49 protein-coding genes and 1 pseudogene (1 of these 50 running past the window's edge) are annotated in these 57,671 nt (G+C 55.2%); 28 read left to right on the forward strand and 22 right to left on the reverse strand.

Annotation, left to right across the window (positions count from 1 at the left end; genetic code table 11):
- Nucleotides 1-200: 200 nt before the first annotated feature.
- The 3 genes from IDH45_RS15645 to IDH45_RS15655 form a co-directional block, all read right to left on the reverse strand.
- Nucleotides 201-1,469, reverse strand: coding sequence for a DegT/DnrJ/EryC1/StrS family aminotransferase (locus IDH45_RS15645; protein ID WP_190929061.1), 1,269 nt, complete (start codon nucleotides 1,467-1,469; stop codon nucleotides 201-203).
- 311 nt (nucleotides 1,470-1,780) lie between these two features.
- The gene (lepB, locus tag IDH45_RS15650) at nucleotides 1,781-2,302 is read right to left on the reverse strand and encodes a signal peptidase I (protein ID WP_190929062.1); all 522 of its coding nucleotides are present in this window, start codon (nucleotides 2,300-2,302) and stop codon (nucleotides 1,781-1,783) included.
- A gap of 117 nt (nucleotides 2,303-2,419) precedes the next feature.
- The gene (locus IDH45_RS15655; RefSeq protein ID WP_190929063.1) at nucleotides 2,420-3,622 is read right to left on the reverse strand and encodes a glycoside hydrolase family 10 protein; all 1,203 of its coding nucleotides are present in this window, start codon (nucleotides 3,620-3,622) and stop codon (nucleotides 2,420-2,422) included.
- A 278-nt stretch (nucleotides 3,623-3,900) separates the two neighbouring features.
- Between IDH45_RS15655 and IDH45_RS34080 the strand changes: the two genes are divergently transcribed.
- The gene (locus IDH45_RS34080; protein WP_223836705.1) at nucleotides 3,901-4,956 is read left to right on the forward strand and encodes a sensor histidine kinase; all 1,056 of its coding nucleotides are present in this window, start codon (nucleotides 3,901-3,903) and stop codon (nucleotides 4,954-4,956) included.
- 72 nt (nucleotides 4,957-5,028) lie between these two features.
- On the opposite strand, the pseudogene IDH45_RS34085 reads toward IDH45_RS34080, so the two are convergent.
- The 4 genes and pseudogenes from IDH45_RS34085 to IDH45_RS15675 form a co-directional block, all read right to left on the reverse strand.
- Nucleotides 5,029-5,553, reverse strand: a pseudogene (locus tag IDH45_RS34085) (TSUP family transporter); the annotation flags it as partial.
- Nucleotides 5,554-5,728: 175 nt separating this feature from the next.
- Nucleotides 5,729-6,691 carry a type I phosphomannose isomerase catalytic subunit gene (locus IDH45_RS15665; RefSeq protein ID WP_190929065.1) on the reverse strand — a complete coding sequence of 321 codons (963 nt, stop codon included), beginning with the start codon at nucleotides 6,689-6,691 and terminating at the stop codon, nucleotides 5,729-5,731.
- 40 nt (nucleotides 6,692-6,731) lie between these two features.
- Nucleotides 6,732-7,319: a tRNA (mnm(5)s(2)U34)-methyltransferase gene (locus IDH45_RS15670; protein WP_190929066.1), complete on the reverse strand. Its 588-nt coding sequence runs from the start codon at nucleotides 7,317-7,319 to the stop codon at nucleotides 6,732-6,734.
- A gap of 651 nt (nucleotides 7,320-7,970) precedes the next feature.
- On the reverse strand, nucleotides 7,971-9,332 hold the full coding sequence (locus IDH45_RS15675) for a Gfo/Idh/MocA family protein (protein ID WP_190929067.1): 1,362 nt from the start codon (nucleotides 9,330-9,332) through the stop codon (nucleotides 7,971-7,973).
- A gap of 122 nt (nucleotides 9,333-9,454) precedes the next feature.
- On the opposite strand from IDH45_RS15675, the gene IDH45_RS15680 reads away from it, so the two are divergent.
- Entirely contained in the window at nucleotides 9,455-10,330 is an 876-nt protein-coding gene (locus tag IDH45_RS15680; RefSeq protein WP_190929068.1) for an AraC family transcriptional regulator, read from the forward strand.
- Nucleotides 10,331-10,460: 130 nt separating this feature from the next.
- Here IDH45_RS15680 and IDH45_RS15685 read toward each other — a convergent pair whose 3' ends face one another.
- Together IDH45_RS15685 and IDH45_RS15690 are read right to left on the reverse strand one after the other, a co-directional pair.
- Complete coding sequence (locus IDH45_RS15685; RefSeq protein WP_190929069.1) at nucleotides 10,461-11,444, reverse strand: TIGR01212 family radical SAM protein; 984 nt, start codon at nucleotides 11,442-11,444, stop codon at nucleotides 10,461-10,463.
- Nucleotides 11,445-11,674: 230 nt separating this feature from the next.
- Nucleotides 11,675-13,042, reverse strand: coding sequence for an S-layer homology domain-containing protein (locus IDH45_RS15690; protein ID WP_190929070.1), 1,368 nt, complete (start codon nucleotides 13,040-13,042; stop codon nucleotides 11,675-11,677).
- Between the two features lie 313 nt (nucleotides 13,043-13,355).
- On the opposite strand from IDH45_RS15690, the gene IDH45_RS15695 reads away from it, so the two are divergent.
- Both IDH45_RS15695 and trmB read left to right on the forward strand, forming a co-directional pair.
- Nucleotides 13,356-13,562, forward strand: a complete 207-nt coding sequence (locus IDH45_RS15695; RefSeq protein WP_190929071.1) for a hypothetical protein — start codon at nucleotides 13,356-13,358, stop codon at nucleotides 13,560-13,562.
- A gap of 345 nt (nucleotides 13,563-13,907) precedes the next feature.
- Nucleotides 13,908-14,624, forward strand: a complete 717-nt coding sequence (gene trmB, locus IDH45_RS15700; RefSeq protein ID WP_190929072.1) for a tRNA (guanosine(46)-N7)-methyltransferase TrmB — start codon at nucleotides 13,908-13,910, stop codon at nucleotides 14,622-14,624.
- Between the two features lie 65 nt (nucleotides 14,625-14,689).
- On the opposite strand, the gene IDH45_RS15705 is transcribed toward trmB, so the two are convergent.
- From IDH45_RS15705 to IDH45_RS15715, 3 genes are all read right to left on the reverse strand, one after another.
- On the reverse strand, nucleotides 14,690-15,433 hold the full coding sequence (locus tag IDH45_RS15705; protein WP_190929073.1) for a sulfite exporter TauE/SafE family protein: 744 nt from the start codon (nucleotides 15,431-15,433) through the stop codon (nucleotides 14,690-14,692).
- A 316-nt stretch (nucleotides 15,434-15,749) separates the two neighbouring features.
- Nucleotides 15,750-16,862: an MGDG synthase family glycosyltransferase gene (locus tag IDH45_RS15710; RefSeq protein WP_190929185.1), complete on the reverse strand. Its 1,113-nt coding sequence runs from the start codon at nucleotides 16,860-16,862 to the stop codon at nucleotides 15,750-15,752.
- A gap of 60 nt (nucleotides 16,863-16,922) precedes the next feature.
- Nucleotides 16,923-17,450, reverse strand: coding sequence for a phosphatase PAP2 family protein (locus tag IDH45_RS15715; protein ID WP_190929074.1), 528 nt, complete (start codon nucleotides 17,448-17,450; stop codon nucleotides 16,923-16,925).
- A 287-nt stretch (nucleotides 17,451-17,737) separates the two neighbouring features.
- Between IDH45_RS15715 and IDH45_RS15720 the strand changes: the two genes are divergently transcribed.
- From IDH45_RS15720 to IDH45_RS15775, 12 genes are all read left to right on the forward strand, one after another.
- Nucleotides 17,738-18,214, forward strand: a complete 477-nt coding sequence (locus IDH45_RS15720) for a hypothetical protein (protein WP_190929075.1) — start codon at nucleotides 17,738-17,740, stop codon at nucleotides 18,212-18,214.
- A gap of 12 nt (nucleotides 18,215-18,226) precedes the next feature.
- Entirely contained in the window at nucleotides 18,227-19,465 is a 1,239-nt protein-coding gene (locus IDH45_RS15725; protein WP_190929076.1) for a glycosyltransferase family 2 protein, read from the forward strand.
- Between the two features lie 337 nt (nucleotides 19,466-19,802).
- Entirely contained in the window at nucleotides 19,803-20,303 is a 501-nt protein-coding gene (gene infC / locus IDH45_RS15730) for a translation initiation factor IF-3 (RefSeq protein ID WP_190929077.1), read from the forward strand.
- A gap of 22 nt (nucleotides 20,304-20,325) precedes the next feature.
- Nucleotides 20,326-20,526 carry a 50S ribosomal protein L35 gene (rpmI, locus tag IDH45_RS15735; protein WP_190929078.1) on the forward strand — a complete coding sequence of 67 codons (201 nt, stop codon included), beginning with the start codon at nucleotides 20,326-20,328 and terminating at the stop codon, nucleotides 20,524-20,526.
- 68 nt (nucleotides 20,527-20,594) lie between these two features.
- Complete coding sequence (rplT, locus tag IDH45_RS15740) at nucleotides 20,595-20,954, forward strand: 50S ribosomal protein L20 (protein ID WP_190929079.1); 360 nt, start codon at nucleotides 20,595-20,597, stop codon at nucleotides 20,952-20,954.
- Nucleotides 20,955-21,061: 107 nt separating this feature from the next.
- Complete coding sequence (locus IDH45_RS15745; protein ID WP_190929080.1) at nucleotides 21,062-23,041, forward strand: PQQ-like beta-propeller repeat protein; 1,980 nt, start codon at nucleotides 21,062-21,064, stop codon at nucleotides 23,039-23,041.
- Nucleotides 23,042-23,128: 87 nt separating this feature from the next.
- The gene (locus tag IDH45_RS15750; protein ID WP_190929081.1) at nucleotides 23,129-24,751 is read left to right on the forward strand and encodes a hypothetical protein; all 1,623 of its coding nucleotides are present in this window, start codon (nucleotides 23,129-23,131) and stop codon (nucleotides 24,749-24,751) included.
- 485 nt (nucleotides 24,752-25,236) lie between these two features.
- Nucleotides 25,237-26,982, forward strand: coding sequence for a biosynthetic-type acetolactate synthase large subunit (gene ilvB / locus IDH45_RS15755; RefSeq protein ID WP_223836706.1), 1,746 nt, complete (start codon nucleotides 25,237-25,239; stop codon nucleotides 26,980-26,982).
- Nucleotides 26,979-27,470 (forward strand): acetolactate synthase small subunit, encoded by a 492-nt coding sequence (gene ilvN, locus IDH45_RS15760; protein WP_190929082.1) that lies wholly within the window; start codon nucleotides 26,979-26,981, stop codon nucleotides 27,468-27,470. Before ilvB ends, ilvN begins: the two co-directional genes overlap by 4 nt.
- Nucleotides 27,471-27,632: 162 nt before the next feature.
- Nucleotides 27,633-28,625, forward strand: a complete 993-nt coding sequence (ilvC, locus tag IDH45_RS15765) for a ketol-acid reductoisomerase (protein ID WP_190929083.1) — start codon at nucleotides 27,633-27,635, stop codon at nucleotides 28,623-28,625.
- Between the two features lie 341 nt (nucleotides 28,626-28,966).
- Entirely contained in the window at nucleotides 28,967-32,380 is a 3,414-nt protein-coding gene (locus IDH45_RS15770) for an Ig-like domain-containing protein (protein WP_190929084.1), read from the forward strand.
- Nucleotides 32,381-32,598: 218 nt separating this feature from the next.
- Complete coding sequence (locus IDH45_RS15775; RefSeq protein ID WP_190929085.1) at nucleotides 32,599-32,970, forward strand: VOC family protein; 372 nt, start codon at nucleotides 32,599-32,601, stop codon at nucleotides 32,968-32,970.
- A 30-nt stretch (nucleotides 32,971-33,000) separates the two neighbouring features.
- On the opposite strand, the gene IDH45_RS15780 is transcribed toward IDH45_RS15775, so the two are convergent.
- The 6 genes from IDH45_RS15780 to IDH45_RS15805 form a co-directional block, all read right to left on the reverse strand.
- Nucleotides 33,001-34,179, reverse strand: coding sequence for a Ger(x)C family spore germination protein (locus IDH45_RS15780; RefSeq protein WP_190929086.1), 1,179 nt, complete (start codon nucleotides 34,177-34,179; stop codon nucleotides 33,001-33,003).
- On the reverse strand, nucleotides 34,176-35,633 hold the full coding sequence (locus tag IDH45_RS15785; protein WP_190929087.1) for a spore germination protein: 1,458 nt from the start codon (nucleotides 35,631-35,633) through the stop codon (nucleotides 34,176-34,178). Before IDH45_RS15785 ends, IDH45_RS15780 begins: the two co-directional genes overlap by 4 nt.
- Entirely contained in the window at nucleotides 35,626-36,729 is a 1,104-nt protein-coding gene (locus tag IDH45_RS15790; RefSeq protein ID WP_190929088.1) for a GerAB/ArcD/ProY family transporter, read from the reverse strand. The genes IDH45_RS15785 and IDH45_RS15790 overlap by 8 nt, the downstream gene beginning before the upstream one ends.
- A 267-nt stretch (nucleotides 36,730-36,996) precedes the next feature.
- Nucleotides 36,997-38,196: an aminotransferase-like domain-containing protein gene (locus IDH45_RS15795; RefSeq protein WP_190929089.1), complete on the reverse strand. Its 1,200-nt coding sequence runs from the start codon at nucleotides 38,194-38,196 to the stop codon at nucleotides 36,997-36,999.
- A gap of 110 nt (nucleotides 38,197-38,306) precedes the next feature.
- Nucleotides 38,307-40,070 carry a SulP family inorganic anion transporter gene (locus IDH45_RS15800; protein ID WP_190929090.1) on the reverse strand — a complete coding sequence of 588 codons (1,764 nt, stop codon included), beginning with the start codon at nucleotides 40,068-40,070 and terminating at the stop codon, nucleotides 38,307-38,309.
- Between the two features lie 105 nt (nucleotides 40,071-40,175).
- Nucleotides 40,176-40,505 carry an ArsR/SmtB family transcription factor gene (locus IDH45_RS15805; protein ID WP_190929091.1) on the reverse strand — a complete coding sequence of 110 codons (330 nt, stop codon included), beginning with the start codon at nucleotides 40,503-40,505 and terminating at the stop codon, nucleotides 40,176-40,178.
- Nucleotides 40,506-40,813: 308 nt separating this feature from the next.
- Between IDH45_RS15805 and leuB the strand changes: the two genes are divergently transcribed.
- From leuB to IDH45_RS15850, 9 genes are all read left to right on the forward strand, one after another.
- On the forward strand, nucleotides 40,814-41,893 hold the full coding sequence (gene leuB, locus IDH45_RS15810; protein WP_190929092.1) for a 3-isopropylmalate dehydrogenase: 1,080 nt from the start codon (nucleotides 40,814-40,816) through the stop codon (nucleotides 41,891-41,893).
- A gap of 348 nt (nucleotides 41,894-42,241) precedes the next feature.
- Nucleotides 42,242-42,790, forward strand: a complete 549-nt coding sequence (locus tag IDH45_RS15815; RefSeq protein WP_190929093.1) for a peroxiredoxin — start codon at nucleotides 42,242-42,244, stop codon at nucleotides 42,788-42,790.
- 134 nt (nucleotides 42,791-42,924) lie between these two features.
- Nucleotides 42,925-43,377 carry a redoxin domain-containing protein gene (locus tag IDH45_RS15820; protein WP_190929187.1) on the forward strand — a complete coding sequence of 151 codons (453 nt, stop codon included), beginning with the start codon at nucleotides 42,925-42,927 and terminating at the stop codon, nucleotides 43,375-43,377.
- Between the two features lie 62 nt (nucleotides 43,378-43,439).
- A complete protein-coding gene (gcvH, locus tag IDH45_RS15825; protein WP_190929094.1) occupies nucleotides 43,440-43,817 on the forward strand; it encodes a glycine cleavage system protein GcvH in 378 nt (125 codons plus the stop codon).
- Nucleotides 43,818-44,561: 744 nt separating this feature from the next.
- A complete protein-coding gene (locus tag IDH45_RS15830; protein ID WP_190929095.1) occupies nucleotides 44,562-44,996 on the forward strand; it encodes a hypothetical protein in 435 nt (144 codons plus the stop codon).
- 213 nt (nucleotides 44,997-45,209) lie between these two features.
- Nucleotides 45,210-46,004: an RNA polymerase sigma factor SigI gene (sigI, locus tag IDH45_RS15835; RefSeq protein WP_190929096.1), complete on the forward strand. Its 795-nt coding sequence runs from the start codon at nucleotides 45,210-45,212 to the stop codon at nucleotides 46,002-46,004.
- A 4-nt stretch (nucleotides 46,005-46,008) separates the two neighbouring features.
- Nucleotides 46,009-47,538, forward strand: a complete 1,530-nt coding sequence (locus IDH45_RS15840) for an anti-sigma factor domain-containing protein (protein WP_190929097.1) — start codon at nucleotides 46,009-46,011, stop codon at nucleotides 47,536-47,538.
- A 247-nt stretch (nucleotides 47,539-47,785) separates the two neighbouring features.
- Entirely contained in the window at nucleotides 47,786-49,156 is a 1,371-nt protein-coding gene (locus tag IDH45_RS15845; RefSeq protein WP_190929098.1) for an ATP-binding protein, read from the forward strand.
- Between the two features lie 83 nt (nucleotides 49,157-49,239).
- Entirely contained in the window at nucleotides 49,240-50,253 is a 1,014-nt protein-coding gene (locus tag IDH45_RS15850; RefSeq protein WP_190929099.1) for an aldo/keto reductase, read from the forward strand.
- A 151-nt stretch (nucleotides 50,254-50,404) separates the two neighbouring features.
- Here the strand turns inward: IDH45_RS15850 and IDH45_RS15855 are convergent, their stop codons facing one another.
- Nucleotides 50,405-50,959 carry a hypothetical protein gene (locus IDH45_RS15855; protein WP_190929100.1) on the reverse strand — a complete coding sequence of 185 codons (555 nt, stop codon included), beginning with the start codon at nucleotides 50,957-50,959 and terminating at the stop codon, nucleotides 50,405-50,407.
- Nucleotides 50,960-51,090: 131 nt separating this feature from the next.
- Here IDH45_RS15855 and IDH45_RS15860 point away from each other — a divergent pair, with 131 nt between their 5' ends.
- Together IDH45_RS15860 and IDH45_RS15865 are read left to right on the forward strand one after the other, a co-directional pair.
- Complete coding sequence (locus IDH45_RS15860) at nucleotides 51,091-52,395, forward strand: MFS transporter (protein WP_190929101.1); 1,305 nt, start codon at nucleotides 51,091-51,093, stop codon at nucleotides 52,393-52,395.
- Nucleotides 52,392-53,321: a Gfo/Idh/MocA family protein gene (locus IDH45_RS15865; RefSeq protein ID WP_190929102.1), complete on the forward strand. Its 930-nt coding sequence runs from the start codon at nucleotides 52,392-52,394 to the stop codon at nucleotides 53,319-53,321. The genes IDH45_RS15860 and IDH45_RS15865 overlap by 4 nt, the downstream gene beginning before the upstream one ends.
- Nucleotides 53,322-53,414: 93 nt before the next feature.
- Here IDH45_RS15865 and IDH45_RS15870 read toward each other — a convergent pair whose 3' ends face one another.
- Together IDH45_RS15870 and IDH45_RS15875 are read right to left on the reverse strand one after the other, a co-directional pair.
- Nucleotides 53,415-53,846, reverse strand: coding sequence for a DUF3995 domain-containing protein (locus IDH45_RS15870; protein ID WP_190929103.1), 432 nt, complete (start codon nucleotides 53,844-53,846; stop codon nucleotides 53,415-53,417).
- Between the two features lie 56 nt (nucleotides 53,847-53,902).
- Complete coding sequence (locus tag IDH45_RS15875; protein WP_190929104.1) at nucleotides 53,903-54,493, reverse strand: TetR/AcrR family transcriptional regulator; 591 nt, start codon at nucleotides 54,491-54,493, stop codon at nucleotides 53,903-53,905.
- Between the two features lie 202 nt (nucleotides 54,494-54,695).
- Between IDH45_RS15875 and IDH45_RS15880 the strand changes: the two genes are divergently transcribed.
- A complete protein-coding gene (locus IDH45_RS15880; RefSeq protein WP_190929105.1) occupies nucleotides 54,696-55,481 on the forward strand; it encodes a 3D domain-containing protein in 786 nt (261 codons plus the stop codon).
- Between the two features lie 184 nt (nucleotides 55,482-55,665).
- Here the strand turns inward: IDH45_RS15880 and IDH45_RS15885 are convergent, their stop codons facing one another.
- Nucleotides 55,666-57,671, reverse strand: partial view of a TIM-barrel domain-containing protein gene (locus tag IDH45_RS15885; protein WP_190929106.1) — the 3' portion only. The gene runs 940 nt beyond the window's last position; the window shows 2,006 of its 2,946 coding nt (coding positions 941-2,946); the start codon falls outside the window, past its right edge; the stop codon is at nucleotides 55,666-55,668.

Here is a 57,671-nt window from a genome sequence, read left to right on the forward strand (position 1 = left end):
TCTTCCCTCTCCTTGTCTCTTCAAGGTAAATTCCTCTTTTAATTCCAGTTTCTTTACCTTTCACTTTTTTGTACCTAAGTAGTTACCTCTTTATTGATTTATCGGAAAGTATATCGTGGGAGTGGCTCTACTTCTCGGTAAACGCCAGCTTCAAAAGACCCCGGTAAGCGTTTATCCTTGAGATCGACGGTACCGTAAACTCAGACTACGACATGCAGCGCCTTGTGCACCTTCACGACCGCTTCGATAATATCGGCTCCGTCCTGATCCGACAAGATCGGCGAGATCGGGATATACGTCGTGCGCGGGATCAGATCGACGGCCCTCGGGCACATGTTTTCCGTCACGACGACCGGTTTCTTGAACGGGTAGTTGTAAGGGAAATTGTCCTTCTCCGCCGACCTTTGCTGGAATAGAGCAGGGTTCATATAGACCGGCTTGCCGCCGTATAAGGCGTGGGCCTGCACGTTCTCCGCGTTAATCGCCTGGTTGAATGCAGCGGCTGCACCTGCCGCCGGGAAAATGATGCCCAGATTCGAGCCGATCGTTCCGTCCGGATCGGGACAAGCGCGGAACTTGATTCCCGGAATCTCGGAGGCGAGCGCAGCGGCGATCCGGTCATGCTGCTTGCGCATATTGCCGATAATTGCCGGAAGCTTTTTCCACTGCTCGACCATGACTGCTCCGGACAGCTCGTTCATCCGGAAGTTTTGGCCGGAGAAGGCGAACTGTTCGTCCGGGGAATCGATGCCGTACCGTGCGCGGTGGCGCACAATGCCCTGGTCGTGGTAACGGATCGCCCGCTCCATCAAGGTGAGGTCGTGAGTAACGACAGCGCCGCCTTCGCCGGACGTAATAATTTTGTTCATCTGAAAGCTGAACGTACCGATGTCGCCGATCGTACCGGCATAACGTCCCTTATACCGGACGCCGCACGACTGTGCCATATCTTCGATAACGGCGATACCGTTCTTCTTGGCAAAGGCGACGATCGGGTCCATATCGACCGGGTTGCCGAGAATCGGCACGACGATAACCGCTTTGACTTCTTCGTCGTACACCCGCTCCAGATCGTGCGGGTCGAGGTTCAAGCTGTCGTCGACGTCGCAATATACGGGAACCGCATTGCAGCACACGACCGCACCGGCCGTCGCCAAAAACGTATTGGCGGGGACGATGACCTTATCCCCGTAGCCGATCCCGAGCGCCTTCATCGCTACGACAAGCGCGGCGGTGCCGGAGGTTACGGCTAGCGCGTAAGGAACGTTCAGATCGCGCGTCATCGCATTTTCGAGCGATTCGACCGCGCCTTTCATATCCGCCCCGTAATAACGGAACGGCGACTGGGCATAGATTACCTCCGACGTAAAGTCGGCCTCTTCCTTCCCGTATACGACCGCTCCTGGATAGTTCGGCGGCAATGCCTTGCTGCGTACGGGAGTTCCCCCGTCTTTCGCCAACTTGCTCATGGGCTCACCTTCGCTTCCTCGATGATAGATGATGGCGCTCCAGCGTCTGCCGGGTTAGCGCTTGCGGATAAGTTGTATTTAACTTGTAAATATATTGTATCCGATTCTGCTGAAGGTTTCATATCTTTTATTTGTCGTTAATTCGAAAAGGGTGGCGGGAGGATCGATCCGCCTGCAAGGATAAACGCCTACCCGCGTCTTTGACGCTGGCGTTCACCAGGATTTAGAGCCACTTCTACGATATACTTTCATGATAAATTAGAAAAACAGGCCCTCGTCAGGCCTGTTCTCTAAGCGTATCGCTGCTAATCTTACATCACGCCGATGCGGGTGAAAGGGTAAAAGCGGAAGATCACTTCGCCGACCAGCTTGCTTTTGTCGACATACGTCTTGGGCCACAGATGGGCGTCGTAACTTTCGTTCCGGTTGTCGCCGAGGAAGAAATATTTGTTCTCGGGTACGGTGACCGGCCCGAATTTGTAAGCCATCGTCGTGTTCAAGTAAGGCTCGTCCGTCTTTTCCCCGTTCCGGTACAACACGCCGTCCTTCACTTCGATCGTATCGCCGGGCAGGCCGATCAGCCGCTTTACGTAGCGGATTTCCTCTTTCCCGTCGGCCGCGTGGTTGAACACTACGATGTCGCCGTGCTCGAAGGCGGTAAAAGCTTTCAGCTTCTGCACGATCAGCCGGTCATTGATTTTAATGTTCGGCACCATGGAGGCGGAAGGCACCCTCACGGCTTGGGCGATAAACGTCTGGATCAGGATGCTAAGGACAATGGCGATTGCGAGCGGTGCGCCCCATTCTTTCAGTACAGTTTTCAACTGCTTCATAATATGTAAGACTCCTTCCGTTTCTTCCGGAAATTCCTGGCCCCTAATCCGGTCTGTCTAAGGGACGGTCCGGCCGACAGTCCCCGGTTATCCCGGACTCGTCGATCCGATCCCTGCTCAACCAAGCATTGCTTTCCAGGACCCGTAATGGAAGAAACAAATCCCCGACGCTCCGCCTTCTTCCGCCCTCCGGACGTACTCGGCATAACGCTCCTTGGTAATCTCGTACTCCGGCGTCTTCAGCACGCCTGCATAGACGGGGATACGCCCGTCCGCCTTGCGGACCTGCTCCTCTACGACCCCGGCGAAGCTGCCCGGTTCCATCCAATAATCCATCGGGCATACAAAATCGACATAACCCTTCTCCGCCCATGCCGACCATTTCTGGCCGAAGCATTCGTATTCGCTGTCCGGCGTGAGCGCTTCCCCGCGAAGCTCGTTGCCGTACGGCGCGTTGTACCATACTGCAGCGGAGAGCTGGGTATCGGCGCGATAGCTGCGGACCGCCTCGCGGATCGTGCCTACGAGATCCGTGATAATCTGCGCCCGGTATTCCGCCCATTCGGCGGAACGCTCCGTAAGCAGCCACTTGGCTTTGCCGGCCGTATCCGGAAGCTCTGCCGGAATACGGATGCCGCTATGGCTCTCGAAGCCGGCCAAGCAGCTGTCGCAGAAGCAAAAACGGTGCAACCGGGACAAAACCAGCTTGTCGCCGATAGGAGGATCGTTATAGGTTTGGCGCGCTTCTTCGACGAAATAGGTGGTCGCGACACCGCCCGTCTCCAGCCGGATCGGCTGCCCGACCTTGGGTTGTCCGATCCAGTGGCCGGCGCTTTTCGTATCAATGACCAGCTTGCTGTCATAATGGTAGTATCGGATGAAGTCGAGATGAATTCCGTTTAGTCCGGGAAACTGCCGGAGCAGGTCCACGCACGTATCGGCCACGGTCCGGATGACGGCCGGATGCCTCGGGTCGTACATGTACCCAGTGCCGTTAACCGGCTCCTCGTAGTTGGAGATTCCGTGAGCGTCCACACAGTAACATTCCTTATTCGGGAAGGGCAGTTCATCCCGTCCGGTCACCCGCTGCTGGAGCGTGGTGATCATGCCGTGGAGTTCGATTCCGCGCTCTGCGCACGCCTCGGCGAGCAGGGCGATCCGCTCCTTGATCGATTCGGAGAAGCGGTCGGCGGCTTTTACATATACGATCACTTTTCCAACCCGGTTGCGCTCGCACCAGTCGGTTAAGCTTGCAATTTCTTCGGCGTCTCTCGCTTCGGAGCCTAGATACAGCCATACGGCATTATGTTGCGGGTTCAAAATAGGGCTTTCTCCTCTCGTCAATCGTTCCTTTCCGGTTCCCAACCATTATACCGAACGAATCGCGCGAACGGAAATCCCTTTTTCTTTGGTGTCCCGCATGGTACACTCGAATTCGAAGGGGATGATACCACTTCACCCGCGGATACGACGCCTCTGGTACAACTGCAGTCGGGGACAGGACGGAAAGCTCATTTTCTTTGCGGCGGCTTGTCGCGTTACCGCGATTCGCGCTTACGCAAAACCGAGCCAGTAAGAGGTAAAAGGACGTTGAAGGAATGAACGAATTCGATTTCGTGATGGAATCTACGGATATCGATCTCTTTATTGCGTCAATTGACGAACGGATGGAGCTCGTATCCGCGAATGCTAAATTCAGAACCACTTATCAGATCTATCCCGGAGAAGCTCTGCCAGAACAGTCCCAACTGCGTAAGGTAGTTGCTCATGCAATTAAGCAAAAGCAAAATATAGCCGGCGTCGTCATCGAGGAATCGGCAGGGGAACATACGATGCAGTTGATTTTGTATTGCTACAGGAGGGAGACGGACCTGGGAGACCGCTATCATGCCGCGATGTTCGACATCTCTGGTTTTTTTCATTTCTACGAAATGAAGCTAACTAATGAAAGGCGCAAGTTGATCGGAGACATGGCGGCGGGCACGGCGAACAGCATCTTGAATCCGCTCGCGGTCGTCAGGGGCAGCCTGCAGCTGATAGAGACGACGCTGAAGACGAATCTGGCCTCCGGCCATTGGTCCGATCATTTTGCTTCGCGCAGTGTGGAGCACTACATTACGCTGGCCAACGATCAGGTGAAGGAAATCGGCAACTATGTGAAACGCTGGCTGCATCTGGGCAAGCCGTTCCATCTCGATCTGCGCCCGATGCTCGTATCCTCCTTTCTGGAAGAGTATGTCCCCTCTGTGCAAAAAGAAGCGCTGCGGCGCGGTGTCCCTTTCGTATGCGAATTCCCCTCCGTGGACGGGGAACTGCTTATCGACCCTCATTATTTGCAGGAAGTGCTGAACGAGTTCATGAAAAATTCGTTCGACGCCTCGAAGGCGGCGGAAGACGGCGGAGGCGTTCGGCTGTCGATTCACTTCTCCGACAAAACGCTTGTGTTCGCGATCCGCGATTCCGGACCCGGCATTGCCGATGATTTGCTCAAGCTGGTGAAGGTCCCGTTCTTCACGACCAAGGAAGATTCGATCGGTCTGGGCTTGAACTTCTGCGAGGTTGTGCTGCAGAAGATGGGAGGGCATTACGAGCTGTCCGGCGGCGAATCGGGGACGGAAGTGCGAATCGAGCTTCCGAAGATGCCGGCTGTCTGAACGGTGCGGGCAAATGCGGATGCCTTTTGCGGCATAATCAGGAAACGTAAGCTGGCGACCGCCGGCCGCGGTGACGAAGTCGAAGCCGAGCAGCACGAAGGCGAACAGCAGAAACGAGCCCGTCCCGGGACCGAAAAATCCGTCGTAGTATCCGATCGCCAGTGCCACAAGGCCGCCGGCGGCAATCGTCTTGACCGTTAGTTTGGGGTTGCCGGAGAGGACCGGTCCTTTTTTCTTGAACAGCGTGTAGACGGTAACCGCGATCAGCAGCACAATGACGAGCGGCTTCAGAAAGTTGGGCGGGACCAGCCGGACGGTGTACGCGCCGGCCGCCGAACCGAGCAGCGACAAGGGGAACCATTTCTTTACGAGCCGCAGGTCCATTTTGCCGGAGAGCAGAAAAGAAAGCGAGCTGGTCAGCGAGGACATCGTCCCGCCCAGCTTGTTCGTGCCGAGCGCAATGCCGGGAGGCAGGCCGGCCGCAAGCAGGGCGGGCACGGATATGAGTCCTCCCCCGCCAACGACGGAATCGATGAACGACGCGACAAATCCGGCGGTTATGAGGAAAATGAGAATTTCAAACGAAGGCTGCTCCATCGATGTACGCTCCTATGCGGAATGTGGATTTAGGCACGAGTACGATTATAGGGGCAGCTTCTTCGTTCGTAGGGCTGGAATGTTTTCCCTTGAACCGCTTGCCGCCGGGAGAGCTATTCCCGAAATAGAAGCAGCCTCCGCATTCGTGCGGGGGCTGCTGGCGGGTGTTATACAATTATGGCAAATAGCAGCGTAAAACGGTCGCTTCGCCGTTTAGCGAATAATCGCCTAAGTCGGCGGGCAGCAGGAAGCAATTGCCGCGCTCCAGCCCGATCGAACCGCCGGACCATTCGAGCGTGCCGCTTCCGTCGCAGATGACGAGGATCGTAAAGCTGTCCGGCATCGAGGTCAGCGCCCAGCCCCCCTTCGTCACACCCTTTTCAACAGTGAAGTAAGGGGAGGAAGCCAGACGCAGCCATTCGTTAGGCCGGGACACTTCGGTTGCCATCCGCGTCGCGCCGCTGTTGTCGTAGGCGGTAACTTCCAGCGAATCTTCGATATGCAGCTCGCGGGGCTTGCCGTCCAGTCCCGGACGGTCGTAGTCGTACAACCGGTACGTCGTATCGGAATTTTGTTGAATTTCCGCTACCAATACGCCCGCGCACAAAGCGTGAACCGTCCCCGCCGGAATGTAGAACGAATCTCCGGCCGAAGCCTCCACTTCCTGAAGGCTGTCCATGATCCGGTTGTCTGCGATCGCCTCTGCGAACGATTCCCGGGTAGCTCCCGGCTTAAGGCCGTATATGATTTTGGCTCCCGGCTTCGCATTGAGCACGTACCACATCTCGGTTTTGCCGAGCTCGCCCGGAGGGAGTTTGTCGTAGTCGTTGCCCGGATGCACTTGCACCGACAAATCGTCGTTGCAGTCGAGCAGCTTGATCAGCAGCGGGAAACGGCTGTTTGCCGAATACCCCTTCGCTCCGAACACGCTGCTTCCATATTTCTCGCGAATCTCGTCCAGTCCCAGACCGGCCAGCTCGCCGTTGATTACTTTCGTCGTGCCGTTCGGATGGTCGCCGATCATCCAGCCTTCCCCGATCGGGCCTTCCGGCAGCTCCAGGCCGAACTGCTCGAGCGCCCGCCCGCCCCACACGCGCTCCTTCATTTCCGGTTTGAACTTCAGCGGATATGGTTTCATGCTTAGTCTCCTCGCTTTCTCGATAAACAAAGATGTCTTATTAACTGTACACTTTTCTTTTTTCTACCGCAATGACATAGGGCGCAATTCCGCGTTTGTTCGTAAAACGGTATATGATCGCCTGATAATCGGAGTCGGGCAGCGTCTCGGCCCACAGCTCGACCCGATCGGCTTCACCGCGACCGCCTTCATGGCCCGGGTACAGGACGACCGTGACGATACCGCCCGGCTTCAGAAGCGATGCCGCCGCATCCAGCGCGGGAAGGGTCGATTCCGGCCGCGTAATGATCTGCGGATCTCCGCCCGGCAAATAGCCGAGGTTGAACATGACGGCGCTGATCTGCCCGTGGTGCTCCGGAGGAATCGTTTCCGTCATCTCGGCGTGGCTCCGCAGCAGCAAGTGCAATCTATGCGGTACGCCAGGCAGCCTGCCGATTCGCTCGGAGGCGCGGTCCAGCGCCTTCTGCTGGATATCGAACGCGTACAAAGCGCCTTTCTCCCCGATGGCTTCGCATAAAAAGGCTGTGTCCGCCCCCGTGCCTACGGTGGCGTCCACAACCGTATCGCCTGGGCGAATCCGCTCCAGAACGCATTTATGGGCAAAGCTTAATACCGATAAAAATCCCATGACGAGCCTCCGGTCTTAGGTGGATTTCCAGCGAAAGATACCATATTCGATGCCGGAACACAAGGGGGAGAGTGGCTTGGGGACAGAGCCGCCGAGGGCCGTTTCGTTTGAAACCGGCGATGGGCTGAGAGCAGAAAAGGGCCGCCGAGCGGCCGCCGTTATTTATCAGGACAACTTAAAGTAATGAAAGTTTAACTGTACTAAGGTGTTAAGGTGCTCAAACGGCAATGGCATGGGCGAGAGGGCAGCCAATGGTAATAAGCAATGGTAATAAGAGTGGTTTGTACTCTCTATTTTACCCGAAAACCTCCTTGGACACGGAATAAGAGCGGTTTGAAGCTCTTAATATCCGCGAAAAGGGAGGGGGCCCCACCGGTTGGTTGAAATAAGGGGTGCAAACCGCTTCTATTTGCCTCCATCATCCCCGTATGCCGAAAATAAAGGGTGCAAAAGACTCTTATTCTGTCCGTTCGCCCTTATTACGCATTTCGTTTCAGCGTTTTGTGATTAGTTTGGGCCCCGCTCGAACCGCCGATTTCCTTGAGAAAAAGGACCTCAACCTCCACTTACCGTGGGAGTTGAGGTCCTTTCGCTTGGAAAATGGGATGTGGCCATGTCATGCGGGAGCTTTTGGGACACCCCATTTGATCTTTATAATCCCGACGCTTCTAGCCGGCCTGCGGTTAGTTCCCGGGACAGCTCCCGGATCTCGACGACCCGGTTTTCCAGACGCGCCCGGTCGGCGGAGAAGCCGATCTGATGGCCGTAGATCGAACGGTCCAGCGAGGTGGAGGAGATAGACGGCTCTTCGCCGCGCAGCGTGCGAATGAAGTCGGTGACAAGCCGCATATCCCCGCCCCCGTGCATATCGGCGGATACTTTTAATTCGACCAGCTCTTCTTGGTAAGTCGACGCGCCGTCACGGTCCGGATGCCGGATCTTGAAGCTGCCTTCCTCCATCGTGCCGACGATCTCGCCTTTGGTGCCGGTAATATGAATGGTCCGGCAAGGCTTCGACGTACCGCCGGTCAAGCTGTGCGACGCCGTGCTGCCGTCTTCGAATTCGATAATCACCGACTGGTGATCGACGACGTCGTTATCGCTACGCCAGACGCAGCGGCCGTAAGGATTGTCGGTACGCAGTGATTCGATTTTTTGCTCGTCCGCCGCACTGTTGCCATGCGGCAAACCGGCCCATACATAGGGACTCCACAATTTTTTTTCGATGTACATGGAGCCGGCGGAATAGGCGCACTTGGACTCGATCGGGCAATCCGCAAGGCAGCGCGTCCCGGCTCCTTCGGGTGCTTTGTCCGAACGGAACTGATACAGACTTCCGAAGCTGCTTACTCGAACAGGGCGGACACTGCCTTTCATCCAGGAAACGATATCGAGATCGTGACAGCATTTCTGCATCAGCATCGAGGAGCCGCCCGCCTTCAGATTGCTCCATTTGCCTCTGACAAAAGCGGTGGCCATATGATGGTAGCTGACGTTTTCCTCGGTTTGGATGGCGACGACTTCCCCGATGTCGCCGTTCTCGATCCGTCTGCGGATTTCGGCATAAAAGGGAGCATAACGCAGCACGTGGCATATAAATACCGTCCGTCCGGTAGCCCGGGACGCTTCATACAGCTCCAGCACCTCCGCCTCGCTGACCCCGATCGGCTTCTCGAGCAATACGTCGTAGCCCGCGTGCAGCAAAGGGATCGTCGTCGCCACATGGAACGAGTCCATCGTTCCGTTAATCGCGGCGTCCGCCAGCTTCGGTCCCGCGACGAGCTCTTCGACAGAAGCGTATAAACGGTCGTCCTGCAAGCCGAAACGGTCGGCGGCCCGTCTGCGGTGGACGGGGTCCGGGTCGACGACGGCTGTAATCTGCAGCTCATCCGGGTGTGTCAGCGCATAGGAGGCGTACAGCATGCTGCGGTTGCCGGCCCCTACAATAACGGCCTGAACGGGACGGGTGGCAGGGACGAGCGGAGAACGATCCGATTGCGAATACGGTGGCATAAGAACATCTACTTCCTTTCCGAATCCTATAATATTGTGGTATTGTTTTTCGTATAAAGTAAACGTACTCCGCTTCAGACAAGGAATCAACAGTAATTAATTGAGATAGGAGTAGTAAAAAAATGTTGCGTACCTCATACGGATTTCAATATAACGAGATCCCCGAAAGGCTGATCGTGATGGAATCGCTCGGGTGCGGCCAGGCTCTGGATACCGGCTACGGCAATGACGGCATGCGGCGTCCTGGCAGGGGACATCTGTTCCAGTACACATTGTCCGGGGAAGGAGCGATTGCAGTGGGCGGGCAAACATACAGCGTTCCGAAGCACCACGGTTTCTTCGTCACGATCCCGAGCGAGCACCGGTATTTTTATCCCCCGACAGCAACCAAGCCTTGGGAATTCATCTGGATTCGGGCGATCGGCAGGACGATGGAGGAGTATTGGGAGCATTTCATTCGCTCCTTCGGCCATGTCGCCATGTTCCGTCCCGATTCGGAGCCGATCCGGCTGATGTGGAGTATGTACCGCGATGCGGCGGGTCAAGGGCTGCGCGACAAATACCATACGTCGCTGCGTCTGACCGAATGGGCGCTCTCCTTCGAGAGGATCGCCGAGGGAGGGGACGGCAGCGTCCGGCCGCTGCCCGAATCGCTGCAGAACGCCAAAGCTTTTATCGAGGGGCATATCGGCACCGACGTCAGTCTGGACGACGCAGCAGCGGCGGCGGGCATGTCGAAGCATCATTTCTGCAAAGTGTTCAAGTTGTATACAGGGGTGACGCCGATGCATTATCTGCGCAAAATCCGGGTCGAGGAGGCGGCGAAAATGCTGCGCAACAGCACACTGCCGATCGAGCGGATCTCGGAGCAAACGGGCTTTGACAATGTCAGCTACTTCGGCAAAGTATTCCGCCAGCTCGTCGGCTCCACGCCGTCCGAATACCGCAAGGGGATGAGCAATTCGAACGACAGCCGGCTTCTGCAAATCGTCGATTGAGAAACGGAAGATGCTGATCCTATTGCCAGCATGGTGGATCTGCGGGGAGCGAACGGCGGAGCATTGTTTCCGGCGTTGAATCCCAAAAATGCAAAAGCGCGCAGAGGCTGCGCGCTTCAGGTAAGTTCCTCTATGATCCGGATGCCGTTTCCCCGGACGGTGTCCCGGTCCACAGCTTCCCTTGCCAGGTGCCGCGTGCGGTTAACTCCGCATCGATGGCGTTCAGCACTTCCCACTTCTTCAAGCTCCACATCGGACCGATGAGCAAGTCGCGGGGCGCGTCTCCGGTCAGCCGGTGCACGATCATGTCCGGCGGCAGCAGCTCCAGCGTATCGACGACGAGCTTCACATACTCGTCCTTCTCCAGAAAGCGGACCAGACCCGCCTCATACTGCCGGACCATCGGTGTTTTGCGCATCAGATGGAGCAGATGCACCTTGATGCCCTGCACGTCCATATCGGCGACCGCCCTGGCCGTATCGAGCATCATCTCGTGCGTCTCGCCCGGCAGCCCGTATATGATGTGGGCGCAGACGCGAATGTTCCGGCGGCGCAGCTTCTCGACCGCTTCCAGGTAACAGTCGGTATCGTGCGCCCGGTTGATCAGCTCGGACGTTTTCTCGTGTATGGTCTGCAGACCCATCTCCACCCACAGGTAGGTGCGTTCGTTCAGCTCGGCCAAATAATCGACGACATCGTCCGGCAAGCAGTCCGGCCGCGTAGCGATCGACAGCCCGACGACACCCGGCTGCTGCAAGATGACTTCATAATACTCGCGCAGCTCCTCGACCGGAGCGTACGTATTCGTATACGCCTGGAAGTAGCCGATATAGCTGGCTTCCGGCCATTTCTGGTGCTGCCGGTCGCGGATCTTGTTGAATTGCGTGACGAGATCGTCCCTGCGGCTTCCCGCGAAGTCGCCCGAGCCTCTGGCGCTGCAGAACGTGCAGCCCCCGGTGGCGATCTTGCCGTCCCGGTTCGGACAGGTGAAGCCGGCGTCGAGCATCACTTTGAACACCTTGGCGCCAAACTGCTCGCGCATCTCGTAATTCCACGTATGAAACCGCTTGTCTCCCCATAAGCGAGGCTGGATGGCGGATGGCGTTACGTTCATTTGGTCAAACTCCTTTATTCAGGTTGAATCGGCAGGTCCGGGGGCCGCAAGAGGCATCCCGGCGGGATAGATCCATAAGCACCATTGTACCAGAAATCGCCGCGTTCCGCTTCAAGCGCTACCGGCCTGCGCGGGCAGGAGCGGTGCCGCCAGCCTTCCGCCGCTCTCTCCACCGTTCCGGGTACGCAAAAAAACCGCCCGGGAATCCCGGGCGGGTCGAAGTTCTATATTTAGTTGGCGGGCTGTGCAGCCGGTTCCTGCTTCGCTTCCACCGCTTGACCGGCATCGGCCTTGTCTGTTTCCGGCTTGCCTTCATCCGTCTTACCGGATTCCGGTTGTGCCGGCGCCTCCGGCAGTTCTGTCAAATCCGGAATGGCGAATTCTTCGGCGTTTTTGGCTTCGGCCGGAAGCACGATGTCGACCGGTTCGTTAAACGACGTATACTGGGCCGCCATGCTCATATCCATGCCCTGAAGCGGAATGTCGGCGGAGTCGCTGTTGTAGTTGATTTTCATCGCAACGTCCATCTTCTCCGTCAGCATCGTCGTTTCGTTGATCGACATCGTGCCGTTCATCGACATCGTCATGTTCTGCAATTCCGGAGTTTCCGGCAGCGACTGGAGCATACTGTTGTCCGGCATCGCCTTGGTCAAGGCCTCCATAATTTGCTTCATATCGCCGATTTTGCCGTTGACGCCGATTTTGCGCATCGTTTTGCCGTCGACCGTCTCCGTTCCCAGATCGCGGTAGAAGAACATTTTGTTCATCATAGCCTGATTCATCGAAGCACTGTTCTTCTGCAGCTCCATCAGCTGCTCGAACGTAAACGGCATTTGCTTCGACATGTTCACCCATTTGGCCGAGCCTGTGCCGTCAGGGTCCGGAATTTTCATAAAGGTGCCTTCGGGTACGAGGTACTGCTCCATATCCATCGCCGGTGTGCCCGGAATCGGCATCTCCATCTTCATCGTCATGTGCATGCCTTTGGCCGAGTCGAACGCAGCTTCCGACTTCATCGAAGTCTGCAAATCACCTGGAATCGGCAACGCCTCTTTCAGAAGCACCTTTACCTTCTGATCCATTACCATCTTGTACGATTTCAGCTTAGCCTGCTCCGCATACGATTGCTCCAGCCATTTGACTACTTTGGGATCGTTCTCCAGCGAGAGCCGGATCGCTTCCTGTGTGGAGGAAGAGAGCAGAACGGACTGGTCTCCGAGCGAAACGCCGAATTTGGACTTCAACTGGCCCAGCGCGGCGTTGTCTTCGAGTCCGAGGAATCGGGCAAGCACATAGCTGGCTTCCTGCTTCGTGATCGGCTGATCCGGCCGGAACGTGCCGTCCGGGTAACCGTCGATGATCTGACGTTCGATCAATGCCCGTACCGAGGAGGCATACGGGGAATCCTCCGTTATATCCGAAGGGAGCTTGACGCTGCCGCTCCCGGGAGTCATCTCCAAATAATCGGTTACCTGTTTAAAAAACTGTCCGCGCGTAACGGACGATTCCGGGGATGCCGTATTCGCCGCGAGCACCGGTGTTGCGGATAAGGACAACGCAAGCAAGGCAGTTGACGCCAAGGTTAAAGGTTTCTTCAATTCCGATCTCTCCCATCTGTATGTATTCGGAACTACGATCGTCCAACAAGCGACCGCGATACTCCTTACTACGAAAAAACCGGACAAAGGTTTCAAAAACCGCTGGAAAAACCACCCCTTCATCTGCTTGGAAACCAAAATGAAAATGAAGAAAAAGGCTTGAAATACCGGCGTTCCCACTTGCAAAACCTTACATGATATGTTATATTGATCACGAGGAAAACCCTTTAATCCCCGCACTTTTCGCAGCTTCGAATACCTATTCGTCGATTCAGGGCATACTTGTACAAATACTCTTGATGAGGTGAAGTCCATGAATACTGCGTTTGAAATTCCGAACGGCGACGAGACTATCACGGTAGAACTGACGATTAAGGAAGCGATGGCGCTAAGCGGCGGAATCCGATTCCGTCCGGAGAGCAAGGTGGCTCTCAGCGCGAAGAAAAAAGTGAAGAAAGTGCTTGACCGCAAGATGCTGCCGCACAGCGACCGTATCCCGTATCACACTTTGGATCTTTGAACGTTAAGTGCGAGTTCAAAAAGTCCGGTTTTCAGCACCGAGAAGATGGGATGAAGCTAGGAAATGAGGAGCGGAGCGTAGTAGAGCTACGTGAGCACCGGAAGTTCCGGCTGAATTCCATATTCGATGTCGAGCACGCTTTCTGTATCTGCTTCGTGATCAAAAGTGGACTTTTTGTACAACCTCGTTAACCGGATATAAGCCCAGTCACGGGGCGCCGAATCCTATGTACCTTTCGTACGGTGCAGAGGAGGACGGCGCTCTTTTTTGGCCGCGCTTCCCTTTTGAAGGGTTATCCGGTATGATGATAAATCGTACAGGCAATTAACAGTTGGGGGAAAACCAATGCGACTGAGAGGCAGAAAAGGGATACGCGAGGAGATCGAACGGCAGAACGACCTGGTCGTCCTCGAACCGCAGCAGTGGAAGGGCCGCTGGTCCGAATGGTTCGGCAACGACAAGCCGATCTATGTGGAGCTGGGGATGGGCAAAGGAAAGTTTATTAGCGGAATGAGCGTGCAGCATCCGGATTGTAATTTTATCGGTGTGGACATGTACGACGAGCTGATTCGCCGGGCCAGCGACAAGGCGAGATTGGCAGCGGAGCGGGAAGACGGAAGCGCGCCGGACAATTTGGCTCTCGCGCTGTTTAATATCGAGCGGATCGAGGAGATGTTTGCCGAAGCCGAGCTTCGCCGCATCTACTTGAATTTCAGCGATCCTTGGCCGAAAAAGAAACATGCCCGCCGCAGACTGACGCACCCGGGCTTTATAACCAAATACATCCGACTGCTCGACAGCCGGGGCGAGATCCACTTCAAGACCGACTCGCGCTCGCTGTTCGAGTTCTCGCTGAACTCGTTCGCCGATATGAACATCCGGCTGCGCAACATCTCGCTGGATCTGCACAAGGACGGTCCTGCGCCTAACAACGTGATGACCGAATACGAGACGAAATTTTCCGAGCAAAGTATGCCGATCTACCGTCTGGAAGCTGTCATTGGCAGCGACGCGCTGGCGGAGCATGAGCGGCTGTTGAAACGTCCCGAGGCTTCTGTATAAGCCCCGGAACGTTTTTTTTGTTTGGAAGTGCGTGTTCAAAAAGTCCGGTTTTTTGAACAATCTCTTTAAGGGAACAGCAGCCGTATCGCGCCCAGCGCGGTCATGACGAGAATAATCGTCTGGAAATGGGCTTGCGGTATTTTCGGCACGACCTTGATCCCGATCCAGGTTCCGATTAGAACCGGCACCGCCATCCAGGCGCTGAAGACAAAGGTGTCGGCCGTGATCAGTCCCAAAGAAGCGTTGAACGGAACTTTAATGAGATTAACGGCCAGGAAAAACCACGCCCCCGTGCCGATAAAAGCTTGCTTGGACAGCCCCTTCGACAGCAGATATACCGTCATAATCGCACCCGCCACGTTGCCCACCATCGTCGCAAATCCGGCCAAAATGCCCATAGCCGCCTGAAAGTAGATGGTTTGAGTGATCGGGTAACGCATCTTCTGCTCGAGCCGGTCCTTCAGCAGATGAAGCAGCAGCAGCGACAAAATGAGCGTGCCGAGCATCACGGACAGCTGGCTGTCGCCGATCCGGTCCATGACGAAATAGCCGAGCAGAATGCCTCCGAGCACCCAGGGGATGAGGACGATCAGATGTTTCCACACGACGGTCCGGCGATAGTAGGAGACGGCGACGATGTCCGCGGTGATGAGCATCGGCAGGATCATCCCGACCGACAATTTGGCGGGAAACACGATCGCCATCAGAGCGACGCTGAAAATGCCGACACCGGGAATGCCGGTTTTGGAAAAGCCGGTCATCACCGCGGCCGTCACGGCGAGGATGATTTGAGTCCAGTTCAGATCCATAGGATAGGTTCCCCCGTTCGTTTCGTTGATCGTTCCATTCTGGCGGGACGGTCGGCTATCGGTCTGCAAGCATTAATTATACACCCCGTTAAGTGTCCTGAAGGTAAATTTTATGAGAATAAATATGGCGAGCCGTATCGCGCTTGCAGCGCCGGAATTCCTGAGGCAAAGCAAAAAGGCCCCGATCTCCTCCCGCAGAGAAGATCAAGGCCTGGTGCAGAGCGCCCGTTGCAGCGTGATGTATTTGTTTTGGCGGCTGCGCTCCGGCGGCTCTCTAACCCCGTTGCTTCGTACCGACCCCACTTCGTTCGTGACGTTACAGCATTTGCATAATCGCCTGATGGCATGTTCTCGGATTATACTTCTCCGGTTTCCGTGAAGGTCCGCGGTGCACCAGCCGGTTGTCCGGCATCCCGCCGGCAATCTTGTCGAGCCAGTAGTCGACCGTCTGCAGCGATTTGATCTGTTCGCCGAATCCGCGCTCTGTGAAATAAAGGCAGTTTTCTTCCTCCTGACCCGGAATCGGGCTGTAGAACAGCATCGGCAGCCCTTTGGCCAGTCCTTCCGTACAGGTCATGCCGCCGGGCTTCGTAATGAGAAGATCGGAGACGTCCATCAGCTTGTCGATCTCGCGCGTAAAGCCCATAAGCCGGATGTTCGGATGCCGGTAATCGGGATCTTCCGCCAGTCTGGACAGCGTCTTCTCGTTGTTGCCCAAGCAGATGATCAGTTGAACCCGCTCCCGCCAACGCGCCATGTGTCGCAGCAGCTCCTCGTGCCGGACCAGTCCCCAGCCGCCGCCCATAACGAGCACGGTAGGCATCGCCTTCAGTCCGAATCGTTTCCGCAGCTCATCCTTGTTGTGGTGCTCCCAGAAGTTCGGATGGACGGGAATGCCGGTTACTTCGATATGCGAATCGGGTACGCCGCGAAGCAGGAGCTTGCCCTTCACTTCCTCGGTGGATACCAGATATTTGTTGACCTCCGGATTGATCCAGGTGCCGTGCGCATCGTAATCGGTAATGACGGTGCACAGCGGAATCGACAGTCCGGCGCGCTTCAGCCGCGAAACGACGGCGCTTGGAAACGGATGGGTACACACGATCGTATCGGGCCTCAGCTGCTTGATGATCTCGGCGGTCTGCCCGTAGAAGATCCGGTGCAGCGCCAAGCGGGTGAGCCGGTTCAGCGACTTCTTGTACTGCGAACGGTACACGAGGCCGTAAAGCTTAGGTTGCGAGGTGATCGTTTTCCGGTAAGCGGAAAAAATCAACGGAGCCAGCGTCGGATGCAAAAACGATCCAAGTTCCATCACCCGCGTCTGCAGGTCCGGAGAGAGCTGGCGAAGTCCGACGGAAAGCGCATGTGCGGCCTGGGTATGGCCGGCACCGAAACCTTCGGAAAGCAGCAAGATCCGTTTCTTTTGCAAGATCGTCACCTGACCTTTACCTTCAAAAAGGTGTATACCTGATTCTAACAATAATCGATTTTAACCGGCGATTGCAACCGCAAGAAGTCCTATACCCGAGCCGATCACGGCTCCCGCTAAGCAATCCGACGGATAATGGAGCCCGAGATAAATCCGCGATAAACTGACCAGGGCCGCGATCGGCAGCAGCACATACCCGAGCGGGGGGAAGGTTGCGACGATCGGCACGACGACCGCAAAGATGGCGGTCGAATGACCCGAAGGAAACGAATGGTCGGTCAGCGGATTTTTGCCGGTTCTCGTCTCCGGCATAACCAGATATGGCCGTCTGCGGGGATAGGTCCGCTTCACGATCGCGACCGGAATATGACTGACCGCGAGCGCGATCAGGCTGCCCAGGGCGGCCTGCCTCCATACGCCGCTGCCGAACAGGGCGAGCAGCAGGGTGGACGCGATGGTGAAGGTCGCCCCGCCGAGATGCGTAATCGTACCGAGAATAACGTCAAGGATGCTGTTTCGCGCTTTATGATTGACGAGAAAGAAGAGCTGGCGCTCCCGCTGCTTCAGCCAATTGACGATTCGATTCATAGCGCCGATCCCTCCTTCATAAATTCATGGAGATTGCGTATATTCAACCGTATTGTAAGCTACAATTGTTACTGGAGTGTTAAAACAGCGGTGAAACGGGTTAATTCTATATAGTTATGCCGATGAATCAAGCCGCTACCTATAAATTGTATATGGGGAGGCGATGCCAGACAAGTTTACTGTGAAAAAAATGTACACAATCCGCCAATAAAGGCGAATTCACCCTGCGTGAAATAAAAGGGCGCTGGGTCTTTAGTCGAGGCGGGTCACCGAATTTTACCAGGGGGATGAATGGTTCGCACGGGAAGGGAGCCTGGAGCCTGGAGCCGCACATACAGCGTCACATAAGGGTTTGCGACGAAGATGCGGATAAGGGCAGCGCTTACTTGACCCCTGCAGAGAAAAAAGTCGAATTTGGCGAAAGCGCATGCATAAAATTAGGACCCGGCCAAGGTTGTTTTCGGGACAGGCGGCCAAGTATAATAGGGGTGCGGGCGGCATGTAAGGTAAAAAAAGGTTTCCTTCTCGGGCATCAGTTGCAAGTAAAACCGGCGCAAATGGATGAAAATAAGAAGGAATCTGCTGGAATGCGCGAGCCTGCAGTTTCCGTCGGCCGGAAATTCCTTTTTCCCTGCAATCTGACTAAAACGAGCGAAAAAGGGATTTTGACAAATGGTTGCAAAGAGAGGAAAATCATATTCGGCTACGTCAACAAAATAAAAACATACACCGAACCATATGTAGAGAGAAAATTTCGGGTGTAAGGGGGTCACATCATGCCGGACATTATTATCTTGGTCGTGCAGGTGCTTCTGGCTTGTCTCGGAGCGTACTCACTGTTTTTCTCGCTCTTCGGATTTTACCGGAAAAAACGCACGGCGCACTTTAACGCCCAGAAAAGGTTTGCGGTTCTTGTAGCCGCCCACAACGAGGAACAAGTAGTCGGAGCGCTGATCGAAAACTTGAAGCACCTGGATTATCCGAAGGAGCTGTACGACGTTTTCGTCATCTGCGACAACTGTACCGACCGGACGGCCGACATTGCAAGAAGCATGGGCGTCTACGCCTGCGTCCGCAACAATCCTAGCTTGCGCGGCAAAGGATACGCCATCGAATGGATGCTCAAAGAACTGTGGAAAATGCCGAAATCGTACGACGGAGTAGTCATTCTCGATGCCGATAACCTGGTGAACGACGACTTCCTCCAGCACATGAATAACGAGCTCTGCTCGGGTTCCAAAGTCATTCAAGCTTATCTCGATACGAAAAATCCGAACGATTCGTGGATTACGGCCGCTTATGCGGTCACATACTGGTTCTGCAACCGCCTCTGGCAGTTGCCGCGCACAAACCTGAAGCTGGCCAACTTCCTCGGAGGCACAGGCATGTGCTTCGATTCTACCCTGCTCAAGGAAATGGGCTGGGGCGCTACCAGCCTGGTCGAGGATCTGGAATTTACCGTCCGCTGCGTCAAGCGGGGCATCAATCCGACGTTCTGCTACGACGCCAAAGTTTATGACGAAAAGCCGCTCACGTTTAAAGCATCCGCCCGTCAAAGGCTGCGCTGGATGCAAGGACATTTCGAAGTCGCGCGCCGTTACTTTTTCCCTTTGCTGTGGCAAGGGATTCGTGAACGCAGCTGGGCGAAGATCGATACGGCGATTTACACGTTCAACGTGTACAACGTCCTGCTCGGTTTCGTATTCAGCGCCATCCTGTGGATCGATATCGCGCTTCCGGGTACGCCGCATTTCTCATCGCTTTACGACTATGTGCCGACATGGCTGCTCACTGTCGTAACGGCGGCCGTCTACCTCGGATTCCCGCTGGCTATGGCATTCGAGAAGGTCAAATCGTGGAAAATGTACGCATCGCTCATCACGTATCCGATCTTCCTGGCATCGTGGTGGCCGATTACGCTGTACGCCTTTTTCACTCAGAACAATAAGCAATGGAGCCACACGCAGCATACCCGCGTCATCCGGCTCGAGGATGTTCAAAGCAAGCAAGTGTAACGCCGCCGCCTGCGGTTGACAAGAAAGGCTAAACGTAGTATAGTATTCGAGTGTTCATAATCGTAACCAAGCAGAGGCGCCCGCTTCTCACCTTGGCCGACCGGAGTCGGCGGGTCTACAACGAACGGAACGAACCTTGTTCAAAGTTCAATTTGTCATCGTAAGATGTGGGCGATTTCTGTCCGCATCTTTTTTATTTTGTATCCGATTGTCGGTCCGGAGCGTCCCGTACGTTCCGGAATGGTTCCGGGCACCCCCGCTAGTACCCGGAATCATCTGCAAGCTTTATGTTTTTGGGGGACTACTTAGGAGGTGGAACGCTATTAGTAAAGATCATATGATCAATGAGGAAATTCGCGCCAAAGAAGTGCGGCTCATCGGTCCCGACGGTGAACAGCTCGGTATCAAATCGTTTCGCGAGGCGATGCAGATTGCGATCGATGCGAGTCTGGACCTCGTAAACGTGGCTCCGACGGCTAAGCCGCCGGTATGCCGGGTCATGGATTACGGCAAATACCGTTATGAAATGCAGAAGAAAGAAAAAGAAGCCCGCAAAAACCAAAAAATCGTTGAGATCAAGGAAATCCGCCTGACCGCAACGATCGACGAGCACGATTTTCAAACGAAGCTTCGTAACGTCGCGAAGTTTTTGCAAGACGGCGATAAAGTGAAACTGTCCGTCCGTTTCCGCGGACGCGAGATCACGCACGCCGACATCGGGCAAAAGGTGCTGGAGCGAATGGCGGCCGAAGTCGAGAACGACTCGATCGTGGAACGCCGGCCGAAGCTTGAAGGCCGCAGCATGATTATGATTTTGTCGCCGAAACCGCAAAGCTAATCTAACGAGGAGGACTTTCCATATGCCTAAGATGAAAACGCACAGCAGCTTGAAAGACCGCATCAAAGTTACCGGAACCGGTAAAGTAAGAAGACAAAAAGCTTACCAGAACCATTTGATGTACGGTAAAGCCAAAAGCCAGAAGCAACGCCTGGGCAAATCGCCGATCATGGCGGCCGGTGATGTAGCTCGCTTGAAGCAGCAAATCGCCAACTTGAAATAATCGTCGATTACGAATATCAATAGCAGCCGCCCATAACGGCGCAATAACGCTCAGGAGGTATCCCACACATGGCAAGGGTAAAAGGCGGAATCGTCCGCGCACGTCGTCGCAAAAAAATTCTAAAGTTGGCCAGAGGTTACTACGGCTCCAAACATAGACTGTTTAAAACCGCAAACGAGCAAGTTCTGAAATCGTTGACTTATGCTTACCGCGATCGTCGTCAAACGAAGCGTAATTTCCGTAAGCTCTGGATCGTACGGATCAACGCAGCAGCACGGTTGAACGGCTTGTCCTACAGCAAGCTGATGCACGGCCTGAAATTGGCTGGCATCGACGTAAACCGCAAAATGCTCGCCGATCTGGCGGTTAACGATCTGAAAGCATTCACGAGCCTGGCTGACACAGCTAAGCAAAAAATCAACGCTTAATCATGAAGAAGGCTGCCCTCCGGCAGTCTTTTTTTGCCTTAGTTGAAGTGGAATCCGTTATCCCGGACCAAGGGGGCGCCGTATAAGTTTCGGCCCGGGAAGCGGTGTTGATCAATGAACGGGAGGTGCTCGTCCTGGTATCGCCTTATGAATATGCCGGACCCGTATCGCTGGGAGATGCTACGCTTGTGGCCAGAACGCAAGGAGGGGCGATTGCGGGCGGAGAGCTGTATTTGGGCACGAACGGCTCGCCGTCGACCTTTTATGCGGTGGATGCTTTGACCGGCCGAGTGAACTTCAAGGAGCCGCTGCCGGGACACGACGTGATCTGGGCGGTGGTCGTCGGATCGGACAACTATGTATACATAGGCGGAACGAATACCGGTTATTTGCTTCGCTACAAACCTGACGAGAAGGTTCTTGAAAATCTCGGAGCGAATCCGTCGAACAAATGGATCTGGGACCTGGATGCTTCGCCGGACGGCCGCATCTACGGCTCCACGTATGCGCCGGGAGCGGGCAAGGCGTTCGTCTACGACATCGCCTCGGCTTCGTTTGCCGATCTGGGGGTCGTTCAGCCCGGACAGGATTATGTGCGGGGCGGCGGCGTATCCGGCCGTTACTTCTATGCGGGGACCGGTACGACGGCTCATTTGTTCCGGTACGACCGCGAGAATGGAGAGAAGACCGAGATTCCGCTGCCGATCACCGGGTCGGCTGCATCGATCTCGAACATATGGGGGTATGGCGGCAAGCTTTTCGTCGCATACGGGACGTCGCTGCTTGTTCTGGACGAGCTTACGTACCGGGTGATCCGGCAGATCGACTGGTTGTCCGCTCCGGCTTTCGACGGAATGCTCTCTCCGCCTTCGCCGTATAACGGAACCTTGATGTATTACCGCAACAAAAACACGTCTGCACTGTGGACCTACGATCTGTCCAGCGACGAGACTGCGCCGGCGGAGCCGGATCTGGCGCTGCCGAGCCATTCGTGGAGAGCCGCTAACTGGATGCGGATCGCGGAAGGGCCGAAGACGGGGCGCCATGTGCTGGTCGCTTTGACGAACGAAATCGAGCGGATTTTGTATGATCCGATCGACCATACGATAGAAGTGCTGCAGACGCAGGTCCGGCCGAGTGGGATCGAGGTGCAGTCGCTGGAAACCGGGCCCGACGGGAACTTGTATATGGGCGGCTACCAGGGCGCGATGAGCGTATACGACACGGCCGCAGGCCAATTTGCCGTTCAGGAGAAAGAGCCGCATCAGATTGAGGGGATCGGCTTTTTGAACGGGAAAGCTTTCTTCGGCTTGTACGGCGGCGCCGTCATCTGTGAATACGATCCGACGAAGCCGTTCCGGATGGGCGATAATCCGTTCGTCGCGTACGAGATCGAAGACGAGCAGAGTCGTCCGTTTACGTTTGCCGCAGGCGGCGGCAAGCTGTTTATCGGGACGATCTCGGGCTACGGCCAGCTTGGAGGAGCGTTGACTATATACGATCCGGCAGCCGGAACCTGGAACGTGCACCGTCATGTGGTGAACAACCAGAGCGTCATCGGGCTCGCTTATCGGGACGGTCTCGTGTACGGAGGTACCTCGATCTGGGGCGGGCTCGGCATTCCGCCTTCCGAAACGGAAGCGCGCTTCTTCGTATGGGACGTCGCTAAGGCGGCCCGGACAGCGGAGCTGAAGCCCGAGGTTCCCGGATTTATTTCGCCGCAAATGATCGGGGAGTTGAGCTTCGGGCCCGACGGACTGCTGTGGGGGATTATGTGGGGGAGAGCGGAGGAGGCGGACAGCGCGTGCGCTTTGTTCGCGATGGACCCGCTGACCCGGACAGTCGTCAAAAGCCGCGTCATATCGGAAGGCGACAGAGGGAGCGCGTGGCGGCCGTTCTTCCTGAGATGGGGCGGCGACGGAATGCTGTACACGACGATCGGTCGCCGTCTGCTCGTCTTCGATCCCCGGACGCTCGACTCGCGTTTGCTGACGGACAAACCGGTGAACCTGATGACGCTTGGCCCGGACGGAAGCGTTTATTATACGCAAGGGGCACAGTTAATCAAGCTGCAGGTGCGGAAGTAGCCGGGATTTCTTGTAAGAGCGGGCTTTGGCCGGATGAGGAACACCCAAGCTTTACGCGTATATAGCGGAAATGGAGGAGCGTTAGGCATGAACAACAAGATTACGAGCTGGTCAGCGGAGCCGGCGATCCGGTTTGCGGCGGAAGAATGGGCGCGTCTTGCGATGCAGTATGGGGGAAGGCTGAGGGCGGTTGCTTCCGATGCCGCCGTAACGATCACGACGATAGACGAAGCTCTGGAGCACGGGTGCAGCGCACGGCTTCAGGCGGAACTGGCCGATCAGCGGGAGCTGAAGCAGGGCAGCTACTGGATGGAGGTAAAGGAGCGCGAAGTGCTGCTTGCGGGGCTGACGCCGGCTGCGGCTCTGTATGCCGTCTACGACTTTTTCAAAGTGTACGCGGGCGTGCATTGGATCTATCCGGGGGAGGAACCGGCGCTGTCCGATGAGCTGCCGGGTCCGGAAGGGGAGGCCCGCTTGTACGAGCCGTGGTTCGGGCGCAGAGGGTTCGTATTCGAGAACATCTACGACCCCGCCTTCATCAGCGATATGATCGACTGGATGGCCAAAAACCGGGTAGGCGAAATTTTCTTTACGTTTATGTTATGGGACAACATCCGCGATACGGTCGCGCCGGAAATCGTCAAGCGGGGCATGGACATCACACTCGGCGGACACAGCATGAAATTTTTCCTCGATAAGGAAGAGGCTTTGCACAGACAGTCTGCGGATCATCCTTACATGGCCAAACGTCAGCTGGATTATGGGGACCCGTCCTGGCAGCAATCGGTGATCGGGATGATCGCGGACTATTGCGCCGATGTCCCCCGTCTGACCCGGGTGTCGTTATGGCCCGAGGACGTCTCCTCCCAAAGCGAGACGTTTCTGGAGCTGTACATCCGGCATACGGAGCAGTTGAAGCGGAAATTAAACGACAAGCTGCCCGGCGTTGAAGTGGAGCACATTTCCTATAATGCGGGGTTGTCCTGGAAGATGCTCGACCGGGGAAGCATGTCCGGCTCCCGGGAGATCGACACGCTGCTCGCCTTCTGGGGCAGAGATTACCGGTACGGTCTGGAGGAGTCGCCGTCGTTGTCCGACCGGAAAGCGGACCGGATCGAGCGCGATTGGGCGGCGGAAGCGCACAGGAATGGCACGAAGCTGACGATTTTCGAATATTACAGCGATCATTATATGTTCTCCGCCCTGTTCCCGAGCATCCCCAGCCGAATAGTGGCCGATATGGCCTATTTTCGCGAGCTGCAGGCTGACGGCTTGACCAACCTCGTCGTACCTTGCCCGGGATATCCGGATTACGACTGGAAATGGGCGCAGGCGTTTAACGGCTACGTATTCTGCAGAGCGCTCTGGGGCGAAGATTTAAGCGCCATTTTGAACGATTACTACACCTACTATCCTCCGGAGCAGAGGGAGCCGGTCAAAGCTTTGCTGGAGCTTGTGGAGAACGCCGCCGCCGAGGTCACGGGCTGGAACATCCCGCTGTTCCCCCACCGGATCGTCGATGCGGATAAAATCCCGGAGCAGGAGAAGGCAAAGGCGCGCGACAAGGTCACGGCTTTGCTCGAGAAACTGAGTGCAGGGCTCGATCAAATACAGACTCAAGCGGCCCCGGGCACGCGCGCCGGCAAAGCTTTCGATTATGCGAAACATCTGGCCGAGCTCGCCGATCTGAAGAAGAAGGAGTGGAGCTGACGGCTTCCAGATCATTCCGGGACACGATTCGGATCGAAGGGTATTGACTATTCGGACGGTAGTGATATAATATGTCTAACATTGACTTCAATTAATTGTCGTGATCGGCTATGATGAGGACGAAGTGACAAAGGCCCTTATGTACCAGAGAGCTTAAGGATCAGCTGAAACCTAAGCCATAATCCTTTGTCGACGAGCTCACCTCGGAGCTGTTTCCCTGAAAAACGGTATCTTGTCAGATGCTGCGCTAGTAGGGGGAATCGGAATGGCACACGTTACCGTGCCGCAAGTATCAGCCGACCTCGAGGAGCTCGTACTTGCTAAGGCTTTGCGCTGTGAGGCGCATTGCAAACTTGGGTGGTACCACGGAAGAGCTAACCCCTTTCGTCCCGTTCGCGCATTCGCGCGCTTCGGACGAAAGGGGTTTTTTGGTTTCGTCTGAAGCATATACCGCAGATGGTTAATCTTTGAGAGGAGGGTCACTTATGTGTGCTCAAATGGAAGCGACACTGTCTAAGGAACAACTTCGCCGCAAGCTGCTTCAGCCGGACGTGATTACCGGGTCGGAGATTTTGCTTCGTTCACTGCTTTTGGAGGGAGTGGATTGCGTCTTCGGCTACCCGGGCGGAGCTGTATTATACATTTACGACGCGATGCATGGCAATCCGGATTTCAAGCATCTGCTCACCCGTCACGAACAAGGCGCGATTCATGCCGCTGACGGCTATGCGAGGTCTACCGGGAATGTCGGTGTCTGTATCGCGACTTCCGGACCGGGAGCAACCAACCTCGTCACCGGAATTGCTACCGCGTATATGGATTCGGTGCCGCTCGTCGTCATTACCGGCAACGTAGCGACCCAGTTTATCGGAACCGACGCGTTCCAGGAAGCGGACATTACCGGCATCACGATGCCGATTACGAAGCATAGCTACTTGGTGCGCAAGGTCGAGGACCTGCCGCGTATCATTCATGAAGCGTTCCATATCGCCAACACTGGACGTAAAGGTCCTGTCCTGATCGATATTCCCAAGGACGTATCGGCGCTCAAGACGGAATTTTACTACCCGGACAAGGTCGAGATTCGCGGCTACAATCCGACGACCCAGCCGAACAAGCTGCAAGTCGACAAGCTGCTCCAGGCGATCGAGCAGGCGGAACGTCCGGTCATTATCGCCGGCGGCGGCGTCGTCTACGCGGACGCGGCTCCGGAGCTGGTCGAATTCGTGAACATGACGCAAATTCCGATCACGACGACCTTGCTCGGACTCGGCGGATTCCCGAGCGGCCACGAGCTGTGGATGGGCATGCCGGGGATGCACGGCACGTATACGGCGAACCATGCGATTCAAAATGCGGATCTGCTCATCTCCATCGGTTCCCGCTTCGACGATCGCGTGACCATGAACCTGGACGGCTTCGCGCCGAACGTGAAGACGGTCGCCCATATCGACGTCGATCCGGCGGAGATCGGCAAAAACATTAAAACCGACATCCCGGTCGTAGGCGACGTAAAGGCCGTACTGCAGCTCGCCAACCAGAAGGCGAAACCGGCCAAATCGCAGGAATGGATCAAGGAGATCGCCGCGATGAAGCAGCAGCAGCCGTTGCGGTACAAAGACTCGGATACCGAGCTGAAGCCGCAATACGTTATCGAGATGATCAACGAGACGACGAAGGGCGAAGCGATCGTGACGACCGACGTCGGCCAGCATCAGATGTGGGCTGCGCAATATTACAAGTTCCAGAATCCGCGCTCGTTCATCTCTTCAGGCGGACTCGGCACGATGGGCTTCGGCTTCCCGTCGGCGATCGGGGCCCAGATGGGCAACCCGGATAAGCTGGTCGTCTCGATCAACGGTGACGGCGGGATGCAGATGTGCGCCCAGGAGCTGGCGATTTGCGCGATCAACAACATTCCGGTGAAAGTCGTGATTATTAACAACCAGGTGCTCGGTATGGTACGCCAGTGGCAGGAGATCATCTATGAGAACCGCTACAGCCATATTGACCTGGCCGGCAGCCCGGATTTCGTGAAATTGGCGGAAGCGTACGGCGTTAAAGGACTTCGTGCGACCAATAAGGAAGAAGCGCGCCAAGCTTGGCAGGAAGCGCTCGATACCCCGGGACCGGTCGTCATCGACTTCGTCGTGCCGAAAGGGGAGAACGTCTTCCCGATGGTTACGGCGGGCAGCACGTTAAGTCAGATGATATTGGGGGATTCGGAATGAGTACGATGAAGCATACCATATCCGTTTTGGTCAATAACCAGCCTGGCGTCCTGCAACGCGTCTCCGGATTGTTCGGACGCAGAGGGTTTAATATTGAGAGCATTACCGTCGGGGAGTCCGAGGAGGCGGGCCTGTCGCGCATGGTTATCGTGACGACGGGCGACGCCCGGACGCTCGAGCAGGTGCAGAAGCAGCTGTACAAATTGATTGACGTCATTAAAGTAGTCGACCTGAGCTCCCATCCGATGGTAGCCCGCGAGCTCGCTCTTATTAAAGTAAGCGCCGAGCCAAGCATGCGGCCGGAAATTCTCGGCATCGTCGAGACGTTCCGCGCGGCTGTCGTCGACATCGGCCCGAATTCGCTGATCGTTCAAGTGGTCGGCGATACGACGAAGATCGATGCGATGGCGGAGCTTCTCAAGCCGTACGGCATCCGGGAGTTTTCCCGGACGGGTATTACCGCAATGATCCGCGGCATGGTGAAGTAACGGATCGGCTATTCTAAATTTAACCCGCTTAAGGAACACATTAGCAGCCCTCGAGCGGGGGTCCAAGGGGACGAGCCTGCCGCAGCCCGCGCTGTTCGCCGGTTCGCCGCCTCGGACGCCCGCTCACAGGGTTGTTAGAAAAATCGAGGAGGAACTTATTCCATGGCAGTAACAATGTATTATGAAAAAGACGCTGACTTAAGCGTACTCTCCGGCAAAACGGTTGCAATTATTGGCTACGGCAGCCAAGGTCACGCTCAAGCGCAAAACTTGCGCGACAGCGGTGTAAAAGTCATTATCGGGCTTCGTCAAGGCCGTTCTTGGGACCAGGCGAAAAACGACGGCTTCGAAGTTGTTTCCGTTGCAGAAGCAGCTAGCCGCGCGGATCTGGTACAAATTTTGATGCCGGACGAAACGCAAGCGAAAGTATACAATGAAGAGATTGCGCCAAACCTGAAAAAAGGCGCAGCGCTTGTATTCTCCCACGGCTTCAACATCCACTTCGGCCAAATCGTGCCGAACGCGGACACCGACGTATTCATGGTCGCTCCAAAATCGCCGGGTCACCTCGTTCGCCGCGTATACGTAGAAGGCTTCGGCGTACCGGGCCTGATCGCCGTATACCAAGACGCTTCCGGCAAAGCGAAAGACCTCGGTCTTGCTTATGCAAAAGGAATCGGCTGCACCCGTGCGGGCGTTATCGAAACGACGTTCCGCGAAGAAACCGAAACCGACTTGTTCGGGGAGCAAGCTGTATTGTGCGGAGGTACTTCGGCGCTTGTTAAAGCGGGTTTCGAGACGCTTGTTGAAGCCGGCTACCAGCCAGAAGTTGCTTACTTCGAGTGCTTGCACGAGCTGAAGCTGATCGTCGACCTGATGTATGAAGGCGGTCTGGCTGCAATGCGTCACTCCATCTCCAACACGGCTGAGTACGGCGACTATGTGACCGGTCCTCGCGTTGTAACGGACGAAACGAAGAAAGAAATGAAGAAAGTGCTCGAAGATATCCAAAACGGTACGTTCGCGCGCAACTTCATTCTCGAAAACCAATCGAACCGTGCGTTCTTCACAGCTACTCGCCGCCGCGAGTCCGAGCATCAATTGGAGACGGTTGGCCGTCAGCTTCGTGAAATGATGCACTGGATCAAGAAATAATAAGTAGGTATCTTAGGACTAACTCTCCCGCACATATGCGGAATAGAAGTTCAATCTCCCATTATGGGGGATTGAACTTTTGTGTTATGTGGGGGGGATACGCCTAGGGGGAGGAACCTGAACACGCAGAAGAAGGCGGAAATCACCCAGCAGCCCTTCCTTGGATAGGCGGGAAGGGTTTTTTGTGCTGGAATTAAACATAGACGGGAGAGCGTCACGAAAAGTTGCAAGATTTATAAAAATATAAGTATAAAGTTATTGTCCATTTTTGTCGATATAAAGAGGAGACGTATTGAAAGTTTACAAAAAGCGTGTCCTCAGCGGAGGAGCGGAAGAAAGGAATGGCCGATTTGACGCAAAGGAACAAACGGACAAGCTTGTTATCCGGGTTTAGATGGAAGCAAATCAGTATCGTCATGATGCAGTTCATTCTTATAGCCGCCCTGGTCATCGGGCCTGGTACGGGACGGGCATGGGCCGCGGAAGAAATCTCGCGTCTTGTGTTATCCAAAAATGCGTTGTCGTTATCGGTGGGCGACTCGTTCTCCTTGACGGCGACGGCTATTAACGTAAATGGCTCGACATCCGATGTCACGATAAAAGCGATATGGAATGCGGATGCGAACAATCCGGACGTCGCTTCCGTATACGCGGGCAACATCGTAGCCAAGAAGGAAGGAACGGCGTACATTACAGCGACTTATTTGGGAAAAACCGAGGTCGTCACAGTGAACGTCCACAAAAAAGTGCGCAGCCTGGACAAGAACAAACAGTCTCTATCCAAGCGCGTTGGACAATTTGAGCAGATTACACTGGAAGCGACCTATACGGACGGGCAAGTCGAAGACGTAACGTCCAAAGCGGAATGGAGAACCGAAAGCGATCTGGTCGCATCCGTCGTGAACGGGAAAGTGACGGCGGTCGGCTCCGGGAAGACGAACGTCATCGCGACCTACGGCGGCAAAACCGTTACCGTGCCGGTCAGCGTAGATATTGTACGCCGGCTCGACCCTTCCGTCGAAAGTATCGATTTGCGCGTAGGCGGCACCGACGACGTGAAGCTGATGGCGATGTTCGAGAACGGCGATACCGACGATGTGGCCGCCCTCGCCGAATGGACGTCTTCGAACGGAAGCGTGGCGGATATATTTAAAGGAGTCGTAACTGCTTACGGCGCCGGACAAGCGACCTTAACGGGAACTTACGGCGGCAAGTCGGCTACGATTATCGTCAATGTAGAGACGGTCAAGAAACTGGAAGCGAGCAAGACTGATTTGTTCCTGAAGATAGACGGGTCTGAGACCATTACGCTGACGGCGTATTATGCCGACGAGAACAACACTAGCGAAGTGGTGACAGCCAAAGCGGAATGGTCCAGCAGCGACGAGTCGATTGCCGACGTAGAGGACGGTACCATTACCGCCAACTCGGTCGGTCAAGCGACCATTACGGCAAGTTATGGTACGAAAACCGTAACGATCACTGTCGACGCTGGAATCGCGCGCAAGCTGGAAGCGGACAAAACGTCGCTATCAATGCGCAAGGGAACGGAAGAGACGATCAAGCTGGAAGCGATCTTTGCGAGCGGCAATGCGCCTGAGGACGTAACCGGACTGGCGACATGGTCTTCGAGCGACGAGAGCGTCGCTTATGTATCGAAGGGTAAAGTACGCGCCAATGGAAGCGGAGAGGCGACGATTAAGGCCGAGTACGGGGACAAATCGGTATCGATTCCGGTTCAGGTCGATACGGCCCGCGTATTAAAAGTGACGCCTTCGACGCTTCATGTCAAAGTGGGCGACGAGAATACGGTCAAGCTCGAAGTTACCTATGCGGACGGCAATAGCGAGGACGTTACCACCAAAGCGCAGTGGAGCTCCGACAAGCCGGAAGTCGCCGACGTCATTAACGGCAAGATCACCGCGCTCGGGACTGGCCAGGCGGCCATTACCGGCAGTTTCGGCGAGAAAACGGCGGTCGTGACCGTGAATGTAGAGCTGGCGAAAAACTTGACGCTGAGCAAAAGCGATATATTCCTGAAAGTGGGCGGCACGGATAATCTGACGCTAAAAGCAACGTTTGCAGACGGCGGAGCATCAGTGGACGTTACCAATCTGGCGGAATGGTCTTCGGACAATGCCGACGTGGCCGATGTTGTGGACGGTCAGATCCGGGCCTATAAGGTCGGCCAAGCGACGATCTCTGCCACTTACGGTTCCAAAACCGTTACCGCCGCAGTAGACGTAGGCATAGCCAGAAAGCTGGAGCTGGACAAAAAATCGTTGTCGCTGCGCAAAGGGGAAGCGGCTCCGAAGCTGGAGCTGAAAGCTTATTATGCAAACGGCACCAGCGAGATCATCACCGATTCCGCAGAGTGGAGCTCGGAGGATCAAGCGGTAGCAGTTCTCGAATCCAAAGGGATCGTTAAAGCGATCAGCTCCGGGGAAACGAAAGTTACGGCGAAGTACGGAGATAAAATCATTACGATTCCGGTTTCTGTAGACCCTGCTTCCAAGCTTGAAGCGGATAAGGTGAAAGTGGAGCTCCAACCGGGCTATACGGCGGAAATCAAGCTGACGGCTACTTACGAAGATGACAATACGGAAGACGTCACGTCCAAGGCCGAATGGATTTCCAGCAACGAGTCGATCGCAACGGCCGACGACGGCATAATCCGCGCGGTCGATCGCGGGGAAGCGGTCATTACGGCGAAGTATGGCAAGAAGACGATCAAAATTACGGTCAGCGTCGGAGCGATGGAATCCCTCACCGCTAACGAGAAAACGATCTACCTGAAGGAAGGGGAAGGCAAGCAAATCCTTCTCACGACCAAATACAAGGACGGCACTTCCAAAGATTCGACAAGCGAGGCGGCCTGGAGCTCATCATCCTCGAGCGTCGCTGAAGTGTCCGGCGGATACGTGACCGCGGTCGGAAGCGGCAAATCGACGATTACGGCCAAGGTCGGAGAGAAGACGGTTACGATCTCCGTACAAGTGGAGCTGGCCGACCGGCTGATGCCGACTCACCGGAGCGTCGTAATGCGCAAAGGCGATAATTTGCAAGTCGGTTTGACGGCAACTTACGGCAACGGTACAACGGAGGACGTTACGAATAAAGCGGTATGGTCCGTTTCTTCCGCCAAGGTAGCGGACGTATATAACGGTCTGATTACAGCGTTCGATAGCGGCAGGGTAACGGTGACGGCCAAGTACGGAGCGAAGGTAATTACCATTCCGGTCGAAATCGACACTGCCCAGAAGCTGACCCTGAACAAGAAATCGGCCGAGCTGAGATCGGGTCAAAACGAGCAGTTAAGTTTGACTGCGACGTTCTCCGATGGCTCGACGCGCGACGTAACCGGTGAAGCGGAATGGACGACACGCTCTTACAAGATCGCCGACGTAAACCATACGGGCCTCGTTAGCGCAGTCAGCTACGGGAAAACGACGATCACTGCCAAATACGGCAGCAAGACGGTATCGATTCCGATCGAAGTAGACAGCTTGAAATATTTAAAAACGAACGTCAAAACGATCGAGATGAAGGTCGGAGAGACGAAGCGGGTCAATTTGACGGCGACTTATCGCGACGGGCTTGATGTAGACGTAGCCGGCAAAGCCGAGTGGAAAAGCTCGCGTGACGCAACGGCAGACGTCAAGGACGGAGCCATCACGGCTTATGCCAAAGGAACGGCTACCATCACAGCCAAATTCGGCGGCAAGACGGCTACTTTGAAAGTGATTGTGAAGTAACGGCGTGATCGCTGAGATCGCCGCCGGGCTCAAGGAATAGGCAACGAAACCGTCATACAGCGCGAATGTGCTGGGTGACGGTTTTTTCCGTATGGTACAGTTTACTGGCGCCCGAATTTGGATGACAAATCCAATCGAAGCTGGTAATATACTATTAAGGAAGTCCCACTGTATAAAATATGGTTTCATTAGATGGAACTACTAAGGAGGGATAGTCCATGTCATATCGCTACGCAGGAATCGATCATGTCCAATTAGCCGCACCGAGAGGAAGCGAGGAAGAAGCGCGAAGCTTTTTTGGCAGCCTGCTCGGTATGGAGGAGATCCCGAAGCCGGAAAATCTCCGCAAGCGGGGAGGCGTATGGTTTCGCTGCGGGGTGCATGAGCTGCATATTGGCGTGCAGGACGATTTTGTTCCGGCCTCCAAGGCGCATCCCGCCTTCGAAGTACACGGAATCGGGGAGCTTCGCAGCAGGCTGGAGGAGGCAGGAATTAGCGCTAACGAGGATGAGCCCATTGCCGGCAAGACCCGCTTCCATATCCGGGCCCCGTTCGGCAACCGGATTGAGTTTGTGGAAAACAACGTCTGACCGGAAAAACAGAGGCAGCCTTCGCTTCATTCAGCGGGCTGCCTGATTTTTATATTTGCCGGTGAATAAAATATGGGCTTGTACTTGAATCGATTCGAGCGACTGCTCGTTCAACGGGAATTGGTCCGCGAACAGCTCGTGCCATTGGGCGGGCTGTTTTTTGTACAGCGTGTTCCCGATCTGGAGCAGATCGAGCTTTTGTTTCACTCCTGCCTGATAAGCATCGCGAATCTGGTTCTCGATAGCAGCCGCCGCTTCGTGTTCGAGGGCAGAGAGGCCGATATCGGCAGACAACTCGTTGATCGAACCGTGAACGGTTAAGCGAAGCCGGCATTTTACCTGGCCTTCGGACGGCCGGGCCGAGCATTCCAGCCGCGGCTTCGGCTTGTTCATGACAAGGGCGGCGACAAGCTCTCCGTTTTTGTACACATGAAGGGGAGTGCGGATCGTCTCCGGGTGAAGCCACCGCAAGCCGGTAAAGCTTTCGTGCTGCACGGTGCCAACGAATTTTCCGCCCGCAAAGGCAAAGGCTCCATGCATGCGCAGCATACCGAGCGGTTTTTGTTCCATTTTCCAATTGCCTTTGTGCAGCTCCAGTCTCGGCAGCAGAACCGTCTCGGCCGGTTCATTGAATAACGAGATGAACCGCTGGGACTGAAGCGGAACGACCACCGAATTTTGCCTGAACGGCTCTCCGGGCTGATGAAGAATCGAGCTGAGCGGCGTCAGGTTGAACAGTGGAGAAGTGGCGAACAGCTTATCGATTGGTTCGCTTGTACCGAACACCCATTTCGTATACCGGATCTCGCGGTACCGGTTGACCAGATCGATCAGTTCGTTCAGCCCTTTCCGGATAAATCGCTCACTGTATACAAGCGACGTGACGTGGCCCCAGAACAATCGGAGCTGGGACGTGCCGTACAGGTCGAAAAACGCCTCGTTCAACGACTGTCCGACTCCCGTTCCGACCCAGATCGGCGCCTTCTGGGCGGTACCGACGGTCGCACCCTCTGTTTTGGCCACATTGCCGAAGCTGATCAACTGGACGTAGACCCGGTATAGCTGATCCTCGTAATCGACTCCGATAGCCGAAACGTAAGCGACGTCCTGGATTTCTTTGGCGTCCCAGCAGCCGCTCAGTAGCAGAAGCAAGACGGCTTGCAGGAAGAGCAGCGGGCGCCGGATTCGGCTCCGCGCAGGTGGTCTCATACCGGATCTCTCCCCGCTCCGGATTTCGGGTCCGTCCGTTTCTTCTTTTGAAAATATGGAGTAATGTACTTCCAAGGGACCCGGATGACACCCTGCAGAAAGTCGCCCAGGGATAAGGGACTGACCGGCCACAAGTAAGGGAGTCCGAACGACTGCAGACGGACCAGATACAACACGAGCGACAAAATGCTGAGGATAAAGCCGAACATGCCGAGCAGGGAAGAGACGAGAAACACATACAGGCGTAGGACGCTGACCGTGCCGCTCAGCTTCTGGTTAACAAGCGCGGACGTAGCTACGGCGGTAATCGAGCCTACCACGACCATCGACGGCGAGACGAGGCCGGCACGGATCGACGCTTCGCCGATGATCAGTCCTCCTACTACGGTTAACGTTTGCCCGACGGTTTTGGGCAGACGTACTCCGGCCTCCCGGAACAGCTCCAGCAGCAGAAGCATAAGCGCCATCTCGAGCGGGGCGGACAGCGGAATTCCGTTGCGGGATACGGTGATCGTAGCAAGCAGCGGGAACGGGAGCTGGTCGTGATTGTATTGGACGAGAGCGATCCAGAAACCGGGCAGAAATACGGCGGATACGAGCCCGACCAGCCGGAGAAGGCGCCCGAACGAAACCATCAGGAATCCGAACTGGGCATCTTCGGGACTTTTCAGCATATGCAGCAGGTTGGAGGGAGCAATCAGCGCAAGCGGGATGTTTTCCATCAGCACGATGACTCTGCCGCGCATCATGCAGCTGATCGCAAAGTCCGGTCTGCCCGTATAGTTGAACAGCGGAAAAACGGCAAACGGCGAGTCGCCGAGTATTTCCTCGAGCTGGGAGGCGCTGATGACGATTTCCGGTGTTGCCGCTTGCAGCCTGCTGCGAATTTGCTCCAAGCATTCCCGCTCTACGCGGTCGGACAAATAAAAGAGGCCGATCCCGGTTGCGCTTTGGGTGCCGAGCCGATAAGTTTCGTAGAACAATTGACGGGATCGCAGCCTTTTGCGGATAAGCGCCGCATTGGTCGCCATATGCTCGGTAAAGCCGTCGCGCGGGCCAAGCACGGACATTTCCATGTTCGGTTCTTCTGGGCGGCGTTCGGGACTGCTGCAAATTTCCACGTCGATCAGTCGGCCCGTTTCCTCGAAGGCGATCAGCAGACGTCCTTTGAACACGAGTTGGGATATAGCCTCGATATTGCCGGGGTCCTCGATCGGGTTGCTGCGCAGGCCCGGAATATGGAGTCCGTCCGCACCCAAGGAAGGATGGAAGCCGTTGAGCAATGCCGGCATTACGGTCTGATCGATCCGGTTCATATCGCACAGCCCGTCGCAATAGAGCAGCACATAGCCGGGGCTGCCCGGAGCGGTACCGGCGGATACCGGCTGGATGATGACGTCGGCGCAGTTTTCAAACCATTGGCGGAACTTGGCTTCGTAAGTCGAATCAGGCATCGGATCGTTTACTCCTTCCTCTGTCCGTATGGAGCCATGATGCAACGGTCACGGCCAAAGAGAAAACTAGCAGAATCCCAAAGGAGGCCGGCAGCCAGCAGCGGCTCAGCGCGTAATAAAAGGAGGCGTCGCTGATCGGGCTGATAGCGAAAATGACGGCAGCGGCGCCAATCAGCAGCAGCAGCCACGTTTTCTTTCGCTCTGAGCGAAGACCGGAGAGCTGGCCGAGTAAATACAGCGATAAGGAGATTCGGATAAATGCGCCGGTCATCCACTGGTAGATCGATAAAAAGTCGACATGCTCGATATATTTACCGATTTGTACAAGCCGCCACTGCTCGTAGGCGGGGTAACGCTGCTTGGCAGCTTCGGCCGGACCGAACTCGGAGATGGCGCCCATGATCGGCCCAAGCGTCAGGCCGGCCAGGACGAAGCCGATCAGCAGCAGCCACTTCGCTCCGACCGGACGTTTCAGCCGATGCTGCAGCAGAACGATCAGCACAAGCTCGACATAACCGGCGCCGAATAACGGAATCGCGGTGATCGCCGGAACGGGACCTTTTTCGAATACCGGAATGAGTAGGTCGTAATGTTTATCGGGAATGTTGGCAGTCATCACGAATAGTCCGAACAGGATGACGAATGGCAGCAAAATGCCGTTGGCCAGCGTGATAGCGGATAAGCCGGAGGCCGCGGCGGCCAAACATAGAAGCATGAATACCGAGCCGGTAACAACCAACGGAGTTTCGGGCAAATAATTGGTCCGCGTCCAAGTTAAAGTATCAAACAAAGTCACCGCCACACTCCCGATTAACGCGACAAAGGGCAGCGTCAAAATAAGCTTGGACCCGAGCGGACCTGTCTGATCGCGCAGCCACTCATTCAGCGGCTTGCCGTTCATCTTCCGGATCACCAGGGCGGGGAGCAGCGTCCAGAGAGCCAGAACGACGAACCCCATCAGTACGGTCGTCCAGGCGTCGCGCCCGGCGATATCGAGGATGGCGGGAATGACGAGAACGTGGTTCATGAAGCCCACGCTGCCCATAAACAGGAAAAATAGCAGGATGGCGGAGACGGATTTGTTGTCGATTCTCATCGCCTTCTCTCTTAAGAGCTTTGCGGAGCAAAGCTGGCATCGTAAGCATAAGCTGAGCTTTGCGGAGCAAAGCTGGCATCGTAAGCATAAGCTGAGCTTTGCGGAGCAAAGCTGGCATCCGGACAGGTTGCCGTTATGTCCGTAATATGGCCGAGTTGGCAATAATTATTCACTCGCGCCCGACAAAGTCAAACCAAACAGCCCGCCTTCTCCGTCAAGGAGAAGGCGGGCTGCTCATCATCCGGCGTTTTCGAGCCGGTCCCGGGTTTATACGTTCTGCTTGTAAGCGTCCAATGCTTCGGCAAGGCGGTTCAGACCGAGCTTCATATTGGCACTGTCCGTGTGTGTAAAGTTCAGGCGCATCGTGTTGCGGCGAGGGTTCTCCGCATAGAAGTCAACTCCGGGTACGAATGCGACGCCTTTCTCGACCGCTTTTTTAAGGAGCTCCGAAGCGTCGATTCCTTCAGGCAGTTCGACCCAGAAGAACATGCCGCCCTGCGGCTCGCTCCAACGCAGATCGGAGAACCGGCTGTCCTGGAGCAGCGATTTCATCAGCTCCATCCGGCGGCCGTATTCGCTGCGGATCGTCCGGATGTGGGCATCCAGATCGAAGTTCGCCAGCAACTGGTAGAGCGCCTGCTGGTCGAGCGTGCTGGAATGAAGATCGACCGCTTGCTTGGCTTTGGCCATCTGAGCGATCACATGCGAATCTCCGACGATCCAGCCGGTCCGAAGCGCAGGCACGACCGTCTTGGAGAACGTGCTCGTATACAGCACGGCGCTGTCCTCGGGATGCTCGTCGAGCGACATGATCGACGGATAGTTGGCGTTCGGGTCGAACTGGATCTCTCCGTAAGGATCGTCTTCAAGAATCAGCACATTGTTCGGCTTACAGAGCGCGAGCAGTCCTTTGCGGCGTTCGACGCTCCATACTTTGCCGGTCGGATTGGCGAAGGTTGGCGTGACATATACCATTTTGGGGCGGTATTGCTTCAGCTTCGCTTCGAGATCTTCCATCAGCATGCCGTCATTATCGGCTTCGACGCCGATCACCTGTACGCCGCTAGCTTTGAAGATTTGCAGCGCAGCCAGATAAGTCGGATTTTCAACCAAAATGACATCGCCTGCGCTTAAGTAAATGCGCGTAAGCAAATAAATGGCCTGCTGCGAGCCTGTCGTGATCAGCATGTTCTCCGGCTTAACGTGAACGCCTTTGCCGGCCATTCGCTTGCAAATCTCTTCGCGCAGCGGAGTGTAGCCTTCGGTAAGTCCATATTGCAGCGAGCTTTTGCCTCCATGCTGGAAGACGCGCTCGAATGCTTCCTTGACGGCTTCGATCGGGAAGTGGTCCTCCGCGGGGAGCCCTCCGGCCAGCGAAATGACCGCGTTTCCTTGGGTCAGCTTCAAAATTTCACGTACCGCGGACGATTTCAGGCCGTCGGTAAAACTGGAAAATGTGTAATTCATAAGGGTTCTCCCTTCCTTTCGCATACAACTATTGTACCCGATTTTGAAAGTGGTTTCTATTTTTTTTGTCAAGGTTCGACTTTTGGTCCAATTCAGGAAGGGAGAGGTGATTATCCCGAGACGCCGGCGGACGAAGGCTGGGCAGCTCCCGGGTCGGGCGAAGGAACGGCTTGCGACAGTCCGGCGCACTCGCGGAAGGCGGCCTGCTTGCAGCTCAAGCATTGTTTCTTGTCCAGATACGTAAGCGCGTAACGGATCGCGTCTCCGGTATGGTCGAAAAACCGCTCCTCGCCTATCGTTTCGTACAATCCGGTTCTCCGGATCACTTCCATAGGCTGCGTGCGAATTTCCGCGACAAGGACGGTACCGCCGAATTTGGCGAAATGTTCGACAAGGCTCGCAAGGTTCGATTCCCCGGTCGTATCCATGAAAGGAACGTCGCCCATCCGCAACACCAGCACGTTCGGCCGGTCATGGATGGTGTCCATAATGGATTTCTCGAACATATTGGCCGCTCCGAAAAATAACGGGCCTTCGATCGTATAGATTTCGATTTGCGGACAACCGTGCCCTTCCGCCGCAATCGACGCGCTCACTGGGGACTGCGGAATTTTCGGATCGGGCAGCACTTTCGCTACAGTAAGCATCTCGCCCATCCTTTTGACGAACAGCAGCAGAGCCAGCAAAATACCGATGCCGACGGCCGTCGTCAAGTCGGTCCAGACCGTGAGCAGAAACGTAAGAAGCAGGACAAGCGAATCGCTCGTGCGGCTCGTCAGGATACGGCCGAATTCTTTGCGCTCGCTCATGTTCCAAGCGACCATCATCAGAATCGGGGCCATCGCGGCCAGCGGAATATGGGACGCCAGCGGAGCGAGAGCGAGAAGCACGACGAGGACAAAGACGCCGTGTATGATGCCGGACATCGGCGTGACGGCGCCGGTACGAACGTTGGTGGCCGTGCGGGCGATCGCCCCGGTGGCAGGGATGCCTCCGAACAGCGGCGTGACGATGTTGGCGATGCCTTGGCCGATCAGCTCCCGGTTGCTGTTATGGCGGCTTCCGGTCATTCCGTCCGCTACTACGGCGGAGAGCAGCGATTCGATGCTGCCAAGCATGGCGATCACAAACGCTGGTCCGGCCAGCTCTCTTATTTTGTCCCAAGTCAGGGCAGGAACATGAACGCTGGGCAGTGAGCCCGAAATCTGGCCGTATGCCGAGCCGATCGTAGCGACCTGATCCCGGAAGAACACGTATGCGATCACACTCGTTACGAGAAGGCTGATCAGCGAGCCGGGAACTTTTGGCCATAGCCGGGGCGAGATGAGAATGACCGCCAGGCCGATAGCAGCCAGAGCGACGCTGTAGAAGTTAAGGGTAGACAGATGTAGAAAAATTTCTTTCATATTCGCCCCGAAAAATTCGTGCCTCTGCACATCCTTCAGGCCAAGAAAGCTGGGGATCTGGCCGCTGAAAATAATAACTGCGATGCCGGAAGTAAACCCGATCGTGACCGGGCGGGGAATGAACTTGATCAGCGAGCCGAGCCGCAGCAGGCCCATGAGAACGAGCAGGACGCCCGCCATCAATCCGGCGATCAGCAGGTCCTCGTAGCCGTGCTGCATCACGATGGCGAACAAGATCGGAATAAAGGCGCCTGTAGGTCCTCCGATCTGGAAACGCGAGCCGCCGAACAAAGAGATCAGGACGCCTGCGACGATCGTCGTATAAATCCCGTACTCGGGTTTGACGCCCGAGGCAATAGCAAAAGCCATTCCGAGCGGAATGGCAATAATCCCTACAAGAATACCGGAGACGAGGTCTTTCCGGAAAGCCGCGGCGTCGTAACGGGCGAATCGGCCGGACCGTATCATGTGCAAACCTTCTTTTCTTTAAATATTTGATTATTTGAATATATGCACTATACTAAGCCGCCGAGCCGATTCCGTCAACTTCCGAATCGGCCGGTTTTCAGCCGGTTACGGTTCATTTCGGATGACTTCGAGCAAGGAAATGGCATCGACCAGATGGTTATCGAAGATTTGCTTCGTCACAGCGAGTAAATCTCGAATTAAGGGGTCGCGCAAAGAGTATATGACCGAGGTCCCTTCCTTTATGCCGTACACGACGTTTTTATTGCGCAGCACGGCCAGCTGCTGCGATACGGCCGATCCTTCGGAACCGAGAATCGTCTGCAGCTCATTGACGGTTTTGTCCCCCTCGCAAAGCACTTCCAGAATACGGATGCGCATCGGATGGGCCAGCGCTTTAAAAAATTCGGCTTTGAATTGTTGAATATTCGGATTCATGACAGGTTGCCCCTTAGGTGGAGTGATCGTTCCGGGCCAGTCAAGCGGCGCTTGTCCGGTTCGGACCTTGTGCGGCGGCTTGCAGCAGGTGCGGCTTCTAATCGTATAGCAATAGAATAGCATAGTCGGGGAAATAAATCCTGCTGGTATTCCCCCGTTCCTATGTCGAATCTGTTATAGTTATTGCGTTCTCCTATAACGCCGATAGATTTTATATCTTTGTCATTACGGGGGAAATGTGTGAAAATGATAGTATGCGTAAAAAGATAGTCCGAGATTATAATCCCTAATTAGGAGTGACCTCCCCCATGGCAGAAACGAAAAAAATCGCGATTCTTCCCGGCGACGGCATCGGGCCTGAAGTAATTGCCGAAGCGGTAAAAGTATTAAGAAAAACCGAGGAGCTGTTCGGGTACAAATTCGAGACGGAAAGCGCCCTGTTCGGCGGCATCGCGATCGACGAGACCGGCACTCCGCTCCCGCAGGACGCACTCGACAAATGCAAGCGCGCCGATGCAGTGCTGCTTGGCGCCGTTGGCGGACCGAAATGGGACAGCAATCCGAAGGAAACCCGCCCGGAGACCGGACTGCTCGGCATCCGCAAGGCGCTTGGCCTGTTCTCGAACATCCGTCCGGCCGTTATTTTCGACTGCTTGAAGGAAGCTTCGACGCTGAAGCCGGAAGTGCTGGAAGGCACCGATCTGATCGTCGTGCGTGAGCTGACGGGTGGCATCTACTTCGGAGAGAAGTTCCGCCGTGACAGCGACAACGGCCAGGAAGCGGTGGACACTTGCGTATATAATGTAAAAGAAATCGAGCGCATCGTGCACCAAGGGTTCCAAATCGCCCAAAAACGCCGTAAAAAGCTTTGCTCGGTCGATAAGGCGAACGTCCTCGAAACGTCGCGCCTGTGGAGGGAAACGGTGATCCGGATCGCTCCTGAGTATCCGGACGTTGAGCTGGAGCACGTGCTCGTCGACAACTGCGCGATGCAATTGCTGCGCCGTCCGTCCAGCTTTGACGTGATCGTCACTGAGAACATGTTCGGCGATATCCTGAGCGACGAAGCGGCGATGCTGACCGGATCGATCGGCATGCTGTCGTCGGCGTCCCTCGGCGAAGGAAGCTTCGGCTTGTACGAGCCGGTACACGGTTCTGCGCCGGACATCGCCGGCCAAGGCATCGCGAACCCGATTGCGACCATTCTGTCCGTCGCGCTGATGTTCAAGCTGTCCTTTAACTACCAGGAAGCGGGAGACGTTATCGAGAACGCGGTGAAAGACGTGCTGGACGCGGGCCACCGTACCGGCGACATAGCCGTCGACAAGAGCAAGGCGATCGGCACGACAGCGATGGGCGACCTGATCATTGCAGCGATGAAGCGTTAATTCGAATAAACGATGTACGGAGGCTCCGGGCTGTCGCTGTTGCGATTCCCGGAGTTTTTTTAGCGAAACGGAGTACTTTCTGGCGCAGAAAAAGCTACCGCTTGCGCAAGGGCATTCCGACGTGGAGATGGCTTCGTTTAAGAGCTCTTTTCGCTTTTGCCATCGGATCGTCAAAGTTTATAATAAATTTAAACAAGTACTCATTATCGATATTGACTTTCACTAATCAGGATGATACGATTTTACAAGTGGGCCTGGACAAGGCTCCCATACAAGCAGGAATTCATACCGGTTCCCGGCTGCGTCAGGCAGACGGAAAATACGGAATTATAAGGAGGTAAGCGTCTCATGGCAGATCGTTTGGTTGGCAAGAAAGCACCTTATTTCGAAATGGAAACGGCGCTTGGCAACGGAGAAGAATTCGGTAAAGTATCGCTTAACGACTATAAAGGCAAATGGCTGGTGTTGTTTTTCTACCCGCTCGACTTTACATTCGTATGCCCGACCGAAATTATTGCAATGAGCGACGCCAAAGAACTGTTCGACGACCTGGATGCGGAAATCCTCGGCGTCAGCACGGACAGCAAGCATTCTCACCGCGCTTGGCTCAACACTCCGCGTGACATGAACGGTCTCGGCCGTTTGAACTACCCACTTGCAGCTGACTTCACGAAGACGGTTGCCCGCGACTATGGCGTATTGATCGAAGAAGAAGGCATCGCGCTTCGCGGATTGTTCATCATCGATCCGGAAGGCGAATTGAAATATCAAGTGGTTAACCATCTGGACGTAGGCCGCAGCGTGGATGAAACGATCCGGGTGCTTCAAGCGCTCCAATCCGGCGGATTGTGCCCGGCTAACTGGAAACCGGGTCAGAAGCATCTGACTGCGAAGTAATCGTCCAGGACGTTATCGGAACATAAGGGAAGCCCCCCTGTCTGCAAGCTGCAGGTGGGGGGCTTTTTCGCAGCATTTGCCAATTGCTGAGGGAACACGACCATTTACCATCCGAGGAGGGAACCGATATGCCTTTGCGTTTGCGCGAGCCGATGCCCGATCTGCACGGAATTACGGAGTGGGTGAACGGCGAACTGAATAAAGACCAGTTTAAAGGAAAGCCTGTACTTGTTCACTTCTGGGCGGTCAGCTGTTACATGTGCAAAGAAAGCTTGCCGCTGCTGAACGAATGGCGGGAGAAGTACGGGGAGCAGTACAACCTGCAGCTCCTCGGCATCCATATGCCCCGTTCCGAGAAGGATACCGATCTGGACTCGGTCAAAGAAACGATCAAGCAGTATGAGATGAAACATCCGATCGCCATCGACAACGATCATGCGGTTACCGATTCGTTCCAGAACGAATTTGTGCCGGCTTATTATTTGTTCGACGCGGAAGGCCAGATGCGGTTTTACGGCGCCGGCGAGAAAGCGATCGGTATGGTCGAGCAGCGGCTTCATAAAATTTTGGGGCCTAAGGAAGCGTAGTAGCGAACCGATCGGGTGGGCCGACAAGGACAACCCGGAATATCCTCGGGAGGGATCGTACAATGAACGTACCAGCAGAGTTGAAGTACAGTGAAGAGCACGAGTGGGCTAAAATCGAAGGCAATCGGATGACGATCGGCATTACCGATTTCGCGCAAAGCGAATTGGGCGACATCGTGTTCGTCGAATTGCCGAAAGTAGGAGACTCCGTTGAATTCGGCGAGCCGTTCGGCAGCGTAGAATCGGTGAAAACCGTATCCGAGTTGTATTCTCCGGTAACGGGTAAAGTAGTGGAAGTAAACGGCGCGCTCGAAGACGCTCCCGAGAATGTTAACAAATCCCCGTACTCGGACGGCTGGATGATCGTGGTGGAGATGAACGACGCTTCCGAAGCAGACAAGCTGTGGAGCGCGGAGAAGTACACGGAAACTTACGGCTAAGGCGGATTCGTAAAACGCTGCGGCAAGACGCATATAGCCTGCTCAACAGACGCAAGTCCCGTCGGTGCAACAATCCGGCAGGGCGAAGCGTCTTTTTTAATGTCGTTATTGATGGCTGTTAAAGCTCACTATAGCGTTATAACGAGCCGAGACGGGCGGCCGGACATGGTCATACAACGTATAAGTGCGGTTCGCAGCCCTTATTTTGTCCAAAACCCGTCTGAATGGGATAATAAGGACGGTTTGAGACTCTTAAAATCGGCAAAAAGGTGCAGATCCGATCAACTGGTTGAAAATAAGGGGTGCAAACCGCCTTTATTCACCTTGGTTTCGCGAAAAGGCCGAAAATAGAGGGTGCCGGAGACTCTTATTGCGGTCGGCCGACTGCCGCTATGCGACAAGAAACCGCTCGACTTCGCTGAGAGCTGTTCACCGATCGAGTTTGCATAATAGAGTCTATGCAAGAGTCCATGCGCATTACAGTTCAGCGTCTTTGGCCAGGATCTGGCTCAAGAAAGCGGTTTATAGGCCTTATCGTACCCTTATCGTGCACCATGGCACTGCACTCGGCAACGGCAACCGGGTTATGATTGGCAGCTTTCCTAATAATGGTCCAGGGGCGAAAAGGAATTTCCGGCCTCTGAGGCGAATAAGTTAAGATCGTATTTCTTACCGTTGCTTGCATAAGCATGTCGCAATAGATAAGGTTTCGTTCGCGGCCGGGAATAAAGAGGAGGCAGGTCGATGAGTTATTGCTGCGGAGCCGGGATGATCGGCACGAAAGGCACGCTGCGTCACATCGAGACGCATATTCATAACGTCCCATTGCTGTTTTGTCCGGTATGTCACCGGATCGAGGTGCATTATATGGTGGAGAGCGAGTACGAGATATTGGCGGAGTATGCGCACGGCGACGGGGCGGCGGAAGTCGATTTCCAGGACTACGTCGAAGACAAGACGGAAGCCGGCTTGTACGATAACTGTATCAACAGCGAGGCCGAAGAACCTCTGGATGTGGTGAACCGGCAAATTGATATGGCGCTTGATCTGCTCACCGTCGCCAAATTGCTGAAGGACGACGAATGGGAGCAGCAATTGAAGAGGCGGCTGACAGCCTTGAACGAACGGCGCAATAAATTTCAGAAAAAAGCGTTCTCCGCCGGACAAGGGCGGGACTGAAGCGATAAACGTCCCTTTAACGGGGGCGTTTTTTTGTGCCCGCAGACGAGGCGGATTGCTAATTGCTGGATGCCAATTTGTGGGATAACGCCGTTTCTCTGCCCGATCGCTTCTTTCTGCATAAATTTGTGTGTTATAATAACAACCATCGGGTTGGGATGACCCCCATATCTTGGGGGAGCAACTCGAAACATGTAGTGTGAGGTGGAACGTTTGCTGCTGGTCTTATTCAAGAAATTTCTGGGAAAACGCCAGTCTCACGACTCTTCCGATATAGCCGAAACTCCGGAGCATAAAGTCAAGCTAATCCAGGAAGGAAACATCCGACTCCGGAATCAGTTCATAACCGATTATCAGCCTTATGTAGCTAAAGTGACAAGCCGCTTCTGCAAGCGATATATAGATCCGTCCCGGGACGACGAGTTCAGCATAGCGCTTGGCGCCTTCAATGAGGCGATCAATCAGTTTTCCCCGGAGTCGGGAAGGTCTTTTTTGAGCTTTGCGGAGACGGTGATGCGACGCCGGCTGATCGATCATGTGCGTAAAGAAACGCGCTTTACGGGACAAATCCCGTATAGCTCCTTCGAAGTGGAGGATGATGAAGACAGCATCGTCAACCCGGTGGAGATTCACCAGGCGATCGAGCATTACGAGAAAGAAAAAACAATCGAAGAACGCCGAAGCGAAATCGTTGACTTCAACCGCTGCCTGCAGGAATTCGGAATTTCCTTTAACGACCTTGTGGACGCTTCTCCCAAGCATAGCGATTCCAGAGAAGCTTTATTCGCCATCGGGGCGTTATTGGCGCGGGATCAGGTCATGATGTCGATCGTGCAGACGAAGAAAATGCTGCCGATTAAGGAGTTGCTGGAGAAAGTGGAGGTATCGCGCAAGACCCTGGAACGAAACCGCAAATTCATCATAGCGGTAGCCCTGATCACGAACGGCTCGTATCCTTATTTGAAACATTACTTGAATATCCCCGAAGATCAACCAGGAGAGGAGTAAGGACATGCATAGAGGCATCGTGATGGAAATGACCGACTCGGATGTCGTCGTAATGACGCCCGACGGTCAATTCAAGAAAATTCCCCGTTCGGGACGCGTTTGCCAGGTCGGGGAAGAAATTTTGTTCTCCACTCCTCCAATTCGTCTGAAGCGGCCTGTATGGTCCATAACGTTCGCGCTGACCGCCGCTGTTCTGTTTTGTATCGTTCTATTTACCGGACTAGGGGGCAAATTGGAAGGCGTTAAGCCAATCGTCGCCTATGTGACGCTGGATATTAACCCGAGCGTCGAATTCGGCATCGACAAGGATAACGAGGTGCAGGAAGCGAGAGGACTTAACGACGAAGGCATCAAGCTGCTGGAAGACTTGCTGCTGACCGGAAAGCCGCTGGTCACGGCTACGGAAACATTGATGCAGCGGGTCGAGCAAGAGGGGTATTTTAAAGATGAAGAAGGGGACGTCATCATCTCCAGCACAAAAGTGTACGAAGAAGCGAAAGTGGACGAATCGAGCCTCAGTCAGATCGTTCAAGCAACCGTAACGAAGCATATCGAGCAGCAGCATCCCCAAACCGCCTCCAATATTCAGGTCGCCAGTTTCGTCACTCCCCCGACCATCCGCGAGGAGGCGCTGTCCAAAGGTGTGTCGGCCGGCAAGTATGCCGTCTACTTGAGTGCGAAGGACAACGGAAACGACGTCAACTTGAATCGGCTTAAAGAGGACTCCGTACGTAAACTCGCTCAAGAGGCGGGTGGCTTGAACAAACTGATCGATACAAAAGAAGTGCCGAAAAAAGAAACGCTCTCCAAGCTGCTGGAAGCCGAGAAAAGCGGCCAACTCGATCAGAAGGTGAAAGAAAAGCTTGCGGAAAAAGGCAAATCCGACAAGGATGACGACAAAAAATCGTCGAAGCCGAATACCTCTTCCTCCAAAAACGATAACAAAAACGACAATAAAAACGATAAGACAAACAAAAATGACAGAGATCGAGACGACGATGATGACGATGACGATGATGACCGGAACGGCCGGAATAATTTGAACAATCGTCCGGGCAGCAATAGCGGCAACAACTCGAACAACGGCAACAAAACGCCTACAGCCGGTCTGAAGCCGGGAACGATCCCAGCCGGTGTAAACGGCAATACGGGCAGCAGCCGCGAACAGGACGACAGGAAGAAAGAAGAAGAGAAGCGCAAGCAGGAAGAGCAGAAGAAAAAAGAAGAAGAAAAGCGCAAACAGGAAGAGCAGAAGAAGAAAGAAGAAGAGAAACGCAAGCAGGAAGAACTGAAGAAAAAAGAAGAAGAAAAGCGCAAACAGGAAGAGCAGAAGAAGAAGGAAGAAGAGAACCGCAAGCAGGAAGAACTGAAGAAGAAAGAAGAAGAGAAGCGCAAGCAGGAAGAGCAGAAAAAGAAAGAAGAGGAGAAACGAAAAGAAGAAGAGCGGAATAAGCAAGGCGGCTATCCTGGACGAGATGACGGAAATCGAAGAGGCGACTCCTCCCGATCCGACGATAACAACCGGGGCGACTAGCGCAAAAGCTCGGAAACGGATACAGCTTGGGGCAGCATTTTGTCGACTTTTGTTGCAAAAACGTTCTGTAACATCCCGGATAGAGGGACTGCAGAACGTTTTTCTTTTTTTCGACATCGTTCCCATTTATTAGTGCTTATTTGCGATTGACGACATATGGAAAAACACACTATGATACTGGTAGTTCGCCGGGGGAGCGCTGCTCGCGAGGCTTGCGGTATATACCAATTGGGTGCGGGGTGTACTTATGTCTGAATTGAGAAAGCAATATGTACGAGCCTTGAACCAGTACTTTCAGGACGGAAGCAGCGGCTCCCACCATCCGGCGGTTGCACTCGGAGAAGCTCTGCAGTCGATCGGACCCGAAGAGCTCGTCCTTCTGCATGAGCAAAGCATGCATATTTTGGCGGCAAGCGCAGAGCCGGAGGAGGCATTGCGCTATTACCGGTTGTCGTTCGTCTTCCTGATGGAGCTGTTCGCTCATTACCGGTTCCAGTTCCGTCATGTCCACAGCAACGAGCAAGTGCTCGAAGAGCTGCGCAATCTGCTGTTCAAGACGCATAACTCGTTCCAGTCTGTGGCAAGCAAATATGAAAACGTTTTACAGCATATGGACAGCGGAATTGTTATATTCGACAGCGAAGGATTCGTATCGTTCGTTAATGTGATGATGGCCAAGTTTCTCGGCATGCCCCGCAAAACGCTGCTTGGGCTTGATCTGCCTGGGCTCGCCGCCCACTCTCGGCTGTCCCGTTCGTTCCGGCGGCTCGTCGTCAAGCTGCATCGGGAAATGTTCCTGTACCGGCTGCGATACCACGAGGTAATCGATGAGAACGGACGGCATTATCTGGTTACCGCTACATACGGAGAAGAGCTGGACGGGGATATTCTGATCAGCGTGAAAGATATAACGGAGTTCAAAAAGATCGAGCAGTCCGCCTACCAGAACGACAAGCTGGCCATGCTCGGCAAAATCGCGGCGGCGATCGCCCACGAGATCCGCAATCCGCTCACCTCGATCCGCGGGTTTATTCAACTGCTGCGCCCGCACCTGGCTCAGCTCGGCAAGGACGAGTACGCACGGATTGTCATCGGAGAGATCGACCGGGCCAACGATATTATTTACGAGTTTTTGAATTCGTCCAAGCCTTCGACGCCGGATAAGAAGCAGGTGCGAGTCGTCGATCTCCTGAAGGAAGTTACGCTGCTGTTCGAAAGCGAAGCGATATTAAAAGGCTGCGATATTCTGCTAGAGGATCTGCCGTCGTCTACGACCGTATGTGTGGACGTCAAGCAGATGAAGCAGGCGCTGCTGAATATTATTAAAAACTCGCTCGACGCGGTCGGCGAGAGCCCTCAGAGCGGACGCGGCGTCATTCGGATCTCCGCTGCGGAGCAAGGAGCCAAAGTGGCGATCAGCGTCGAGGATAACGGAACGGGGATGGATTACCATACGCAGTCCAAGCTGTTCGATCCGTTTTTTACGACGAAGGTCGAAGGCACCGGATTAGGACTTGCGGTATGTTACCGGATTATTAAAAATCACGGCGGACATATTCAAGTGGATAGTACGATCGGCGAAGGAACGATTTTTAAAATAACGCTGCCGCTCTGCTGAGTCCGTATGCTACAATGAGGAGGAACTTTCTACTTCTATACGAAGGACTAATAGTAGCTAAGCTTGTAGAGAGGAGAAGTCTTATGCGGTATCGGACATTCGGAAAAATCGGATTTCAGGTGTCGTCGCTCGGATTCGGGGCGATGAACTTGCCCGGGGTTCCGCTGGAGCAGGCCCGTGAGGCGCTGAACTACGCCTTGGACCACGGCATAAATTATATCGATACGGCTGCCGCTTACCGGAACAGCGAAGAGATCATCGGCGAATGCATCTCGCACCGCCGCAGTGAATATTTTTTGGCGACCAAAACGAATAAGCGGGACTATGCGACGGCCAAAGCGGAGATCGAACGAAGTCTCGAACGGTTAAAGACGGACGTTATCGATCTGCTGCAGATTCATTATGTGAACTATGTGCATGAATTCAAGACGGCGATGGAAGAGGACGGGGCGTACCGGGCCGCTATGGAAGCGAAGAAGGCGGGGAAAGTGCGTCATATCGGGATAACCGGACATCGTCCGGAGCTGCTGGCCAAGTGGATTCGGAAAGACCAGTTCGACCAGGTGCTGTTCCATCTGAATTTGGCGCAGCCGTTCGCGCTGGACGAGCTGATCCCGGAGCTGACGCGGCGGGATATGGGCAAGGTGGCGATGAAGCCGCTGTCCGGCGGGTTTATCCAGCCTGTGGAGAAGGCGATTCGCTATCCGTACAGTCAAGACGTCCACGTGATCATCTCGGGCATGGTCAGCGCCCAGGAAGTCAAAATGAATATCGCGGCGATGGAACGGGAAGTGGAGGACGCGGAGCGCGAGGAGCTGGAGCGTGTTGCTTTGCGGCTCGGGACGCATAACTGCCGGCGCTGCAACTACTGTTCGTGCCCGATCGGCATTCCGATCCCGGACGTGATGATTTCCAGCAACATTCGCAGCGAGTTCGGACTGCTTCCGAAAGGAAGCGGATTTTACGAGAAGCACAAAGAGAAGATCGTATCCTGCGCCGACTATGAGCCGTGCAAGGAAAAACCGTTGTGCCAGCAGCAGTGTCCTTATCATCTGCCGATGCAGTCGGTTATACAGAAGGCAGCCGCGAGTTATTAAGAGAGAAGGCTCCAGCCGGGGAACGCATCCGGGAAGCCGATAGATGGACATAAGAAAGCCCGCCTTTTCACAGGCGGGCCTTGGTTTGCTCGAAGATCAAATCTTAACTGGCAGACTCCGTTCGAAAGAGAAAGTTGCGGTCGCTAAGTCGTTACGCTTGCAGCTCGACGCTATGCGACGTTACGGCAGCGGACGAAGGCATTGGCATCGGCATCGATTCGGCGATATCGTTCAGCGGAATAAGGAGCCGGTTTACTTCGTTTACGGTAAATGGCATTCCGGCGGTTCTCTCCGATAAGTTCGAAAGAAGGATGCCGAATCGGCCCTGTCTTCCTTTGCGGACCCGCAAGTCATATTGGAGCACGGTCAATGCCGCAGTATAGTCGTCAGTAGGTAGGGACTCTACGGTCGGAGCTTGTTCGAACGGAACGATAAGCGTTCTGCGGTTCCAGTTCACCGTACCGGGACGAAACGACACGACCAGCCATTCCGGACCGCCGTCGCCGCTGATCAGCTTGACGATTTCGACACCTTTCTGTTCGGGCTTGAGCCGCTGGCTCGTACGGATGTCCGGCAGAAACGGGACGATAAAAATCGGGATGGCGCTGGCGATGTATAGCAGAAGCGGCGATTCAAAAAAGATGCTGGAGCCGAAAAATGCGGCAAATATAATCAGGCCCGCTAACAAATATCCCTTAGATTTCATGTGAGCTTCCTCCAACTCGAAGTCGAGCGTTTTCGCGAAAATACGCACTTATTATAGCATATGGGCTTGCGCCTTTGAAGATGAAGTTGTTGGCACCTTGCACAAATTATCTACGGAGAGAGGCACTCATCATGAGGCTGTTCGCAAAACGCATGCGCACCCGGAAGCCGTCCCATTACCGTAGCGGCATGACAGCCGCCACGCTTGAAGGCATACCGGCGATCATCTTGTTTCAACTGCTCGGAGGACCGTTCCTTACGGGTTATTTGCTGTACTTGGGTGCCTCCTCGTTCCAGATCGGGATCGTGCTGGCCATCCCCAGCATGGCCAACATGCTGCAAATAGTCGGGGCGCTGCTCATACAGCGTTATACGAACCGGAAGCTGCTCTTCTCGTTTCTGTGCGGCTTTCACCGCGTCATGTGGGTGGCCGCAGGCGCCCTGCCGCTGCTGCTTCCGAAGGAATTCGGCGTAATCGCTTATATCGCCGTCAGCCTGTTCGGATTTGCCGGGCAAGCGATCGGCTCGGTGTTCTGGACGTCGCTGATTGCCGACATGGTCCCCGCCCGGGTACGCGGCCGTTATTTCGGCATCCGCAACACGATTTTGTGGGCGGGCGGCTGCCTTGCCATCCTGGTGTTCGGACAAATTCTCGACCGGATGCCCGAGCCGGAAGGATTTTATATTTTGTATATCGTGGCGGCGGTTTGCGGTGTGCTGGACATCGTCCTGTTCCTGAAGTATCCGAGCCCTCCGTTCGAGAAGTCGGAGCAAACGAATATGACCGCGATGCTGAGCGTGCCGTTTCGTCATACGAAATTTTTGAAGTCGATGCTGTTTATTTCGCTGTGGCTGTTCGTTCAAGGGATCTCCGTCCCGTTCTACAACTATGTCATGATGGATATTATGAAGATTAGCTACAACTGGATCTCGATCGCCACCTTAACGCAAAATGTCGCGATGGTAGCCGGTTATTTCATGTGGGGGAACTTAAACGCCAAGTATGCGACCCGAAGACTTCTGTTCTGGACGCTGCCGGTTATCGCTTTGTCCTGCATGGGGTGGGGGGCGCTGCCTTTTATGCCGGATAAGGCTGTCCTGGTAGTTATACATATGCTGATCGGCGTCGGAGTAGGCGGGTTTAACCAGCTGATGTTTAATTTCGTCGTCGGCGATACGCCGAAGAAGGAGCGGCCGATGTTCATCGCCGTCTTTTACGCGCTGACGGGATTGGCCGGGTTCTTAGGTCCGCTGTCCGGAGGAGCCGTATACAAGATGGCGGCGGGAGCTCCGGTATGGGTGGCGTTGTACGGAATATCGCTGGGTGTAGGCGTTCTGATGCTCGTGGTGGCGGCGACGATCGGTTCGCGCGTGCTGCTGGACAAAAAACTGCAGGTCCGCCGACTCGGCGGCACCGGCTGGAGGAGAAGCGGATGAGAAAACGAATCGGGATTATCGGATTGGGAGATATTGCGCATAAAGCTTATTTGCCGGTGCTTGCGTCGCATCCGGAGGCGGAGATCGCCGCCGTGCTGAGCCGCTCGGGGGAGACGGTGGAGCGGGTGGGCGAGACGTACCGGATCGCGAAGAGGTTTACAGATCTGTCGGAGCTGCTTCGCGAAGATTTGGATGCGGTATTCGTGCACAGCACGACGCAGACGCATGCCGATATCGTGATGGCTTGCCTGGAGCGCGGGCTTCACGTGTATGTCGACAAGCCGATCTCGTACCGGCTGGAGGAGTCCGAGCGGATCGCCGAGGAAGCGCTGAAGCGGGGCAAGCTGGTCGCCGTCGGTTTTAACCGCCGTTTCGCGCCGATGTACGCGGAGGCGAAGCGGTGGGTGGAGGAAACAGGCGGCTTCGACTTGTGTATCGCGCAGAAGCATCGGATGCACCCGCAGCAGCAAAACGCTAAAGAAACGATGTATGACGACATGATTCATATGTTCGATCTGCTCCTCTGGCTCGGCAAAGATTCGTATGAGGTGACAAGCTGGCTTGGCGAGAAAACGGCGGACGGAGCGCTGCTCCATGCTTCGGGGAGCCTCAAGTCCGGCCCGGCCGCTTCCTTCGTCAGCATGAGCCGCAGAGCGGGCGGCGATCTCGAGAAGCTGGAGCTTCACGGCGGCGGACGTTCCGTAGAGGTCGTCAACCTGGAGTCGGCCGTATTTCGCGACCGGAACGAAGGCGAGCGCAGCCGGCGCTTCGGCAGCTGGGACAGCATTTCGCACAGACGGGGCTTTACCGGCATCATCGACCATTTCTTCGCTTCGCTGGACCGGCCGGACCGGTGCACGATCAGCGCTGACCGGGTGATCGAGACGCACCGGCTTGTCGAGAAGCTTAGCGGGATGCTGCGATAAGACCGGGCTTTTTTGGCATACTAGAGCTAGCGGCAACTGCGACCGGAGGAGCGGAACAGATCAGAACAGATCAAAACAGATCAGATCAGGCCCTTACTCTCCGTAACCGATGGCAAGAACAAACGCCAGCGACAGAAACGCGCAAAGCGGCACATACAGATACGTGTCCATTTTGGAGAACGTCGTAGCCCGCTTTTTCTTGAAAATCCCGAAAAGGTTGAACTCGCCAATTACCCGAAGCGCAAAAACGACGGCACATACCCATACGCCGACCCGGACGATAAAGTCCTGAGCGGGAAAGCTGAACTCGACCAGACCGGTCCGAAGCAGGAGAAACAGTCCGGCCGAGCTGACGAGCAGCGCGATGAGAAGCGTCTCCCACACGCCTGGGACGAATGCCCGTTCGCCTTCCTGCTCGGGGATCACAGCCCTTGTCCCCCACTGCCCGCCCAATGCCCAGAAGACATGCAGCAGGCCGATAGCAAACAGGATACATGCAGCCAGTACAACGATGATGGTTACCATTCCGATCTCCTTCTGCCGCTGCTACACTGCTCGGCAACTTCATGTTGTGTAATAACCTATCGCTGGGCGATCCCTTCCCATATGACGTCCAAATACCGTTCGAACATGTCGCCGATCCTTGAATGTTGGTTATGCGGCAGCGACCACGACATCATGGTCTGGAGGTAGACACCGAGGACGGTGGAGACGATGACGTCCGTGTCCCAGCGGCTGTTCAGCTTCCCGTTCCGTCTGGCCCGGTCGATCAGGGAGGCGAGGCTTTGCTGCAGCCGCCGGATGCTTTTCGACTCGTTCTCGAACAGGTAAGCCGACTTGATCACTTCGACGATGGAGAGCTTCATCAGTTCCCCATTTGACGTATACCTTTGCAGCAAGTCGGTTAATACGAGCTTGAGCTGCTCTTTCGGCTCCGGGACATCTTGATACTCCTCCATGCCCTTGTTCAACACTTCGAGCTGGGATTCCCCCAAATACAATAAAATTTCTTCTTTTTTCGTAAAGTAATTGAAAAACGTCCCTTTGGCGATGCCGCAGGCGGAGGCGATTTCTTGAACGGTCACCTGCTCGAAGCCTTTTTCTTGAAAGAGCTGGAGCGCCTGCACGAAGATTTGTTCTTTTAATGCTTTTTTGCGGGTTTCTCTCAGCATTGGAGTTCACTCCTGAATCCATAAGCGACCTTGGTCATAATTTGACTAAGGTCATTTTAATTTCTTCTGCGCCGTTTTGTCAATCGGCGTCATTCCGGCCGTCGGTGATGCGGCAGCAAGCGGCTAGATGTTTACAATTCTCTCCATCTGTCAACTCTTGTAATATCCCAATCTATCACTACTAAACGAGGAGGATGTTACTATGGCTGCTAGATGGAAGAAATGGTGGATAACCGCGGCGGCGGGAATCGCGCTGACGATCGGTGCGGGCGAGGCGGTCCAGGCGGAGCTGACTCCGGCGGAGGAGTGGGCGTTAGTCGAGCATTGGTCATACGCCGCGGAGGCTTGGAGCTTGCGGGAGGCCGCCCTTCAGCAGGCAAATGAGAACCATTCGGGTGAAGGAGCCGGGACGGATACAGCTGCGGCTGCGGCTACCTTTGGAAGCGAGGCGGCGGAGCTGGACGCTTCGGCGATCCAACTGCTCCAGTATCAAGTGAACGCGGGGGATACGTTATATAAAATATCGAAAGCTTTCGGCGTTACGGTCGAGGACCTGCAAGCGCTCAATACGCTGGATAATCCGAACCGGCTGAAGGTCGGACAAATGCTGGAGATTCCGCAGCTTGATGCGGAGTGGAGCGAAGGCAGCGCGGACCGGCCGGTCGTGCAGCGCGTACTGAGCTCGACCTTGACCGCTTACACGGCCGGCAAGGAATCCACAGGCAAGACCCCTTCGCATCCGGCTTACGGCATTACGCGCAGCGGCAGCAAAGCGGAGGAGGGGAGGACGGTCGCGGTAGACCCGTCCATCATTCCGCTCGGCTCGACGGTGCTGATCGAAGGGATCGGCGTGCGCAAAGCCGAAGATACGGGCTCGGCCATCAAAGGCGCTCGCATCGACGTTTTCATGAACGATTTGAAGGAAGCGGTCGATTTCGGAGTGAAGAAAAACGTCAAAGTCTTCGTTCTGGCCGACCGCAGCGCCTGACGGCTCTGGGAGAGACCGTGAACGGAGAAAACTAGACCGAGACTGAGAAGCGAGAACTGAGACTGAGACTGAGATCTGAGACTAAGAACCGAGAACCGAGAACCGAGAACCGAGAACCGAGAACCGAGAACTGTTCATACTCGTACGGCACCGTGCCGCTGAGACTCGTGCGCCTGTGTGCCGGTCATTTTCTCCGGAAACTGACCGGAGGCCGCCCCCAGTAGCGGCTGTATACGCGCGAGAAATGGCTGACATCGGCAAATCCGCTTAGCGCGGCGGCCTCGTACACTTTCATGCCGGATTCGAGCAGCGCCTTCGCGCGTTCCATGCGCCGGTTTTGCACATAATCGGTGAACGGCAGACCGGTTTCCTTTTTGAACAGGCGGCTTAAGTAGACGGGATGGATGCCGGTATGACCGGCGATTTCCTGAAGCGACAGCTTCTTATGCAAGCTTTGCTGCACAAAAGCGAGCACTTCGCGAATGATCGGATGCCGGGCTGTATCGGCCGTCCGTTTCGCCGCTGCAAGCACTTCGTCCGCCAGCCGCTTCAGCAGCTCCAGGCCTTGCTCCGGATATTTCGCGTCCAGTGCGGCAAGCGGGTTGTCCGCGATGCCGAAGCTTTCGCCAAGACTCCATCCCCGGCGTTCGGCATGACGGACGATCAGCAGGCACCCGTCCAGCAGATGGACCCGCCAATTGCCGGGACCGGCGGAAAGCTCGATCCGGCTGCTCCACCATGCGTTCAAAGCATCGTTCACTTCGTCGGGACGGCACGTGTCCAGCGCAATATGGAGCCACTGCTCGGCATCGCCGCGGGTTGCGGCCGCTGCTCCTTCTTCAACCGGAAGCGCAGCGTCACTCGTTTCACCTGCCGGGCGGCTGCTTGTCCGCTTGCGCTCCGGTGCCGCGAACGATAACCCGACGCTCACCGGCTCCCCGCGGGCAGCATCTTCCTCGGCATAGATCCGCACGGTTCCTGTGACCCGGTCGTATTTCCAGCCGGACAATGTTTTTTTGGCTGCGGAACGAGGGTGCTGCTCCGGGCACTGTTCGCCGTTCAGCTCAAGAAGAGACGGCTTCCTGCCGGTATGGACGACAAGCTCATAGCTGCGCTTAGCCGGCATACCCTCATATGTCCCAGTCCGCGGCCAGATAAGCAGGACGGTACGTTCGTCGTCCGAATCGCATTCGATCCGGGTCGTCGCGGCATACCCGTCCTCGTATTGGAAAGACTCCCCGTCATCCTCATACAGAACGGTCTCGCTTTGCCCGCTGGGGTAAATATGAAGCGTGATTCGTTCCGGAGACGACCGGCCGACATAATCCATATCCGGCCACATCGGCACGATCGCCCCCGCCCGCACGAATAAAGGGCCCCCTGCCTGCTCCGGAGGGCGGTACTCGATCTCGAACGGCCCTTCGTAACGATCGCCCGTCCAGAAATCCGTCCATCGTCCTTCCGGAAGGTAGACGCGATCCGTAAAGACGCCCACAAGCAAATAATCCCCGAGCATATACTGCCGGCTCAAATCGCGGCAGGCCGGATCTTCGGGAAACAGAAGCGGCATCGCCCGCGCGATCGGCATGCCGGTGAGCATGGCCGTGTATGCGGTCGAGTACAAATAAGGCAAGAGCCGATAACGCAGCCGGGCGTACGTCCGGAATAAGTTCCGCTGCCGTTCCTCCAGAAAGCAAGGATGCCGGAAATGCCGGTCGGTGTTGTTTTGCGCCCAAGGTAGTAATAAACCGGCGTGAATCCCCTCGGGCGCGTCGACATGAATATGGATCGCCGTATGCACATGGCCGGACAGCCCGGAATTGAGAGCGGATACGATGGCGGTGGAACGCAAGCCGTATTTCCCGCTTTCGGTGGCTGTATATTGCTGCATTCCCGTGTACCCGACGACCGCGTGAATCATCGGCCGTTTGCCGGTTTGCTCCCGGTACCCGTCATACATTTGCTTGCCGAGCATCAGCGGGTACAGATTGTGCAGCTCGTTGTCCGACATCCCGTTCTGCCACTGCCTCTCCGGCTGACCGAGCGTCTGTTTGCCGCTGATGAACTTAAACGCGTCGACACCGTCGGAGACGAATCGGCGCATGGAATCGAACCATGATTTTTCCGAAGGGATTTCATCGGCTGCAGGGGTCCGGACTAGTTGTTCCTCGTATCCGGACAAGTCGTAAT

The organism is Paenibacillus oceani, assembly GCF_014705615.1.
In the GTDB taxonomy this organism is placed as follows: domain Bacteria; phylum Bacillota; class Bacilli; order Paenibacillales; family NBRC-103111; genus Paenibacillus_AB; species Paenibacillus_AB oceani.

Excerpts from the sequence above, each read along its gene's own strand:
- IDH45_RS15800 (WP_190929090.1), bottom strand. The coding sequence starts at position 40,070 with ATGATACGGTCCGGCCGATTCGCCCGTTACGACGCCGCGGCTTTCCGG.
- ilvC (WP_190929083.1), top strand. The coding sequence starts at position 27,633 with ATGGCAGTAACAATGTATTATGAAAAAGACGCTGACTTAAGCGTACTC.
- IDH45_RS34080 (WP_223836705.1), top strand. The coding sequence starts at position 3,901 with ATGAACGAATTCGATTTCGTGATGGAATCTACGGATATCGATCTCTTT.
- IDH45_RS15840 (WP_190929097.1), top strand. The coding sequence starts at position 46,009 with ATGCATAGAGGCATCGTGATGGAAATGACCGACTCGGATGTCGTCGTA.
- trmB (WP_190929072.1), top strand. The coding sequence starts at position 13,908 with ATGCGACTGAGAGGCAGAAAAGGGATACGCGAGGAGATCGAACGGCAG.
- IDH45_RS15675 (WP_190929067.1), bottom strand. The coding sequence starts at position 9,332 with ATGCCACCGTATTCGCAATCGGATCGTTCTCCGCTCGTCCCTGCCACC.
- IDH45_RS15725 (WP_190929076.1), top strand. The coding sequence starts at position 18,227 with ATGCCGGACATTATTATCTTGGTCGTGCAGGTGCTTCTGGCTTGTCTC.
- IDH45_RS15680 (WP_190929068.1), top strand. The coding sequence starts at position 9,455 with ATGTTGCGTACCTCATACGGATTTCAATATAACGAGATCCCCGAAAGG.
- IDH45_RS15750 (WP_190929081.1), top strand. The coding sequence starts at position 23,129 with ATGAACAACAAGATTACGAGCTGGTCAGCGGAGCCGGCGATCCGGTTT.
- IDH45_RS15685 (WP_190929069.1), bottom strand. The coding sequence starts at position 11,444 with ATGAACGTAACGCCATCCGCCATCCAGCCTCGCTTATGGGGAGACAAG.
- leuB (WP_190929092.1), top strand. The coding sequence starts at position 40,814 with ATGGCAGAAACGAAAAAAATCGCGATTCTTCCCGGCGACGGCATCGGG.
- ilvN (WP_190929082.1), top strand. The coding sequence starts at position 26,979 with ATGAGTACGATGAAGCATACCATATCCGTTTTGGTCAATAACCAGCCT.
- IDH45_RS15865 (WP_190929102.1), top strand. The coding sequence starts at position 52,392 with ATGAGAAAACGAATCGGGATTATCGGATTGGGAGATATTGCGCATAAA.
- IDH45_RS15705 (WP_190929073.1), bottom strand. The coding sequence starts at position 15,433 with ATGGATCTGAACTGGACTCAAATCATCCTCGCCGTGACGGCCGCGGTG.
- IDH45_RS15860 (WP_190929101.1), top strand. The coding sequence starts at position 51,091 with ATGAGGCTGTTCGCAAAACGCATGCGCACCCGGAAGCCGTCCCATTAC.
- IDH45_RS15720 (WP_190929075.1), top strand. The coding sequence starts at position 17,738 with ATGAATGGTTCGCACGGGAAGGGAGCCTGGAGCCTGGAGCCGCACATA.
- IDH45_RS15695 (WP_190929071.1), top strand. The coding sequence starts at position 13,356 with ATGAATACTGCGTTTGAAATTCCGAACGGCGACGAGACTATCACGGTA.
- rplT (WP_190929079.1), top strand. The coding sequence starts at position 20,595 with ATGGCAAGGGTAAAAGGCGGAATCGTCCGCGCACGTCGTCGCAAAAAA.
- IDH45_RS15845 (WP_190929098.1), top strand. The coding sequence starts at position 47,786 with ATGTCTGAATTGAGAAAGCAATATGTACGAGCCTTGAACCAGTACTTT.
- IDH45_RS15815 (WP_190929093.1), top strand. The coding sequence starts at position 42,242 with ATGGCAGATCGTTTGGTTGGCAAGAAAGCACCTTATTTCGAAATGGAA.
- IDH45_RS15715 (WP_190929074.1), bottom strand. The coding sequence starts at position 17,450 with ATGAATCGAATCGTCAATTGGCTGAAGCAGCGGGAGCGCCAGCTCTTC.
- infC (WP_190929077.1), top strand. The coding sequence starts at position 19,803 with ATGATCAATGAGGAAATTCGCGCCAAAGAAGTGCGGCTCATCGGTCCC.
- lepB (WP_190929062.1), bottom strand. The coding sequence starts at position 2,302 with ATGAAGCAGTTGAAAACTGTACTGAAAGAATGGGGCGCACCGCTCGCA.
- IDH45_RS15880 (WP_190929105.1), top strand. The coding sequence starts at position 54,696 with ATGGCTGCTAGATGGAAGAAATGGTGGATAACCGCGGCGGCGGGAATC.
- IDH45_RS15870 (WP_190929103.1), bottom strand. The coding sequence starts at position 53,846 with ATGGTAACCATCATCGTTGTACTGGCTGCATGTATCCTGTTTGCTATC.
- IDH45_RS15770 (WP_190929084.1), top strand. The coding sequence starts at position 28,967 with ATGGCCGATTTGACGCAAAGGAACAAACGGACAAGCTTGTTATCCGGG.
- IDH45_RS15830 (WP_190929095.1), top strand. The coding sequence starts at position 44,562 with ATGAGTTATTGCTGCGGAGCCGGGATGATCGGCACGAAAGGCACGCTG.
- IDH45_RS15850 (WP_190929099.1), top strand. The coding sequence starts at position 49,240 with ATGCGGTATCGGACATTCGGAAAAATCGGATTTCAGGTGTCGTCGCTC.
- ilvB (WP_223836706.1), top strand. The coding sequence starts at position 25,237 with ATGTGTGCTCAAATGGAAGCGACACTGTCTAAGGAACAACTTCGCCGC.
- IDH45_RS15670 (WP_190929066.1), bottom strand. The coding sequence starts at position 7,319 with ATGGGATTTTTATCGGTATTAAGCTTTGCCCATAAATGCGTTCTGGAG.
- IDH45_RS15785 (WP_190929087.1), bottom strand. The coding sequence starts at position 35,633 with ATGCCTGATTCGACTTACGAAGCCAAGTTCCGCCAATGGTTTGAAAAC.
- IDH45_RS15875 (WP_190929104.1), bottom strand. The coding sequence starts at position 54,493 with ATGCTGAGAGAAACCCGCAAAAAAGCATTAAAAGAACAAATCTTCGTG.
- rpmI (WP_190929078.1), top strand. The coding sequence starts at position 20,326 with ATGCCTAAGATGAAAACGCACAGCAGCTTGAAAGACCGCATCAAAGTT.
- IDH45_RS15780 (WP_190929086.1), bottom strand. The coding sequence starts at position 34,179 with ATGAGACCACCTGCGCGGAGCCGAATCCGGCGCCCGCTGCTCTTCCTG.
- IDH45_RS15775 (WP_190929085.1), top strand. The coding sequence starts at position 32,599 with ATGTCATATCGCTACGCAGGAATCGATCATGTCCAATTAGCCGCACCG.
- IDH45_RS15795 (WP_190929089.1), bottom strand. The coding sequence starts at position 38,196 with ATGAATTACACATTTTCCAGTTTTACCGACGGCCTGAAATCGTCCGCG.
- gcvH (WP_190929094.1), top strand. The coding sequence starts at position 43,440 with ATGAACGTACCAGCAGAGTTGAAGTACAGTGAAGAGCACGAGTGGGCT.
- IDH45_RS15665 (WP_190929065.1), bottom strand. The coding sequence starts at position 6,691 with ATGAAACCATATCCGCTGAAGTTCAAACCGGAAATGAAGGAGCGCGTG.
- IDH45_RS15645 (WP_190929061.1), bottom strand. The coding sequence starts at position 1,469 with ATGAGCAAGTTGGCGAAAGACGGGGGAACTCCCGTACGCAGCAAGGCA.
- IDH45_RS15790 (WP_190929088.1), bottom strand. The coding sequence starts at position 36,729 with ATGAGAATCGACAACAAATCCGTCTCCGCCATCCTGCTATTTTTCCTG.
- IDH45_RS15855 (WP_190929100.1), bottom strand. The coding sequence starts at position 50,959 with ATGAAATCTAAGGGATATTTGTTAGCGGGCCTGATTATATTTGCCGCA.
- IDH45_RS15805 (WP_190929091.1), bottom strand. The coding sequence starts at position 40,505 with ATGAATCCGAATATTCAACAATTCAAAGCCGAATTTTTTAAAGCGCTG.